Origin of the sequence: Corynebacterium sp. ACRPO (assembly GCF_022347205.1) — a bacterium.
In the GTDB taxonomy this organism is placed as follows: domain Bacteria; phylum Actinomycetota; class Actinomycetes; order Mycobacteriales; family Mycobacteriaceae; genus Corynebacterium.
Genome location: NZ_JAKRNE010000001.1, coordinates 114965 through 171394, shown reverse-complemented (window position 1 = coordinate 171394; position 56430 = coordinate 114965). Strand labels below are relative to the sequence as shown.

At 59.9% G+C, this 56430-nt stretch carries 56 protein-coding genes (2 of these 56 only partly in view); 18 read left to right on the top strand and 38 right to left on the bottom strand.

All coding sequences use genetic code 11. The features are described from left to right. Positions 1–458 carry the 3' portion of a DeoR/GlpR family DNA-binding transcription regulator gene (locus tag MHY22_RS00815; protein ID WP_239277540.1) on the top strand. Its footprint begins 325 nt before the window's first position, so the window shows 458 of its 783 coding nt (coding positions 326–783); its start codon lies off the left edge, out of view; its stop codon occupies positions 456–458. Between the two features lie 21 nt (positions 459–479). Here the strand turns inward: MHY22_RS00815 and ptsP are convergent, their stop codons facing one another. Continuing rightward, positions 480–2168 (bottom strand): phosphoenolpyruvate--protein phosphotransferase, encoded by a 1689-nt coding sequence (gene ptsP, locus MHY22_RS00810; RefSeq protein WP_239277539.1) that lies wholly within the window; start codon positions 2166–2168, stop codon positions 480–482. A 198-nt stretch (positions 2169–2366) separates the two neighbouring features. Here ptsP and MHY22_RS00805 point away from each other — a divergent pair, with 198 nt between their 5' ends. Genes MHY22_RS00805 through MHY22_RS00795 form a run of 3 tightly spaced genes read left to right on the top strand, consistent with a single transcriptional unit; the run spans position 2367 to position 5793 of the window. After that, on the top strand, positions 2367–3332 hold the full coding sequence (locus MHY22_RS00805; RefSeq protein WP_239277537.1) for a 1-phosphofructokinase family hexose kinase: 966 nt from the start codon (positions 2367–2369) through the stop codon (positions 3330–3332). A gap of 13 nt (positions 3333–3345) precedes the next feature. Further along, the gene (locus MHY22_RS00800) at positions 3346–5469 is read left to right on the top strand and encodes a fructose-specific PTS transporter subunit EIIC (RefSeq protein ID WP_239277536.1); all 2124 of its coding nucleotides are present in this window, start codon (positions 3346–3348) and stop codon (positions 5467–5469) included. Between the two features lie 54 nt (positions 5470–5523). Beyond that, positions 5524–5793 carry an HPr family phosphocarrier protein gene (locus MHY22_RS00795; RefSeq protein WP_005325102.1) on the top strand — a complete coding sequence of 90 codons (270 nt, stop codon included), beginning with the start codon at positions 5524–5526 and terminating at the stop codon, positions 5791–5793. A gap of 68 nt (positions 5794–5861) precedes the next feature. On the opposite strand, the gene MHY22_RS00790 is transcribed toward MHY22_RS00795, so the two are convergent. The 3 genes from MHY22_RS00790 to hflX all read right to left on the bottom strand — a co-directional run bounded on the left by MHY22_RS00790 (position 5862) and on the right by hflX (position 9788). Beyond that, complete coding sequence (locus MHY22_RS00790; protein ID WP_239277534.1) at positions 5862–6851, bottom strand: HNH endonuclease signature motif containing protein; 990 nt, start codon at positions 6849–6851, stop codon at positions 5862–5864. A 131-nt stretch (positions 6852–6982) separates the two neighbouring features. Then, positions 6983–8263, bottom strand: coding sequence for a uracil-xanthine permease family protein (locus MHY22_RS00785; RefSeq protein ID WP_040425259.1), 1281 nt, complete (start codon positions 8261–8263; stop codon positions 6983–6985). A gap of 31 nt (positions 8264–8294) precedes the next feature. After that, the gene (gene hflX / locus MHY22_RS00780) at positions 8295–9788 is read right to left on the bottom strand and encodes a GTPase HflX (RefSeq protein ID WP_239277533.1); all 1494 of its coding nucleotides are present in this window, start codon (positions 9786–9788) and stop codon (positions 8295–8297) included. 75 nt (positions 9789–9863) lie between these two features. On the opposite strand from hflX, the gene MHY22_RS00775 reads away from it, so the two are divergent. Together MHY22_RS00775 and MHY22_RS00770 are read left to right on the top strand one after the other, a co-directional pair. After that, complete coding sequence (locus tag MHY22_RS00775) at positions 9864–10661, top strand: hypothetical protein (RefSeq protein WP_239277532.1); 798 nt, start codon at positions 9864–9866, stop codon at positions 10659–10661. A 36-nt stretch (positions 10662–10697) separates the two neighbouring features. Beyond that, positions 10698–11309: a hypothetical protein gene (locus tag MHY22_RS00770; RefSeq protein WP_198493200.1), complete on the top strand. Its 612-nt coding sequence runs from the start codon at positions 10698–10700 to the stop codon at positions 11307–11309. Positions 11310–11355: 46 nt separating this feature from the next. On the opposite strand, the gene dapF is transcribed toward MHY22_RS00770, so the two are convergent. The 3 genes from dapF to MHY22_RS00755 are packed head-to-tail and all read right to left on the bottom strand — an operon-like array spanning position 11356 to position 13717. After that, positions 11356–12216, bottom strand: a complete 861-nt coding sequence (gene dapF / locus MHY22_RS00765; protein ID WP_239277531.1) for a diaminopimelate epimerase — start codon at positions 12214–12216, stop codon at positions 11356–11358. A gap of 5 nt (positions 12217–12221) precedes the next feature. After that, positions 12222–13118: a tRNA (adenosine(37)-N6)-dimethylallyltransferase MiaA gene (gene miaA / locus MHY22_RS00760; protein ID WP_239277529.1), complete on the bottom strand. Its 897-nt coding sequence runs from the start codon at positions 13116–13118 to the stop codon at positions 12222–12224. Next, the gene (locus MHY22_RS00755) at positions 13118–13717 is read right to left on the bottom strand and encodes a hypothetical protein (protein WP_198493203.1); all 600 of its coding nucleotides are present in this window, start codon (positions 13715–13717) and stop codon (positions 13118–13120) included. The genes miaA and MHY22_RS00755 overlap by 1 nt, the downstream gene beginning before the upstream one ends. A 136-nt stretch (positions 13718–13853) precedes the next feature. On the opposite strand from MHY22_RS00755, the gene MHY22_RS00750 reads away from it, so the two are divergent. Next, complete coding sequence (locus tag MHY22_RS00750; protein WP_198493204.1) at positions 13854–15158, top strand: DUF349 domain-containing protein; 1305 nt, start codon at positions 13854–13856, stop codon at positions 15156–15158. Beyond that, positions 15158–16288: a GNAT family N-acetyltransferase gene (locus MHY22_RS00745; RefSeq protein ID WP_239277528.1), complete on the top strand. Its 1131-nt coding sequence runs from the start codon at positions 15158–15160 to the stop codon at positions 16286–16288. The genes MHY22_RS00750 and MHY22_RS00745 overlap by 1 nt, the downstream gene beginning before the upstream one ends. Positions 16289–16299: 11 nt before the next feature. On the opposite strand, the gene MHY22_RS00740 is transcribed toward MHY22_RS00745, so the two are convergent. The 5 genes from MHY22_RS00740 to MHY22_RS00720 form a co-directional block, all read right to left on the bottom strand. Continuing rightward, positions 16300–16929, bottom strand: coding sequence for a hypothetical protein (locus MHY22_RS00740; RefSeq protein ID WP_239277527.1), 630 nt, complete (start codon positions 16927–16929; stop codon positions 16300–16302). A 22-nt stretch (positions 16930–16951) separates the two neighbouring features. Then, positions 16952–18514, bottom strand: a complete 1563-nt coding sequence (miaB, locus tag MHY22_RS00735) for a tRNA (N6-isopentenyl adenosine(37)-C2)-methylthiotransferase MiaB (RefSeq protein WP_255717915.1) — start codon at positions 18512–18514, stop codon at positions 16952–16954. A 45-nt stretch (positions 18515–18559) separates the two neighbouring features. Then, the gene (gene recX, locus MHY22_RS00730; protein ID WP_239277526.1) at positions 18560–19162 is read right to left on the bottom strand and encodes a recombination regulator RecX; all 603 of its coding nucleotides are present in this window, start codon (positions 19160–19162) and stop codon (positions 18560–18562) included. A gap of 49 nt (positions 19163–19211) precedes the next feature. After that, positions 19212–20348, bottom strand: coding sequence for a recombinase RecA (gene recA / locus MHY22_RS00725; protein WP_005328639.1), 1137 nt, complete (start codon positions 20346–20348; stop codon positions 19212–19214). Positions 20349–20530: 182 nt separating this feature from the next. After that, a complete protein-coding gene (locus MHY22_RS00720) occupies positions 20531–20746 on the bottom strand; it encodes a DUF3046 domain-containing protein (RefSeq protein WP_239277525.1) in 216 nt (71 codons plus the stop codon). Positions 20747–20909: 163 nt separating this feature from the next. On the opposite strand from MHY22_RS00720, the gene MHY22_RS00715 reads away from it, so the two are divergent. The 3 genes from MHY22_RS00715 to MHY22_RS00705 are packed head-to-tail and all read left to right on the top strand — an operon-like array spanning position 20910 to position 22797. Then, positions 20910–21473 carry a biotin transporter BioY gene (locus MHY22_RS00715; RefSeq protein WP_239277524.1) on the top strand — a complete coding sequence of 188 codons (564 nt, stop codon included), beginning with the start codon at positions 20910–20912 and terminating at the stop codon, positions 21471–21473. Further along, a complete protein-coding gene (locus tag MHY22_RS00710; RefSeq protein WP_239277522.1) occupies positions 21473–22165 on the top strand; it encodes an ABC transporter ATP-binding protein in 693 nt (230 codons plus the stop codon). The genes MHY22_RS00715 and MHY22_RS00710 overlap by 1 nt, the downstream gene beginning before the upstream one ends. 11 nt (positions 22166–22176) lie before the next feature. After that, on the top strand, positions 22177–22797 hold the full coding sequence (locus tag MHY22_RS00705) for an energy-coupling factor transporter transmembrane protein EcfT (protein ID WP_239277519.1): 621 nt from the start codon (positions 22177–22179) through the stop codon (positions 22795–22797). Positions 22798–22875: 78 nt separating this feature from the next. Here the strand turns inward: MHY22_RS00705 and MHY22_RS00700 are convergent, their stop codons facing one another. From MHY22_RS00700 to pgsA, 4 genes are all read right to left on the bottom strand, one after another. Further along, positions 22876–23736, bottom strand: a complete 861-nt coding sequence (locus MHY22_RS00700; RefSeq protein ID WP_005325125.1) for a PspA/IM30 family protein — start codon at positions 23734–23736, stop codon at positions 22876–22878. Between the two features lie 181 nt (positions 23737–23917). Then, on the bottom strand, positions 23918–24280 hold the full coding sequence (locus tag MHY22_RS00695; protein ID WP_239277751.1) for a helix-turn-helix domain-containing protein: 363 nt from the start codon (positions 24278–24280) through the stop codon (positions 23918–23920). A 26-nt stretch (positions 24281–24306) separates the two neighbouring features. After that, the gene (locus MHY22_RS00690) at positions 24307–24804 is read right to left on the bottom strand and encodes a CinA family protein (RefSeq protein WP_239277517.1); all 498 of its coding nucleotides are present in this window, start codon (positions 24802–24804) and stop codon (positions 24307–24309) included. 7 nt (positions 24805–24811) lie between these two features. Continuing rightward, a complete protein-coding gene (gene pgsA, locus MHY22_RS00685; protein WP_239277515.1) occupies positions 24812–25396 on the bottom strand; it encodes a CDP-diacylglycerol--glycerol-3-phosphate 3-phosphatidyltransferase in 585 nt (194 codons plus the stop codon). 59 nt (positions 25397–25455) lie between these two features. Between pgsA and MHY22_RS00680 the strand changes: the two genes are divergently transcribed. Further along, positions 25456–25743 (top strand): YciI family protein, encoded by a 288-nt coding sequence (locus MHY22_RS00680; RefSeq protein ID WP_239277513.1) that lies wholly within the window; start codon positions 25456–25458, stop codon positions 25741–25743. Here the strand turns inward: MHY22_RS00680 and MHY22_RS00675 are convergent. The 7 genes from MHY22_RS00675 to dapB form a co-directional block, all read right to left on the bottom strand. Next, positions 25740–26861 carry a TerC family protein gene (locus tag MHY22_RS00675; protein WP_239277511.1) on the bottom strand — a complete coding sequence of 374 codons (1122 nt, stop codon included), beginning with the start codon at positions 26859–26861 and terminating at the stop codon, positions 25740–25742. The genes MHY22_RS00680 and MHY22_RS00675 overlap by 4 nt on opposite strands. A gap of 169 nt (positions 26862–27030) precedes the next feature. Further along, positions 27031–30348 carry a DNA translocase FtsK 4TM domain-containing protein gene (locus MHY22_RS00670; RefSeq protein ID WP_370658821.1) on the bottom strand — a complete coding sequence of 1106 codons (3318 nt, stop codon included), beginning with the start codon at positions 30346–30348 and terminating at the stop codon, positions 27031–27033. A gap of 217 nt (positions 30349–30565) precedes the next feature. Then, positions 30566–31201 (bottom strand): TIGR03085 family metal-binding protein, encoded by a 636-nt coding sequence (locus MHY22_RS00665; RefSeq protein ID WP_200435526.1) that lies wholly within the window; start codon positions 31199–31201, stop codon positions 30566–30568. 58 nt (positions 31202–31259) lie between these two features. After that, a complete protein-coding gene (locus MHY22_RS00660; RefSeq protein WP_239277508.1) occupies positions 31260–33410 on the bottom strand; it encodes a ribonuclease J in 2151 nt (716 codons plus the stop codon). 2 nt (positions 33411–33412) lie between these two features. Continuing rightward, the gene (gene dapA, locus MHY22_RS00655; RefSeq protein ID WP_239228342.1) at positions 33413–34321 is read right to left on the bottom strand and encodes a 4-hydroxy-tetrahydrodipicolinate synthase; all 909 of its coding nucleotides are present in this window, start codon (positions 34319–34321) and stop codon (positions 33413–33415) included. 56 nt (positions 34322–34377) lie between these two features. Then, a complete protein-coding gene (thyX, locus tag MHY22_RS00650) occupies positions 34378–35124 on the bottom strand; it encodes an FAD-dependent thymidylate synthase (RefSeq protein WP_150851383.1) in 747 nt (248 codons plus the stop codon). 3 nt (positions 35125–35127) lie between these two features. After that, a complete protein-coding gene (gene dapB / locus MHY22_RS00645) occupies positions 35128–35874 on the bottom strand; it encodes a 4-hydroxy-tetrahydrodipicolinate reductase (protein WP_239277506.1) in 747 nt (248 codons plus the stop codon). Positions 35875–36022: 148 nt separating this feature from the next. On the opposite strand from dapB, the gene MHY22_RS00640 reads away from it, so the two are divergent. Both MHY22_RS00640 and MHY22_RS00635 read left to right on the top strand, forming a co-directional pair. Continuing rightward, a complete protein-coding gene (locus tag MHY22_RS00640) occupies positions 36023–36406 on the top strand; it encodes a VOC family protein (protein WP_239277750.1) in 384 nt (127 codons plus the stop codon). 113 nt (positions 36407–36519) lie between these two features. Then, a complete protein-coding gene (locus tag MHY22_RS00635; RefSeq protein WP_239277504.1) occupies positions 36520–37218 on the top strand; it encodes an AMIN domain-containing protein in 699 nt (232 codons plus the stop codon). Positions 37219–37314: 96 nt separating this feature from the next. On the opposite strand, the gene MHY22_RS00630 is transcribed toward MHY22_RS00635, so the two are convergent. The 4 genes from MHY22_RS00630 to MHY22_RS00615 form a co-directional block, all read right to left on the bottom strand. Next, complete coding sequence (locus MHY22_RS00630) at positions 37315–39561, bottom strand: polyribonucleotide nucleotidyltransferase (protein WP_239277502.1); 2247 nt, start codon at positions 39559–39561, stop codon at positions 37315–37317. 144 nt (positions 39562–39705) lie between these two features. Continuing rightward, a complete protein-coding gene (rpsO, locus tag MHY22_RS00625; protein ID WP_005278802.1) occupies positions 39706–39975 on the bottom strand; it encodes a 30S ribosomal protein S15 in 270 nt (89 codons plus the stop codon). A 168-nt stretch (positions 39976–40143) separates the two neighbouring features. Further along, positions 40144–41076, bottom strand: coding sequence for a nucleoside hydrolase (locus MHY22_RS00620; RefSeq protein ID WP_239277500.1), 933 nt, complete (start codon positions 41074–41076; stop codon positions 40144–40146). After that, the gene (locus MHY22_RS00615) at positions 41077–42099 is read right to left on the bottom strand and encodes a bifunctional riboflavin kinase/FAD synthetase (protein WP_239277498.1); all 1023 of its coding nucleotides are present in this window, start codon (positions 42097–42099) and stop codon (positions 41077–41079) included. A 23-nt stretch (positions 42100–42122) separates the two neighbouring features. Here MHY22_RS00615 and truB point away from each other — a divergent pair, with 23 nt between their 5' ends. Continuing rightward, a complete protein-coding gene (truB, locus tag MHY22_RS00610; RefSeq protein ID WP_239277495.1) occupies positions 42123–43016 on the top strand; it encodes a tRNA pseudouridine(55) synthase TruB in 894 nt (297 codons plus the stop codon). Here the strand turns inward: truB and MHY22_RS00605 are convergent. The 9 genes from MHY22_RS00605 to rimP all read right to left on the bottom strand — a co-directional run bounded on the left by MHY22_RS00605 (position 43013) and on the right by rimP (position 52539). Beyond that, positions 43013–43687: a 4'-phosphopantetheinyl transferase gene (locus tag MHY22_RS00605; RefSeq protein WP_239277493.1), complete on the bottom strand. Its 675-nt coding sequence runs from the start codon at positions 43685–43687 to the stop codon at positions 43013–43015. The genes truB and MHY22_RS00605 overlap by 4 nt on opposite strands. After that, on the bottom strand, positions 43684–44496 hold the full coding sequence (locus tag MHY22_RS00600) for a metallophosphoesterase (protein WP_239277492.1): 813 nt from the start codon (positions 44494–44496) through the stop codon (positions 43684–43686). The genes MHY22_RS00605 and MHY22_RS00600 overlap by 4 nt, the downstream gene beginning before the upstream one ends. Positions 44497–44582: 86 nt before the next feature. Then, entirely contained in the window at positions 44583–45899 is a 1317-nt protein-coding gene (locus MHY22_RS00595) for an MATE family efflux transporter (RefSeq protein ID WP_239277491.1), read from the bottom strand. Between the two features lie 20 nt (positions 45900–45919). After that, positions 45920–46882, bottom strand: a complete 963-nt coding sequence (locus tag MHY22_RS00590; RefSeq protein WP_239277489.1) for a bifunctional oligoribonuclease/PAP phosphatase NrnA — start codon at positions 46880–46882, stop codon at positions 45920–45922. Beyond that, positions 46883–47326 (bottom strand): 30S ribosome-binding factor RbfA, encoded by a 444-nt coding sequence (gene rbfA, locus MHY22_RS00585; protein WP_239194447.1) that lies wholly within the window; start codon positions 47324–47326, stop codon positions 46883–46885. 263 nt (positions 47327–47589) lie between these two features. Continuing rightward, the gene (gene infB / locus MHY22_RS00580) at positions 47590–50421 is read right to left on the bottom strand and encodes a translation initiation factor IF-2 (protein ID WP_239277487.1); all 2832 of its coding nucleotides are present in this window, start codon (positions 50419–50421) and stop codon (positions 47590–47592) included. 106 nt (positions 50422–50527) lie between these two features. Beyond that, a complete protein-coding gene (locus tag MHY22_RS00575) occupies positions 50528–50875 on the bottom strand; it encodes a YlxR family protein (protein WP_239277485.1) in 348 nt (115 codons plus the stop codon). Between the two features lie 84 nt (positions 50876–50959). Then, positions 50960–51976: a transcription termination factor NusA gene (nusA, locus tag MHY22_RS00570; RefSeq protein WP_239277484.1), complete on the bottom strand. Its 1017-nt coding sequence runs from the start codon at positions 51974–51976 to the stop codon at positions 50960–50962. A gap of 23 nt (positions 51977–51999) precedes the next feature. Then, positions 52000–52539 carry a ribosome maturation factor RimP gene (rimP, locus tag MHY22_RS00565; protein ID WP_239277483.1) on the bottom strand — a complete coding sequence of 180 codons (540 nt, stop codon included), beginning with the start codon at positions 52537–52539 and terminating at the stop codon, positions 52000–52002. 38 nt (positions 52540–52577) lie between these two features. On the opposite strand from rimP, the gene MHY22_RS00560 reads away from it, so the two are divergent. After that, on the top strand, positions 52578–53429 hold the full coding sequence (locus MHY22_RS00560) for a DUF4439 domain-containing protein (protein ID WP_239277481.1): 852 nt from the start codon (positions 52578–52580) through the stop codon (positions 53427–53429). Between the two features lie 168 nt (positions 53430–53597). Next, complete coding sequence (locus MHY22_RS00555; protein WP_239277479.1) at positions 53598–53927, top strand: transglycosylase family protein; 330 nt, start codon at positions 53598–53600, stop codon at positions 53925–53927. 120 nt (positions 53928–54047) lie between these two features. Here the strand turns inward: MHY22_RS00555 and MHY22_RS00550 are convergent, their stop codons facing one another. Further along, complete coding sequence (locus MHY22_RS00550; protein WP_034668463.1) at positions 54048–54410, bottom strand: membrane protein; 363 nt, start codon at positions 54408–54410, stop codon at positions 54048–54050. Positions 54411–54449: 39 nt separating this feature from the next. After that, the gene (locus tag MHY22_RS00545; RefSeq protein WP_239277478.1) at positions 54450–56219 is read right to left on the bottom strand and encodes a proline--tRNA ligase; all 1770 of its coding nucleotides are present in this window, start codon (positions 56217–56219) and stop codon (positions 54450–54452) included. A 31-nt stretch (positions 56220–56250) separates the two neighbouring features. Here MHY22_RS00545 and yaaA point away from each other — a divergent pair, with 31 nt between their 5' ends. After that, positions 56251–56430 carry the start of a peroxide stress protein YaaA gene (yaaA, locus tag MHY22_RS00540; protein WP_034668531.1) on the top strand. Its footprint extends 543 nt past the window's final position, so only the first 180 of its 723 coding nucleotides appear in the window; it begins with the start codon at positions 56251–56253; the stop codon falls past the right edge of the window.

Below are 56430 nucleotides of genomic sequence, written 5' to 3'. Positions count from 1 at the left end.
TCGCGGAGCTCATTGGACAGCAATACCCGCAGGCGCAGTTCAATATTGTCTCCAATAGCTTGCCTATTGCCCTGTCGCTAGCGGGCAATGGCGTGCCTGACGTCCAGCTACTTGGCGGTACGGTCCGCGCGATTACCCAGGCCGTCGTTGGCGATACCGCACTGCGCACCCTAGCTTTGATGCGTGCCGACGTCGCCTTTATCGGCACCAATGCCCTCACCCTAGACCATGGCTTGTCGACGGCCGACTCCCAAGAGGCAGCCATCAAATCCGCCTTCGTCACCAATGCCCACAAGGTAGTGGTCATGTGTGACTCCAGCAAGCTGGGCAATGACTACCTTGTAAGTTTCGCCTCTGCCGCCGATATCGACGTCGTCATTACTGACGCTGCTGCCCCCGATTCCTTCGTGGAAGCGTTGCGCGAGCGCGAAATTGAGGTCGTGCTCGCCAGCGAATAATCCCCCGATCCTTCGCCTACTTTAGGCGAAGGACTCCATGCGTTCGACCACTGCGGTACGGGCAGCGTCAGGGCTTTCCGCATCCAATGCCACCTCGGCAAGCTGCTGGCACTGTTCCAAGGTAACTTCTGCCAGCTGTGCACCGACGCCCGCTACCGCCGTCGACGCTGCGGATAGCGAATTTACGCCCAAGCCGGTAAGCACGCAGGCCAACATCGGGTCGGCTGCCGCCTCACCGCAGACGCCAACCGCAACGTTATTAGCTTGGCCCACGATGCAAGTGTGCTGAATGAGTCGCAGGACAGCCGGCTGCCACGGGTCGGTCAGGTAGGCCAGCTGTGGAGACAAGCGGTCCGCAGCCATCGTGTACTGAGTCAGGTCATTGGTGCCGATGGACACGAAATCAAGGTGCGGCATGATTTTATCCGCCATAAGCGCTGCGGCCGGAACCTCAATCATGGCGCCAGCAGTCAGGCCGCGCTCGCGGCACAGGCTAGCAAACCACTGGGCCTCGGTAGAGGTGGCAACCATAGGAGCCATCACCCAAGTCGATGCTTTGTCATCGCGAGCCGCAGCCGCCTGCGCAATCGCATCCAGCTGGCGGGTCAGCAAAGCCTCATTATCGCGTGCAATACGCAGGCCACGAACACCCAATGCTGGGTTTTCCTCGGAGCTTAGCGTGGCATAAGAGATAGGCTTATCGGATCCGGCATCCAGCGTACGCACGACAACCTTTGACTCAGGAAAGGCATTAAAAACCTTGCCGTAAATCTTTGCCTGCTCGTCCACGCTCGGTTCTTCACTAGCAGAGAGGAAGGACAGCTCCGTGCGGTAGAGACCAATGCCCTCTGCCTGGGAATCCGAAGCAATGCGGGCGGCGTTGCCATCAGCGACGTTGGCAAGCAGCTGCACGCGGTGGCCATCCTTGGTTTCAGCCGGGCCGCGCCACTGGGCAACGCGTGCTGCACGCTCGCGATATTCGGCCACGGCCTTTGTAGAAGCCTCTTCGTCGGCCCCAAGAGTGACGGCACCCACTGCACCATCGACGAATACCGGCGTGCCGCTTTCAATATCGCTAAGCGCGGCGCCCACAGCAACGATGCATGGAATATCCAGCTGGCGGGCGATAATAGCCGTGTGGCTGGTAGGTCCCCCCAGCTCGGTGACAAGGGCCTTGATGTGCTTGGTATCCAGCGTCGCGGTATCGGCCGGGGCCAAGTCATCCGCGAAGAGCACGGCCTCGCCGTCTACGAGCGGCAGCCCCGGCTCGTCCTCGCCGCGCAGCTCTGCGATTACGCGGTCGCGCACGTCCTTTAAGTCAGTGGTGCGCTCGGCCATCACGCCGCCGGCGGCCTCGAACATGGTGACAAACTTATCGGTGGCGCCGACAGTAGCGAACTCCGCATCCTGGCCGGTGCGGATGTTTTTGCGCACGGCTTTGTGCCAGCCACGGTCCTTGACCATGCCGGCCGTTGCGGTCAGAACTTCCGCAGCCTGGCCTTCCGCGGCAGCAGCTCGCTGCTCCAAGCGGCCAGCGACAGTATCTACGGCCGCAAGGAAGCGGTCGTATTCAGATTCGCTCGCTTGCTCTGGGTCGATGCTTCCCTCGGTAGGCAGGGCGGGGCGAGGGCGGACCCACACGGCTTCGGCGTAGGCGACTCCGGCAACGACACCGGTTCCTTTGATCGTGGACTCAGACGCGTTTTCCATGAGCGTACTTCCTTCGAAGATAGCGGTTTATTAACTTCCAGAACACCACAAATCGGATAGAAAAGCAATGTATACCACAGAAATTCTGTTGACTTTCGGACACAATCGGACAAGAATCAACATTAAGGGCGGGCCATGCCCGCGAGGTTCTCTCCAACGGCGTTCGGCCCCCAATATACAACCTGCGAAAGGGACGACTTGATTCTCACGCTGACCCCCAATCCCAGTATCGACGCCACCCTTGTGCTCAGTGATCCATTGACCTCCGGTGATGTCCACCGCGCCAGCGAGGTCACACAGGTTGCTGGCGGCAAGGGGGTAAACGTCACCCATACCGTACACTTGGCCGGCGAGCAATCCTTGGCTCTTTTCCCGGCCCACGACTCCGATTCTTTCCTGAATCTCGTCCACTCGGCTGGGCTGCCTTCCTCTACTATCCCCATGGACGGCGCAGTTCGCGTCAATACCACCATCACTGAGCCTGATGGCACCACCACCAAGGTCAACGGTCCAGGCCCTGCGCTTTCCGACGCCGACTCCCGCGCCATTACCTCCGAACTCACCGCCCGCGCCCTTGCCTCCGACTGGGTGGTTCTAGCCGGCTCCCTGCCGCGTGGCGTCAACACCGATTGGTATTGCGACCTCATCTCCGCAGTCCGAGCAGCCGCACCACAGGCTCGCATTGCCGTCGATACGTCTGACGCCCCAATGCAGGCCATTGGCGAAAACCTCAATTCTGCTGCGCCGGATCTCATTAAGCCGAACGGCCTAGAGCTCGGCCAGCTCACCGGAACCGACGGCCGCGAATTGGAAGACCAGGCCGCACGCGGCGAGTACGCGGGGGTTGTGCGGGCGGCCCGGGACGTCGTCAAGCAGGGCATCGCAGAAGTACTCGTCACTCTTGGCAGTGCCGGCGCGGTGCTGGTTACCGCGGATGGCGCTTGGGCTGCAACTCCCCCGCCCGCCACGGTGAAATCCACCGTAGGCGCCGGTGACGCCGCACTCGCCGGATACCTCCTCGGCCGCACCGCCGGTAAGTCGCCGGCCGATAGCCTCGCGCAGTCGGTGGCCTACGGAACTGCGGCTGCATCCAAACAAGGCACCCAATTCCCTCGCCCAGAAGAACTCGATATCGCACATACCCCCGTACAATCGCTAGCCTAAGGAGTGCCTAATCATGGCTTCCGACCTCATCACTACCGACCTAGTCGCGCTCGACGCCGACTTCGGCGACAGCGTTGACTCCGTTATTACCAACCTGGCCACGCTAGTCCATGACACCGGCCGAGCCACCGACATCGCCGGCTTGGCCCAGCCCGCCATCGACCGCGAGGCCAAGGCCGGTACCGGCGTCCCTGGCGGAGTCGCCATTCCGCACTGCCGCTCCGAGGCAGTGACCGAACCCACCCTCGCATTCGCCCGCCTGAGCCGTGGCGTGGATTTCTCCGGCCCTGACGGTGGCGCCCAGCTGGTCTTCCTCATCGCTGCTCCGGCCGGCGGCGGCAAAGCCCACTTGAAGATTTTGTCCAAGTTGGCCCGCGCTCTAGTGCGCAAGGACTTCCTCGAGTCCCTGCGCAACGCGCCCACCAAGGAAGAAATCGTTCGGCTTGTGCTGGAGGTAGTCAATGCCGAAAAGCCGAAGAAGAAGCCAGCCGAGGAACCGGCCACCCAAGGCGCTGCTGCCGGCACTGCCGCAACCGGTACCGATGCCGGTGCCGCCGGCCCCTCCGCCGCCGCGCCCTCGGCCACACTCCCTACCAACGCAGAACCTTCGGCCGATGTCACCCGCATCGTGGCCATCACCGCCTGCCCCACCGGCATCGCCCACACCTACATGGCGGCCGACGCCCTCACCCAAACCGCGGCCGAGCGTGATGACGTATCTCTGACTGTTGAGACGCAGGGCTCGTCTAATAATGAGTCTGTCTCCCAATCCACGATCGACGCGGCCGATGCGGTCATCTTCGCCACGGACGTCGGCGTGCGCGACCGCGAACGCTTCGCCGGCAAGCCGGTTATCGAGGCTGGCGTCAAACGCGCCATCAATGAACCTGGCACGATGCTCGACGAGGCGATCGCAGCCGCGCACAACCCCCACGCGCACAAGGTCTCCGGCACTGCTACCCGCGCCGATGCGGAAGAAGAAGGCAAGTCTCTTGGTTGGGGCAAGCGCATCCAGCAAGCCATTATGACCGGCGTGTCTTATATGGTCCCGTTCGTTGCGGCCGGTGGTCTGCTGCTCGCCCTCGGCTTCCTTTTCGGTGGCGCCGATATGGCAAATGGTTGGCAGACACTATCGACGGAGTTTTCGCTCGGCAACCTCCCCGGCCATGACGTGACCGTTGACGGCGAACTCATGCATTTCGAGCGCTCCGGGTTCTTGCTCTATCTCGGCGCTGTTCTCTTCGCCGTAGGCCAAGCGGCAATGAGCTTCATCGTCGCTGCGCTGTCGGGCTACATCGCCTTTGCGCTGGCTGGCCGTCCGGGCATTGCTCCGGGCTTTGCGGGCGGAGCGATCGCAGTTACCTTGGGCGCTGGATTCATCGGCGGCCTAGTTACTGGCCTGCTGGCAGGCTTCATCGCGATGTGGATTGGCAACTGGAAGGTACCGCGTTGGCTAGGCTCGCTCATGCCGGTTGTCATTATTCCGCTGCTGACATCGTTGGTTGTCGGTCTCGCCATGTACCTGGCACTCGGCGTACCGCTGGCAAACCTCATGGAAGGCCTGCAAAATTGGCTATCGTCCATGTCCGGTTCTTCGGCTGTATTGCTGGGTATCATTCTCGGCCTGATGATGTGCTTCGACTTGGGCGGCCCAGTCAATAAGGCGGCCTACCTCTTCGCCACGGCCGGACTGTCTACCGGCGACGAATCCTCCATGCAGATCATGGCCGCCGTCATGGCGTCCGGCATGATCGCACCAATTGCGTTGTCGCTGGCTACGTTTATCCGCAAGTCGCTGTTTACACCGGCCGAGCAGGAGAACGGCAAGTCCGCTTGGCTGCTGGGTCTGTCCTTCGTCTCGGAGGGTGCCATCCCGTTTGCGGCGGCCGATCCGTTCCGCGTCATCCCTTCGATGATGGCCGGCGGCGCGGTGACGGGCGCGATTTCGATGGCCCTGTCGGTCGGTTCCCGTGCCCCGCACGGCGGCGTGTTCGTCTTCTTCGCCATCGACCCGTTCTGGGGCTACCTCGTGGCCATCGCGGCCGGCGTGGTTGTCTCCACTGCGGCGGTGCTGGCGATGAAGCAATTCTGGCCTAACAAGGCCGTCGAAGAAGCCGCCCAGAACGTGGCAGTATAAACCAAACACTCGTACACTGGATTGTAAAAATCCCCGTAAGAAAGGATATTTTCCATGGCTTCCAAGACTGTAAAGGTTGGCTCCTCTGTAGGCCTGCACGCACGTCCTGCATCTATTATCGCGGACGCTGCCGGCGAGTTCGATGAGGATATCTTCCTCAACCTGGTCGGCGATGATGATGAGGATGAGACCGATGCGGCCTCTTCCCTGATGATCATGGCTCTTGGCGCAGAACAGGGCGATGAGGTTACCGTTACCTCCGAAAACGAAGAAGCAGTGGAAAAGATTGCTGCTCTCATCGAGAAGGACCTGGACGCTTCCTAAGCCCTAAAACGGTTCGGCTCTAGGCTCCCCACCCTTGCGGTGGGGAGCTTTTCGCTTTCCGACGCCACCTATCCCCACGGTGGCACCCACCTCACCTGCCCGCGCACCCGGGCTAGCCGGCCACGGCGCGGCGGGGCGTTGGGGTCATCGTCATTGACGCCGTTGTGATAGGGGCAGCATGTTGCAAGGTTCGCAGCGTTGGTCTCGCCGCCATGCTTCCAGGCTTTGAGGTGGTGAATCTGGCACTTGTCGGCGGGATAGTTACAGCTCTCCCACGGGCATACCGGGTTGACCGCAGCCGCCATGAGCCGCTGCTTGTCGTTGGCCACGCGCGAGGTCCGGTAGAGGTTGACCGGCCCCTCGTGGGGATGGACGAGCGTGACATAGCCGTGGTCGCTCAGTGTCCGCGCGACAAGCTCCGCTCCGGTGATTCGAGCGCCGTTGGTGAGTTGGAGGGTGATTTCCTCGCCGCCTCCGTCTACTACGCGGTCGAGCTCGTCGAGGGTGAGAACCACCTGAGTCGTCACCGTCGCCCGCGTCGCAATCGCCTTGCCAAAGAAGAGGTCTTTGGCAGATTCCAGGGGCTTATTGGCATCCAATGCAGCGTGCATATCCGCCACATCGGCTGAATCCCCGGTAATAGTCAGTGACCACGGGCCGCCGGAGCGGCGGGTAATGCGCACTCCCTTTTCGGGCGCGCGGCGAGGTCGCAGTTCGCGTACCAAAGCGCGGGCACGCTTTTCCAAGGCGGTGGCGCTGCCGCGAAAGGCACACAGCTCGGTGCGTAGGGTCCAGGCGTCGCGCTGCGTCGGCAAGCGCAAGGCGTATTTTTCAATCAGCAATAGCACGTCAAGGGAATGCCTAGTCTGCCGCGCCGCTCGCTGTTTGGCAGCAAAGCCGCACCGGCCGAAGTAGGTATCGCATAGACGCAGCAGGTCGCGCGCAGCAATGTCAGAGGCGCCCCGTGCGATGAGCTCGCGATCGCTAAGCCCTTGAACGGCGGCGACAATGTCCATCCCGGCGTTCACTGCGTTTATGTATGCGTCCAATGCGGTCATGCCGCTAAGTTAAATAGACCCCGCACGCCTAAGCGAGCCGCATACCGGCGCGCTGTGGATAACCCGCGTTGGTCCGTCAACAACACTGCCCGCCGCGGGCGCGCGACGGGCAGTTATCCACAGGTGGAAAACTAGTACTTGGCGCCGTGCCCCTCGCCGACGGAATCGTAAAGCTTCTTCATAATCGGATAGGCCACGATGATGCCTACGGAGCCCCACGCAATGCCCTCGAGGGAAACCCCACCCACGGTGAGGGTCAGGTTGCCGATGCCCGCGATAAGCGCCACCGCGGCCGCAGTCAGGTTGACCGGGTTATTGAAATTAACCTTATTATCCATCCAGATCCGCACACCCAGCATGCCGATGAGTCCATACAGCACGATGCAGGCGCCGCCCAGAACGCCGGTCGGGATGGTGAAAATCAGCGCACCAAACTTCGGCACGAAGGCCAAAAGGATGGCGGTAAAGGCCGCCACCCAGTAGGCGGCGGTGGAATATACACGGGTTGCGGCCATCACGCCGATATTCTCGGCGTAGGTCGTGGTACCGGAGCCGCCGAAGCCGCCAGCAAGGGTGGACGCAAGGCCATCGGCGATCAGCGCGTCACCGGCCAGGTCATCGAGATCGCGCTTGGTCATCTCGGAGACGGCCTTGACGTGGCCGACGTTTTCCGCGATGAGTACCACCAGCACGGGAAGCGCCACGGCAATGGCGGAGACGTTGAAAGAAGGCGCGTGGAATTCCGGCAGGCCTACCCACGGGGCGGCATCGATGGCCGCGACGGCGTCATCGCCGAGGTTGCCGGTCAGCGCAGCGAAGACCCAGCCGACGACCACGCCGAGCAAGATGGATAGGCGCGAGACCATACCGCGGCCGGCGACGGTGGCCAGCAGGATGACGAGCAGCGTCACCGCGGCCACGAGCGGTTGGGAGGCGAAGTTCTCGGCCGCATTCGGCGCTAGGTTCAGGCCGATGAGGGCCACGATTGCACCGGTGACGGCCGGCGGCATGACGGCATCAAGCACGCGGCGGCCGGCGATTTTGACTGCCACACCCACCGCAGCCAAGACGAGGCCGGTGACCAAAATGGAGCCCGCCTGCGCGGCGATTCCGTACTGCTGCGACGCCGAAAGCGGCGCGATGAACGCGAACGAGGAGCCGAGGTAGGACGGCAACCGGTTGCGCGTGATAAGCAGGAACAAAATGGTTCCGAGGCCGGAAAAGAGCAGCGTCGTATTGACGGGGAATCCGGTCAGGGTAGGAACCAACAGCGTAGCGCCGAACATGGCCACCACGTGCTGCATTCCGATGCCGATGGTTCGGCCCCAGCTGAGTCGTTCTTCCGGCGCTACGACCGCGCCCGGTGCAATCCTTTTACCGTCTCCGTGGACGGTCCAACCTTTTAAGCTCACGAGCCTTAATTATGGATCACCCAGGCTGGTTTTAGGAAACTTCCTCCACGATAAATTCGGCGAGTTCGCGGGCGGTGGGTGCGGGAAGGCGGACGTCGACAAGCGTGCCATCGGCCGTGTACTCCTCGTGGCGCACCGTACCCTCGGCGTGGACGCGGGCCACCACATCGCCGCGGGTAAAGGGAACCTGCAGCTTGACGTGGCTATCGCGGGCGTTGAGGAAGAGCTCTACGCGCGCGGTAAGCTCGTCGATTCCCTCGCCCGTTCGCGCGGATACGTAGACGACGTCCTCGTGGTCGAGTACGTGACGCAGCTCGGCGAGCACCAGCGGGTCGGCCTGGTCGATCTTATTGATCACGATGATCTCGGGCGGGGCCTGCTCGCCGGTTTCGGACACAATGTCATAGATGACCTGGTTGACCGCCTCAATCTGCTTGAGCGGGAATGGGTCAGAGCCATCGACCACGTGCAACATAATATCGGCGGCCAGCACCTCCTCCAGGGTGGATTTGAAGGCTTCGACCAGCTGCGTGGGCAAGTGGCGGACAAACCCGACGGTGTCGGTGAAGACGACTTGGCGGCCGTCGGCAAGCGTGGCACGGCGAGTGGTAGGGTCCAACGTAGCAAAGAGTGCGTCCTCCACCAGCACGCCGGCGCCGGTCATGGCGTTAATGAGCGAGGACTTTCCGGCGTTGGTGTAGCCGGCAATGGCTATTTGCGCGATAGTCGAGCGCTGACGCTTGGAACGCTTGACCTCACGGGCGGTCTTCATAGCGCGCAGCTCCTTGCGCAGCCGGGCCATCTCCGTGCGGATGCGGCGGCGGTCCGTCTCAATCTTGGTCTCACCGGGACCGCGCAGGCCCACGCCGCCGTTGGAGCCGGCGCGGCCGCCCGCCTGGCGCGAAAGGTTGCCGCCCCAACCACGGGTATGGGTGTAGAGGTATTCCAGCTGTGCCAAGGAGACCTGCGCCTTGCCCTCTTTGGACTTGGCGTGCTGGGCAAAGATGTCAAGGATGAGCATCGTGCGGTCAATGACCTTGGTGTTAAGCGCGCGCTCGAGAGCGGTGAGCTGGCCAGGATTGAGCTCGCCATCGCATACCACGGTATCGGCGCCGGTGGCCTCGACGATGTCGCGCAATTCCTTGACCTTGCCGGAGCCGATGAAGGTGCCGGAATCCGGCTTATCGCGCTTTTGGTAGATCATCTCCACTACTTCGGCGCCGGCGGTCTCGGTCAGCGCCGCGAGCTCGTCCATGGTGGCTTCGACTTCGGCCACGGTGCCTTCGGTCCACACGCCAACCAGGATGACGCGCTCGAGGCGCAGCTTTCGATACTCCACCTCATAGCCATCGGTGGTGTCTTCGGCGCGGATGGTGGTCTCACGGGTAACGCGGCGGAAGGCGTTGCGCTCTGCCAGGTCAAGGTCACCGGTGGTGGGCGTCGCCTCTGGTGCGGCCGGGGCGTCGTTATCGCGGAACGCACGGGCGAGGAGATCGTCGTTATTGTGCTGGGAAAATTCGGTCATACTACCTTTCATTTTGGCATGTTGCGGCCGAAAGCGGGAATTGCGGATTCTTAGCTGGCTGCGCAAGGCGATACAATGGCGGGCATGAACGTTAAGGACACTGGGGCTAAGCAGAATACCGAGATGCAGGCCATTGGCCTCAATTTCGAACGATGGCAGGATGCCGTCGAGGCCGCTATCGCTAGCGATCGCTTAGCCGTTACCGGCGAGGTACGCGGTGGTCAGCTGATTCAGTTCACCGATCCATCGGGCGCGCAGCTCAATATCCTCGCGGTGGAACCTTTTGCTACTTTCATTGGCTTCAATGCCGTTACGCAGGGGTTCGCCCACGTGGAGATGGTCAACGATGTCCTCGCCCTGCTGGAGATTATCGATCCTTTCGGCACCACCATCGCCCAGGCCACCGCAAACTTGGCGCAGGGGCCTTTGCTTGCCGACGAACCCTTGCAGCAATGGCAGCAAATCTCCCTCACCGCCATGGGCCTTGATGTCCGCACCTACGAGTCTGCCGCTGCCTATGAGGCGGCCGAGGGCGAGTTCCCGGCGCTCTTTGAGTCCGCGGGAGCGAAGGTTATCTCCTCCGGCTCTGGCGCGGAGGTTCCTACCCCGGCCGCTACCTTTGCGGCCCGCGTCATGGAATCCGAGTGGCGTACCAATGAGCTCACCGGCGAGAAATTCGCCCACCTCGTCATGGATGGCCTTTTCCCCTTTGATCTCTGCCTACCTGCGGGGGGCGACGAGCTACCGACCAAGGACTCTATCGTGGCCGGCACCGCCTTGCTGACGGCTTCTATTGAAATGCCCAGCGGTGGCTGCGGCGACGGCGCTGGCTGCGGTTGTGGCTCTGGTGGCTGCGGCTGCGGCGGCCACTAAGAACTGACGCAAAGGTCTGGTGGAATAGCTGTGTGGATGCCTTTCCCGGAAAATGCGAGGAACCGGCGTGTGTTGGTTCTCGCGCTGATCCTGGTGGGATCAGTGGCGGTTGTGGCAACCCTAAAACTCCCCGGGGTTTTCATCGCGGCACTACTCATCGCGGCAGCACTGCTCATGCTCCACGCCCGGCCGGATGCCTCGGAGCAGGCGGCGCTGCGCAGCTCTATTCGGCTCTCTGCCGAAGATATTCAGGACGTCTTGGCCGAATACGAAGACTTCCGGTCCTCCGAGGCGGCCGAAAAGATCGCGGACCGCACGCTTTACCGGCCGGCGCTTTTAGATCTGGATTGCTCCGACCCCACCATCGAAGCCTTCCACTATGAGATTTCGGGCTCCCGACGGTTCCTGCGCCGGCTGAACCTACGCGTCAACTCGGAAGAGGTCAGCACCAACGAGCTGGAGTCCTTGCTCAAGGTGACCGATGGACGGGCTCGCGAGCTCAAGGAAACATGGCTATCGGCCCGCCGCGCCGCTTTTGCGCTCGGGCCGAAGTATGAAAAGAACGAAGTAAAAAATCGCGCCCTGCGCCGCCAAGCCCTCGAAGAGCAAGCATTCGAGGAAGAGGAAGGCGAAGGACGCAGCGCCTAAGCACTCACCGTGTACCGCGCACCGCGCGCGTCGGGCCCGACGCGGTCTAAAGGGAGGTCTCGCCGGTGGCGACGATCGCGGACGGGCCGGTCAGGCGCGAACCGCCCTCGTAGATGTCCACTGTCACTTCCCCGCCGGGGACGTGTACGTGCACGGTACCGTGAGGGGTGGTGGTGTGGTCAACGGCGGCGTCGGCAAGCGCAGCGGTCGCGGCCGCCACGGTGCCCGTGCCGCAGGAGCGGGTCTCTCCTACCCCGCGCTCAAAGACGCGCATGTGCACGTGGCCATCACGCAGCGGGGTCACGACCTCAACATTCACGCCGGCGGGGAAGAAAGACTCATCGATGATGGGCTGCTCGAATGTCTTGGCTGCAAGGCCCTCGGCGTCCAGCCCCGGCACCACGGCCGCGAGGTGGGGGTTGCCCATGTCAACGCCTAGACCGGCGTAGCTCTCCCCGGCCATAGACGCGGTGGATACACCCGTTACTTCGGCCGGTCCCATCTCCACGGTCACCTCTGCCGCATGCGCATCGCACGAGTGCACCGTCACGCGCTTGGCGCCGGCGCGGGTACCGATGGTGAACTCGCCTTCTTCCACCAGGCCGCGCGAGCGCAGCCAGTGGGCGAAAACGCGGGTGCCGTTTCCGCACATTTCGGCCACGGAACCGTCAGCGTTGCGATAATCCATGAACCAGTCAGTGGGCGCGATGCCCTCGGGCAGCGACTCGATTTCCCCGGCCGCGAGCAAGGCCTCGGCGCGCACGACGCGCAGCAATCCGTCGCCGCCGATACCGGCGCGGCGATCGCACAGCGCCGCTACGCGCTCGGGGGCAAGCGGCGTGGTGGCCGCGTGGTCTTCGACGATGACGAAGTCGTTCTCAGTTCCATGACCCTTGGCAAATTTCATGCTCCCTACCCTAGCGCGCGCAGCGCCTGGGCGGTCGTATCGCCCGCGGCATCCAACCACATGATGCGCTTATCGCGGTTGAACCAAGATCGTTGGCGGCGCACGTAGCGCCGTGTCCCGGTAATAGTGCGCTCGACGGCCTCATCCCACGTAAGTTCGCCGCGCTGGGCTTGGAATACCTGCGCATAGCCAATGGCGCGCCCGGCCGTGGAATCGGCCACCAAGCCTTGGGATTGGAGGCCCTCGACTTCCTCGATGAGCCCGCGCTCAAACATCTGGCGCGTGCGTAGCTCGATGCGCGGATTAAGCCAATCTGCGGTAGTGCGCAGGCCGAGCAAACGGGTGCCCCACCGCGGCGGGGCGTCCTTCGGCGGTTGACTAGCCTTATAAGGTTTACCGGTCAGTTCGATGACCTCCAAGGCGCGCACGGTGCGCCGTGGGTCCTTATCTTCAATGATGGCGGCCGCGGCCGGATCCACCTGCGCCAGCTCCTCATGCAGGGCATCGGTACCGATTTCTACGCGCCGGGCCTCATACTTGGCGCGGACGGCGGGGTCAGTGGGTGGGAACTTCCAGTCGTCGACCAGCGCTTGGGCATAAAGCATGGAGCCGCCGACTAGGATTGGCGTCTTGCCGCGGGCCATGATGCCTTCCACGTCCGCGATGGCATCGCGCTGGTAGCGCGCCACAGAAGCGGTCTCGGTCACGTCCCACACATCGAGCTGGTGGTGCGGGATTCCCTCGCGCTCGGCCGGGGTGAGCTTGGCGGTGCCAATGTCCATACCGCGGTAGAGCTGCATGGAATCGACGTTGACCACCTCACCGTCCAGCTCCTGCGCCAGCGCCAACCCCAGCGCAGATTTGCCGGAGGCGGTGGGTCCAAACACTGCAATCGGGCGCATTAGACCTCCCACCCTGCAACGTAGCGGCCAACCCCCAGGGTGGCGTCGGTGGCCAGCAATTGCGCCTTCTTTGGTTGTAGTCCTGCTAACTCCTCCCACAGCGCGGGCTCTACCACACCGCGCTGGGACAGCCATTCGCCTGCCTTGCTTGCCGACGCCCCCATGAGCACCTCCTCGCACCACTCGTGCGCTTCCTGGGCACCGGGAACGAGCGCCAAGGGGGCGCGCTCGGTCAGGCCCGCGCTGCCATCTGCCACGACGATGGTGAGCGCCGCCGGATCCGGCTGGCCAATGTGCTCCCGGCTAGCGCGGGCGTGAAGCTGCGGCACGCTGTGCAGCACGTACCGAGCCATGATCTCCGGAAGGAAGTTGCCGCCGCCCAGGTCAGTGGCCGCACCCCAGGCCCGTAAGCTTCCGGAATGGGCGGTATACCAGCGCTTATCCTGGCTGCCGACGATATCTACTTCCACTATTCCAGCGGCTGCAGCCTCCACTGCGAGCGTACGGGCAGCGGCAAGCAGGGCGCGGGAAGCAGCGTCATTGGCGGAAAGCTCCACGGCCAGCGCCGGTGACGCAGGCATTACCATGAGATTGAACATTATTCCTCCATACTATCTACCCAAGTGGAGGTAATTAAATAGAATCTGGGCACGCGCGGGATATTCGCGGTAATGTATCCAGTGATTTTATTCGGCAGCCGTGACGCGCGGCGATCTATGCATAGGAGGGCTTGTCATGTCTCCCATCCCTACCCCAGGTTCCATGCCCAAGAAGGGCCCTCGTCCCACCGCAAAGCCTGTTCCCGTGCAGGCACCAAGCAAGAATGACCCGGCCAAATGGGGCCGCGTCGACGCGGATGGTTCCGTCTTCGTTTCCGCTCCGGAGGGCGAACGCAAGATTGGCGAATGGCAGGCCGGTACCCCAGAGGAGGGCCTACAGCACTACGGTGCGCGCTACGACGATCTCTCCACCGAAATTGAATTGCTCGAGGCTCGCCTGCGCGCCAACCCCAGCGAGGCCGCTGGCATCAAGAAGACCGCAGCGCAATTGCGCGACACCCTGCCTACCGCTGCGGTCATCGGTGATATCGCAGCACTTGACCGCCGCCTTGTTGCCGTCATTGAGCACTCGGTAGAAGCCGGTGAGCAGGCGCAGGCCGATAAGGAACGCCGCCGCGAGGAAGCTATTGCTGCCAAGGAGAAGCTGGCGGCGGAAGCAGAAGACATCGCAGAAAATTCCACCGAATGGAAGGCCGCCGGTGACCGCATCCGCGCCATCTTAGAAGAGTGGAAGCAGATTAAGGGCATTGATCGCAAGACCGATGATGCCCTGTGGAAGCGCTACTCCCGCGCCCGCGACTCCTTCAACCGCCGTCGCGGCTCCCACTTTGCCGAGCTGGACCGCGCCCGTGCGGTTGCCCGCAAGAAGAAGGAAGAACTGGTCGAGCGCGCCGAGGCTATCCAGGATTCCACCGAGTGGGGACCCACCGCCCGCGCCTACCGCGATTTGATGACTGAGTGGAAGGCTGCCGGCCGCGCCCCGCGCGACGTGGACGATAAGCTCTGGGCCCGCTTCCGCGCCGCCCAGGACAAGTTCTTCAATGCCCGCAATGCCGTCAATGACGAGCGCGACCGCGAGTTTGCAGAAAATGCCAAGGCCAAGGACGCCTTGATCGCGGAATACGACGAGCAGATCGACCCGTCCAAGGGCATCGAGGGTGCGAAGGCCAAGCTGCGCGAGCTGCAGGAAAAGTGGGAAGAAATTGGCTTCGTTCCCCGCAAGCAGGTGCGCGAGTACGAGTCCAAGATTGAGGCGCTGGAGCAGCGCGTCACCGAGGCAGAAAAGTCCGAGTGGCGCCGCACCGACCCAGAGGCGCAAGCACGCGTGGCGCAGTTCCAGGCTAAGGTCGATGAATTTAACTCCCAGGCCGAGGCAGCTGAGGCCAAGGGCAATGCGAAAAAGGCCGCTGATCTGCGTGCGCAGGCTGAACAGTGGCAGGCTTTTGCCGACGCCGCCGCTAACGCCGTCAATGACAAGTAGTGCACCTCGTCCACATTGCGCGGCCACCGCGGCCGGCGCACTCGCCTACCGCTCACGCCCAGCCCAGCGAACCTGCGGACTGTATTCGCAGCTTCGTCTTTTGGGCCAACTTGGCGGCCCAAGAAGCCAGCGGCGATGCCGCGGCATCGACGTCGCCGGGCCGTGTGGTCCAGCGTCTGCAGGGTTCTAGCGAATCGCAGACCCATCTTTTTGCCGTAGTGGACGGCGACTCCACCCTTGGTGAGGTTTCCGAGCTGGGACTGCCGCTCATCCCCTCGGTGGAACCGAGCCCGGAGCTAGATTACCTCGGGTTCATCCACATTAGCCTGCCGCTTTTGGAAGAGCGTGAAGCAGCAGAGATTGAATGCGTGCTATGCGATTTGCCCCTTCCTGGCGAACAGCTCGATGAGGACGGGCGCCGAGTAGCCGAGTGGATGGGTGCAAAGGCGCTGGAGCTGGCCCGGAAACTCGGCCGCACCATAGCGCACGTGGGCCTATTGCACCCACCGGGCTCGGACCCAGACTACGACGCTATGGGCAGCATCTACCGCGAGCTGGGATTTACGCAACGGCATGCGGAGCACCAGCTGGTGATGGACATCCCCGAAGGCCCTGTCGCAGCACTACTCCCGGCGGGAATCACCGCCCAAGTCTGGCCGGATTACGACATCCCTGAGGGTTACCTCGACGAAGTCATGCGGCTGCTTAGCCTAGCGTCCACAGACGCGGAAACTGGTGATCTGACGGTGGAGCCCATCGTGTGGACGCGTGCCCGATTGCGCGAAGCACACAGCCGGCTGCGCTCTCGTCGCGGGCACACGCTTCTTGTCGCGCTCATCGGTGAGGAGGGAAAAATCCTCGCGCTGGCAGAAATGGCTCGGCACGAGGACGCGAATCCGGAAGTATGCGAGTGGACTCTGACTGTGACCGATCGCCCTCACCGCCGCCGGGGACTTGCGCAGCTAGCGAAGCTCACAGCGCTGCATGAGGTGGCAAGCTATTGGCCGCGGGTACGGCGCTGCTATTGTTCCGTTGCCGCCAAGGACGCGGCCATGAATGCCATCTACCGCAGCCTGGGCGCCCGGGAACTCTCCCGCTCTTCCGCGTGGGAGTTGCTGCTGCAGGACTAGCGGCAGTAGGCCTACTGCTCGCCCCGCTGGGCGCGGTGGCGTTCGGCGGCTTGCTTGCGGCGATTGTCCTCCAGTGGCTCCTGCTGCGGTGCCGCGTCAATCTTGGATTGGAATTCGCCCACCTCATCGAGCTGTCCCGCGGTGGCGCGCACGCGGGCTTCGGCAGCCTTCTGCTCTGGACTGCGGCGCAGCGCCACCATGCTATAGGCCAAAAATGCTAGGAAAGTAGCCAGCATTCCTACCCACATTCCCAGCGACGCCCCATCAGCGGTAGAACCACGGAACCAGAAGCCCCATAGGTTGGCAAAGAAGGACACCGTCACCAGCATCCAGGCAATCAGCCCAGGCGTGGCGCGGCGGGTGAACAGTGTCACCGGAGTAAGAATTCCCAACCCAATGAGCGCGAGCCACGCGGAAACGGTTTCCATGATGGAAATCCTCACGCCACTCGACGTGGTGCCGAACGTCAATGCCTCCCAACCATGGGCTGGACCGGCGTAGGGAAAAATCAGGTAGAGGACATAGGCCACCACTGCAATACTCAGCGTCACCTTGTGACCGCCGAGGTCCATTGTTTGAGCTGCTCTCCGCTCAGCGTTAGCTGCATTGTGGGCTGCGGTGGTCGAATGTTCCTCAGTCATGGCTCCCTAGCCTACTCCCCTGCTAGCAACCGCAGGAATCGCCGGATTCGGCCGCCGCGGGCTTGCCAATCGACGGCAATCCCAGACCGACGCCGATGGGTGCGGTGGTAGGCGTTTCGCCGGCAGCAGACATGTCGCCGGCCTTGGTGCGGGTGTGGGAGGTCACGGCGGCGTCGGCAAGCAAGAAGAAGGAGCCCGCACCAGTGACCTGGGTATGCACCACATCACCCGGGCGAATCTCGGTCGAGATATCCGTGCCGTCAGAATCAACCGGGGTGAAGTGCACCAGGCGGCCATCGCGCGCGCGGCCTGTCATGCGGTGGGTTTCATCGTTCTTGCGGCCGCCTTCGGCCTGCACCAAAAGCTCCACATCCGTACCAATGAGCTTCTTGTTTTCCTCTGCCTGAATGCTGTCTTGCAGGGCAACGAGACGCTCGAAACGATCCTGGACGACCTCCTTGGGAATCTGGTCCTCCATTTCCGCAGCCGGGGTTCCCGGACGCGGCGAATACTGGAAGGTAAAGGCCGAAGCAAAACGAGCGCGGCGCACAAGCTCCATGGTGTCTTGGAAGTCTTCCTCGGTCTCGCCTGGGAAGCCCACGATGATATCGGTCGTGATCGCGGCGTGCGGAATCTTATCCCGTACCTCGTCCAAAATCCGCAGGAACTTCTTGGTGCGGTAGGAACGGCGCATGTCCTTAAGGACCTTGTCGGAGCCAGACTGCAACGGCATATGCAACTGCGGACACACGGCCGGGGTCTCGGCCATGGCGTCGATGACGTCGGAAGTAAACTCCGCCGGGTGCGGGGAGGTAAAGCGCAGGCGCTCGAGGCCTTCGATCTTGCCCACCTCGCGCAGCAGCTTCGAAAAGGCGAAACGGTCGCGCGGCATGTTGGGATCGGCGAAATTGACGCCATAGGCATTGACGTTTTGTCCCAACAGGGTGACCTCGGATACGCCCTGGTCCACCAAGGCTTTAACCTCGGCCAAGATATCGCCGGGCCGGCGATCTTCTTCCTTGCCGCGCAACGAAGGAACAATACAGAAGGTGCAGGTGTTATTGCAGCCTACGGAAACAGAAACCCAGCCGGCATAGGCAGACTCACGCTTGGCTGGCAAGACCGACGGAAAAGCCTCGAGGGAATCAACGATTTCCACCTGGGCTTCATCGTTGTGGCGGGCGCGCTCCAGCAGCGTCGGCAGGGCCGCCATATTGTGAGTGCCAAAGACAGCATCAACCCACGGGGCATTATCTAGGACGGTGTCCTTGTCTTTCTGCGCCAAGCAACCGCCCACGGCAATTTGCATGCCGGGATGGTTTTCCTTTGTCTTCTTCAAGGCACCCAACGTGCCGTAGAGCCGCTTATCGGCATTTTCGCGCACGGCGCAGGTATTAAAGACGATGAGATCTGGCTCCACGCCTTCGCCGGCGGCCGCGTAGCCGGCCTCCTCCAAGAGGCCAGAGATGCGCTCTGAATCGTGCACATTCATCTGGCAGCCGAAAGTTCGGACTTCATAAGTACGGTTATCTGCGATTGTCTGCTCCACGTCGGCATAGTTTAGCCATGAAGCTAGGCATCTCATAACTGCCGGACTTGGCCATTCCGGTGCTGCCCTGCCTTGGCCGTATCAGTCCTCTACGCGCAGCTCCGCACACCGCGCGTCAAGCGCTGCGATTGCGATCTGCAACGACATTCCTTCATTGAAGCCGCGGCGTGCCAGCACCCCCACGATGCGGCGTAGAGCCTTGTCGCGCTCCTTGCGATCCTCCGGTACGAACTTAATGGAGCGGGCCTTCTTTTCCGCAAGGGCCTGTGCCATAGCTTGTTCATCGGCAGGGTCGATTTGTTCGAGAGCCTCAGCACGGTCAGCCTCACTCACGCCCTTTTCCCGCAATTCCCTGTTGAGAACCGAGCTGGACTTGCCGCGCCGCTTATGCCGTTGGCGCACCCACTCGTGTGCAAAAGCGGCGTCATTCACCAGGCCAGCGTGGGCTAAATCATCTAGTACGTTCTCAACGACATCTGGCTCAAACTCGGCTTTTACTAGACGATCATAAAGCTCTTTCCGGGACCTAGAGCGCTGATCCAAAAGACCCAGTGCCCGAGAGCGGACTTTGGCCTTGGCCTCTTCTGCCTCTCGATCAAAAAGCCCGCCCCCTGCCGCTCCATTCTCATAGGCCTCGAGGGCCTGACGGAGTTTGGCGAGCTTTTCGGGAGCGGGCTGATTCATGATGCAGATTCAAATGGTACGCGGAGTGTGTGGGGACGGGTTAGACGTTTTAGTCGTCATCAAAATCGACGTTTGGAACGAGATCAACGGACTCGTCGGTCAATGGATCATCGGCTCCAGGAACGTCCATCGCGGCACCCTCTTCACCTTCGGCCGCGGCCTCGCCGATACCGAGCTTCTGGAAAATCTTCTGCTCGATTTCATTGGCCAGATCCGGGTTATCCTTCAGGAAATTACGCGCTTTCTCCTTACCCTGGCCCAGCTGGTCGCCTTCGTAGGTAAACCAAGAGCCGGACTTGCGGATGAAGCCGTTTTCGACGCCAAGGTCAATAATGGAGGACTCGCGAGAGATGCCTTCGCCATACATGATGTCGAACTCGGCAATCTTAAATGGGGGCGAGACCTTGTTCTTTACAACCTTGAGCTTGGTGCGGTTACCGATGGCATCCTGGCCATCTTTTAAGGTCTGGATGCGGCGGATATCGCAGCGCACGGAAGAGTAGAACTTGAGCGCCTTACCACCGGTGGTGGTCTCTGGCGAGCCGAACATCACGCCAATCTTTTCGCGCAGCTGGTTAATGAAGATAGCGGTGGTCCCGGAGTTGTACAGGGCACCGGTCATCTTGCGCAGCGCCTGCGACATCAGGCGGGCCTGAAGGCCGACGTGACTATCCCCCATCTCACCTTCAATTTCCGCCTTCGGGGTAAGGGCAGCTACGGAGTCAACAACGATGATGTCGATTGCGCCGGAGCGCACCAGCATATCGGCAATCTCCAAGGCCTGTTCACCGGTATCTGGCTGGGAAACCAAGAGGTTATCGGTATCCACGCCAAGCAGGCGAGCATACTGCGGGTCGAGCGCGTGCTCGGCGTCAATAAACGCGGCAATGCCGCCATCCTTTTGCGCGGATGCAATAGCGTGCAGCGCAACAGTGGTCTTACCAGAAGACTCCGGGCCATAAATCTCTACGATGCGCCCGCGCGGGAAACCGCCAATACCAAGAGCGACATCGATTGCGGTATTACCGGAGGAAATGGCCTTAATCGGTGGGCGGTTGTCATCACCCAGGCGCATCACAGCGCCTTTGCCGTAATCCTTCTCAATCATGGCCATTGCGGCATCGAGGGCCTTTTGGCGGTCATCTCCCTTAGAGGCGGCAGAAGAAGACTTCTTTTTGGTTGCCATTAACTTTCATCCTTATCTTTAACGACGATGTACTAACGCATTATTAGACTGCCGTGGAACTCAAACGGTTCCCTCCGTCAACGCCATCCCACTGTAGACGACTGCATCGACACTTCCGCCATATTACATACATCTGTTCGAATTTTGAAAGTGAACACGCCAGTCCGTCAAATTCGACGGCGCTATAAAGTCGGGTAATCGACTCCCAACCTGCGCTCCTTCGGTACATCAAAGTCATCACACAGGCTCAGCCAGACGCGACGCGGATCGACGCCGCGTTCGATAAGCTCATCAGGCGTTGCCCCGAGGTCTGGCAAGACATGGGAGTGGCTAATCCACTTTCCCTTAGACTCGCCAAATTCGTCCTTAATGAGCTGGTAATACTCGGTCAATCGCATGCGCGCCATCCTACTCAGCGCTTAAACACAGGCGCCAGCGGGCTAAGAAGCCTCGATTGGGAGCCCGCCGCCATAGCTCTGGCTCGCAATTATCAGCCCCGGGTGAACACCGTTCAAAACCCTCAATTGTCTGCAGTTTTCATGCAGTGCTAACCTCTTGAGCATGAAAAAGAACTCTCTGGCAACCACCATTGCCTATGTTGCCGTGTTTACCGCTCTCGTCATTGTCCTTGCCTTCGTATCCATCCCCGTCGGTTCAGCCGGCGTGCCCATTGTGCTGCAAAACGCAGCGCTGATCCTCGCCGGCCTAATTTTGGGCAGCAAGCGCGGCGGTTACGTGGGACTACTCTTCTTGTTCCTGGGTCTCGCCCTCCCAGTTCTGGCAGGTGGCGGTACCACACTGCGCGCGCTGGCAGGCCCGACCGCAGGCTACATCATCGGCTATGTTCTCTCGCCAGCAGTTGCAGGCGCAATTGCCTACCGCTCCCCTAAGAACAAGGGCGGCATGGCGGTCATACTTGCCATTGCTGCCGTTGCCGGCCTTGCGGTCCAATACATCTGCGGCGCCTTTGGTCTCATGATCCGCTCTGGCTTGGACATTGGTCCAGCCTTCGCCGCCCAATTGCCCTTCATCCCTGTCGATGCCGGAAAGCTTGTCATTGCCGTCATCATCGCTCTCGGTGTTCACGCGGCCTTCCCCGATCTGATGGGACGAAAGGCCGCCTAGTGCCCACGATCGAATTTTCCTCGGTCTCGGTGGCTTTTGATGACACCGTGGTGCTTGAGGACATCAACCTCACCCTCACCGAACAGCGCATAGGCATTATCGGCCAGAATGGTGGCGGGAAATCCACCTTGACCCGGCTCATTAATGGGTTGGGCGAGCCTAGTGAAGGTACGGTGACGGTGGACCAGATGGACGTCGCCAAGCAAGGCAAAAAGGTACGCGAAAAGGTGGGGTTCGTCTTTTCGGACGCCGAAAACCAGATTGTCATGCCCAATGTGCGCGATGACGTCGCCTTTTCGCTCCGCCGCTTTAAGCTGCCCAAACACGAGCGCATCGCTCGCGTGGATGCTGCCCTCGAGCGCTTCGGACTCGCCGAATTTGCTGAGCGCTCACCGCATACACTCTCCGGCGGACAAAAGCAGCTCCTCGCGCTGGCAGCGGTCATGGTCATCGACCCGATTCTCATCATCGCTGATGAGCCCACTACCCTTCTGGATCTGCGCAACCGCGATCGGATCAAAAGAGAATTCGCGCGACTGGAACAGCAGCTGATTGTGGTCACGCACGATCTGGAATTTCTGCGCGATTTCGATCGGGTCATTTGCATCGATAACCACCGCATCGCCGCGGATGGCCGGCCGGCGGAGGTCATAGATTTTTACCAAGACCTCATGGCCCAGCGGCCACTGTAGGGAGAATTGTCATGCAACGACGCACGAATCTCCCACTTTCCGTCTATGTTGATGGCACCAGCTTTGTTCATCGCATCAAACCTAGTCGGAAGATTGCATTCCTCTTAGTCTTTATCCTGGTCACCAGCATCTTTTTCAAGTCCATTCCGTGGGCAGCAGGCGGCGTCATTTTCGTCGTCTTTCTCTATGCTTGCGCCCGGATTCCACTGGGCATCGCGTGGAGTCAGATCTGGCCGCCCCTCTTTTTCCTAGTCCCCTTGGCAGGCTTTCAATGGTGGGCAAAGGACTTCGACTATGCGGCGGTGATGTTCCTCAATGTCTTCGCCGCTATGATGGCTGCCTTCCTGCTCACGCTGACCTCCACGGTCGATGAGATCATGGAGTCGCTGGAAGAGTCGCTGCAGCCCCTAAAGCGACTCGGAATACCGGTAGAAAACATCAGCTTGGCTATGTCACTGACTATTCGTCTCATCCCGTTGATGTTTGAAACCGTCTATGAAGTCCTAGATGCCCGCAAAGCGCGCGGTGCCGGGATGTCCCCGCTCGCATTTGGCACCCCGGTTATCATTCGCTCCATCCGGCGAGCGCGCGCCATGGGTGAGGCTTTGCAGGCCCGCGGCGTCGGCGACTAGCAGCAAAAGTTATCGCCTCCCTTGCACCACCACATGATGGCCGAGGGAGGCGATAATTATTTAGAAGACAGTCGGGGATTACTCCCCACGCAGCTCACGCAGACGGGCCTGCACAGCATCGTTGTTGGCACTGCCGGGCTGAGCAGCGTTGTCGGCAGCAGAGCCAGAAGCTTTATTGCCCTCAATGGCCTGGGCCTTATTGCCTTCCACGGACTTAGAAGAGTTCATTTCACTGCGAATCTGCTCCAAGCGAGAATGACCGGCCATCTGAATACCAGCTTGTTGTACCTCGGCCATGCGGTTTTCCACGGAGTTCTCAGCAAGCTCAGCCTGGCCGAGTGCCTTGGAGTAACGGCGCTCAATCTTATCGCGCACAGCATCCAGAGACGGCGTATTGCCATTGGCAGTCAGCTCGTTCATGGAGTTCAAAGACTCAGAGACCTTTTCCTGCATCTTTGCCTGCTCCAGCTGGGAAAGCAGCTTGGAACGCTCATTGACCTTTTCGCGCAGCGCGGCGTTATTACGCTGAACCGCATTCTTGGCCTTTTCTGCCTGCTGTAGTGCCTGGTCGTGCAGCTTCTTGGTATCCTCCACGGACTCCTCAGCCGTAACCAGCTGGGCGGCGAAGGCCTCGGCCGCGTTCTCATACTCCACGGCCTTATTTTCATCGCCCTTGGCACGGGCCTGATCAGCCAATTCCAGAGCCTGGCGAGCATTGCCCTGCAGCTTTTCTACCTCTGCCAAACGGCGGTTAAGCTGCATTTCCAACTGACGCTGGTTACCAATCACGGCGGCTGCCTGCTGAGAAAGCTCTTGGTGCTGGCGCTGAGCATCTTCAATAGCCTGCTCGATCTGCACCTTCGGATCGGCGTTTTCCTCGATCTTATTATCGAAGAGAGCCATCAGGTACTTCCAGCCCTTAACAAATGGGTTCGCCATGGTGTGCTTCAACCTTTCTAGGTTAAAAATGTGCGTAATGTTCTGCTGTTTATACTAGCGAAGCGCTGTTTCCACCGCTTGTACTCCCCGCGGTCGCGGGCGCTTGCCGACACCCCTTAACCACCACAGCCGACCTTTCTCGCAAGAGAATAGGCCGGCTGTTGACATAGACCGCTGTGGGCTAAAGCTCTGATGCGGCAGGTGCCGTATGGGCAAGCTCCTCATCCATGGAGGGCAGGGCCATGTAACCGGCCGCTTCAATCAATACGTCCGAGACTGAGCAATCCAGCGCGTGGCACACGGACGCAAGAAGCTCAGAGGAGACCTCCTTGCGGCCGCGTTCAAGTTCCGAAAGGTAACCCGGCGATACGCGGGCTACCCCGGCCAATTCGCGCAGGGTTACCCCTTTGTCCGCGCGGAAGGCGCGCAGCGTCAACCCAAGAGCCTCACGCAAAAGGGGCTCAGGGGTACGAGCAATGGCGGGCGCCGCTGGTGCAACAGCGCCGTTTACCGGGTGTTCGAGGACTGCAGTAGAAGTGTTCATCACTATGGTCAACGCTCCTTGTCTCGTTATTGTTCCCGCAGTGCCGGATTTTCTTCCACAGTTGAGCCCAGGAGCCGCAAGGCGGCTGCGACCGTGGCCTCTCTGATTTCGTTTCGCTCTTTCCCCAACCCGGACAGCTGCTGCGAAAAACTGACTCCGCTAGGAGAAAAAATTCCGATATAAACCGTGCCCGCCGGCTTGCCTTCCTGTAGGTCTGGTCCCGCCACCCCGGTAAGGCCTATCCCCCAGTCCGCAGCGGTTTCTGCCACCGCCGCGCGCGCCATTGCAAGGGCGGTCTCCCCAGAAACCACACCGGCTGCTTCGATATCGGCTACCGGTTGGTGCAAAAAGTGGGATTTCACCTCGGTGGCATATGTTACAAGCCCTCCGCGCAACACAGCCGAAGCTCCAGGGACGGAAGCCACCGTGGCGCTGGCCAACCCAGCAGTAAGTGACTCACAAAAGGACAAAGTTTCGCCGCGCTCGGTGAGTTCAGATACGAGGCGGGCCGCCATGGAGCTCATGAACTACCTAGCTATTCTGCTTCTTGCCGTCGATGAGGTACTGAACGCCGGTAACCACGGTCACCACTGCAGCCAAGAGCATCACCAGGAAAGTAGGAACGTTCATCCACTCCGGCAAGGGCCACAGATACAGCCCGACTGCCAAGGATTGCAATACAGTCTTCAGCTTGCCGCCCTTCGAAGCAGGAACGACCTTGCCGCGGCGCAACAAAACCATACGCCAGATGGTGATACCGAACTCACGGATGAGAATGACCACGGTAATCCACACTGGCAGTACCCCAATGATGTTGAGGCACACCAATGCGGTAGTCATAAGCGCTTTATCCGCGATGGGATCAGCGATTTTGCCAAAATTGGTGATAAGGCCACGGGCACGTGCGATGTCCCCGTCGAGCTTATCTGTCAGCATTAGGGCCGCAAATAGGCCAAAAGCCCACCAGTCATGGCCGGCAATCACCAGCCATGCGAAAACCGGAATGAAAAGAATGCGCAGGCTGGTGAGAATATTTGGCAGGTTCCAATTGGATACCTGTGGATTCACATCCGAGGATTGCGCTGACTGTGTTCCGGGTTGATTCACGTTATACATACTACCTGTTAGCACCAAGCACCTGCGCTTGGATGCCCCTGCATTTTAAAATGCGAAGCATGAAGTATTTTGCTGTTAGCTACGACTACAACCCCAATAATCCTGAGATTGCTAAGGCCCGCTCCGCGCACCGCGAGTTTACCGCGCAACTTTTTGAGGAGGGCACCATCATTGCCACCGGACCTTTGACGGATTCCAAGGGCGGCGCACTCATCATCGTGGGGCTTGCCGACGACGCCGTGGTCGCCGACGCCATCGCTCTCATGGACAAAGACCCCTTCTACCAAGCCGGCTGCATCACTGGCCGCAGCTTCCGCGAATGGAGTCCCGTAAACGCCCGCTTCTAGTGTGGTAGCTCTTCCTTGGGCAGGTCTTTGGCCTTGCCCAAGAATTCGCCCCTCTTGTTCCGGACGATCTTATTGCCTTCCTCGTCCCAGTCGAAGTGATTGTGCGATACCGGCACTCCGCCTTGGTTCTCATCGCGTTTACTTTTAATAATCGAGGCGATAACCGTAATAACCAGGACGCCCACGATCACGATAAGTGAGGTGATGGTGGAAAATTCTGGGATAGACTCCACGTTCTCGCCGCCGTTTACAAACGGCAAGTTATTCTCATGCAGCGCATGGAACATGAGTTTTACACCGATGAAGCCCAAGATGATGCCCAAACCATAAGGCAGGTACACCAAACGATCCAGGAGGCCATCCAGCAGGAAGTACATCTGGCGCAAGCCCATGAGGGAGAAGGCATTGGTGGTAAAGACCAGGAACGCTTCTGAGGTAATGCCGTAGATGGCTGGGATGGAGTCAAAGGCAAACATCACGTCGATAAGACCAATGGACACCAACGCGATGAATAGCGGGGTGAACGCGAATTTACGCTTGCCCGAAGAATCTTCTACGCGGTGCGTGAGCTTATCGCCGTGGTAGCGCGGGGTGACGTGGACTACCTTGCGGATCAGCTTGATGATGCCCATGTCATTGGGATCGGTTTCGGGGGCGTCCCGAATCTCATCGACGATGAGCTTGATCGCTGTGTAGATAAGGAATATCGCGAACAGGTAGAAGATATCGGACCACGCCGCGATGACCGCAGCACCCAAAAGGATAAACACTAGGCGGCATGCCAAAGCGATGACGATACCGATGAGCAAGACCTTTTGCTGGTACTTCCGCGGGATCTTAAAGGCGCCCATGATAAGCGCGAAAACAAAGAGGTTATCTACGGAGAGCGCCTTCTCTGTCACGTAACCCGTGAGGTATTGAATGCCGTGCTCGTGATCCCAAACGGCCCACACGCCGGCACCAAAAAGTAAAGCGATACCGACGTAGAATAGGGTCCAGAACCCGGATTCCTTCAGCGTCGGCTCGTGCGGGGTGCGCACGTGGGAGTAGAAATCAAAAACAAAGAATCCAAGAATGACGACGATGGAAATCGCCCAGATCCACAATGGCACGTGCATTGGTACATCCCTCCGGTCGAAGATACAACAAATTGACCGGAGGTCTCCCCCGCCCGGCGAACTAAATTCCGCTGGGCCGGCACGACCGGGAGCGTAATGCTACCGTGCTGACGATCGATGCCGAAGGATGGGGTACTCCCCTCCAAGACCCGTCCAACCTTACACGATCTTAGAAGGCACCTGCCGAAGGGTTATACGTCGCCTGAACGGTACGGGTATCGCCGTCATCGCCCTGCGGGGAAGAATCGGAGCTTGGAGAAGAGTCGGCATCGGAAGTAGCGGCAGCTTCCTCCTGCTCCTGCTGCTGCATCTCCTCCTGAATCTCCTTCGGGGCTTCGGCAGGATCGGCGCCCTTAATCATCCAGATGATGGTATCGAGCTCTTCCGGCTTCACTAGGACCTCGCGGGCCTTGGAGCCCTCGGACGGTCCGACGACGCCACGAGATTCCATCAGGTCCATGAGGCGGCCGGCCTTGGCAAAACCGATGCGCAGCTTACGCTGCAACATCGAGGTCGAGCCCAACTGGGCGGTGACCACCAGCTCGACGGCCTCGAGGAGGTCGTCCATGTCCTTGCCAATTTCCTCATCGATTTCCTGCTTGGCCTCGGATTGCTTCTCTTCAGTCACGCCCTCGGTATAGTTCGGCGCTGCCTGCGACTTGGCGGCATCGACAACCGCCATGACTTCATCATCCGAGACGAATGCGCCCTGCATACGCACAGGACGCTTGCCCTGCGGAATGAAGAGGCCATCGCCCATGCCAATGAGCTTTTCCGCGCCGCCCTGGTCCAAGATAACGCGAGAGTCCGTCAGTGAGGACGTCGCGAAGGCCAAGCGTGAAGGCACGTTGGTCTTAATCAGACCGGTCACCACGTCAACGGACGGGCGCTGGGTTGCCAGCACCAGGTGAATTCCGGCGGCACGCGCCTTTTGGGTGATGCGGACGATGGAGTCCTCAATCTCCTTTGGCGCAGTCATCATCAGGTCCGCCAGCTCGTCGACGACACAGACGATGTACGGGTACGGGCGTACCTCGCGCTCGGAGCCTGCCGGTGCCTGGTATTCGCCGGAGACCACCTTGCGGTTATAGTCCTCAATCTTGCGCACGCGAGCAGCCTTCATATCCATGTAGCGCTGCTCCATCTCCTCCACCAGCCACTGCAGGGCTGCTGCGGCCTTCTTCGGCTGGGTGATGATGGGCGTGATCAAGTGCGGAATGCCCTCGTACGGGGTAAGTTCCACCATCTTCGGGTCCACCAGGATGAGGCGAACCTGCTCAGGGGTGGCTCGGGTTAGCAGCGAGACCAACATGGAGTTGACGAAAGCGGACTTACCGGAACCGGTAGCACCGGCGACCAGCAAGTGCGGCATCTTTTGAACCGAGAACGAGGTGTATTCGCCTTCGATGTCCTTGCCCAAACCGATGAGCATGGGATCCGGCGAGCTGGTCATGCTTGGCGCATCAAGCACCTCGCGCAGGTGCACCATCTCGCGGTCTGGGTTCGGAACCTCAATGCCGACGGCCGACTTGCCGGGGATAGGCGTGAGCAAGCGTAGATTGTCTGTGGCCACGGCGTAGGCCAGATTGGACTGCAGGTTCGTAATCTTCGATACCTTGACGCCTGGTCCCAGCTCGATTTCATAACGGGTCACTGTTGGCCCACGGCTAAAGCCGGTTACCTGGGCATCGACCTTGAACTCTTCGAAGACATCGGTGATGGCCTCGATGATGCGGTCATTAATCTCCGTGCGCTCCTTGGCCGGAGTGCCCGGGGTCAGCAGGTCTGTGGTGGGAACCGCGTAGTTCTCATTGCCAAACTGCGCGGACGGCGCAGGAGCAGCAGAAGTACCCGTTTCCCCTGCGGCCTCGGCCGCAGGCTCGGTGGAGTCCACCTGTGCACCGGTCGTAGCGTCGCGTCCGGAGCGCTCGCGGAAGAGTTGGCGGGCCTTCTCGTGCGCGGACGAGACTGCATCAGCACCTCCTTCCACCGCAGATCCAGCAGCGCCTGCAGCTACACCGGCCGCTGCAGCGCCAGCGGCACCGGCAGCACCCGCAGCAGCAGTCTTTGCTGCGCCACTTGCTGCTCCCGCAGCACCCGCAGCCGCACCAGCGGCCGAGCCAATTGCGCTACCAGCGGCGGTGCCAGCATCAGCACCCGCTGCCGTAGCCGATCGAGTAGAAGGAGAAGTGGAACGTTGACGAGTAGTGCCCGGCACTCGAGTTGGTTCCGGATCCCCGGAGTCCGGTTGTGCCGGCGACGACGCAGCGGCGTCGTCTACCACCGGGATCTCATCGGTATCCCCAATATCGCGGGAGACAGGCTTTTCAGCGGCGTTAGACACGGACTGGAACCCGCCTCGCGTCGGTGCACTAAAGGCGCGGGTGGCCTGTTCCTCCTCTGCTGTAGCAGGGGAATCCACCGGGTAAGAAGAACCACGCGGGGCGGGGTCTTCAGTGGGGCGTCGGAAAGCGCGCAGGCTTCCACCACGCTCAGAGGAACGACGCTTGGCCACAGGTCGTGCTGGGCGCGCGCTGCGCTCACGGCCTTCCGCGATGTCATCAATATCGCCAGTCACGTGGCCGTAGAGGTCATCGCCCTCTTCGTCGTAATAGTCTTCATCCGTACCACCAAAGCGGGAGAAGGCCGCAGCAATGGCATCAGCCACCAACTCATAGGCCTCGCGGATAGTAATGCCGGTGACTAACAAGGCGCCGTAAATAATGACGAGGAAAAGCAACGGCACTGCGACGAAAGAGGTAAAGGCCGTCTCCAGAAGGCCGCCGATGGCGTAGCCGATTACACCGCCAGCACCACCGGCGCTGTCCGGGGTAAAGCCAAGCTCAGGGGTGCCAGCAAAGATGTGGATCAAGCTGAGCATGGCAAGGACGATGATGCTGATGCCGCCCACAATGCGCGGCTTAAAGTGCCCCGCTGGGCCGGAGATATCCATCATCAAGGAGATGGCCAAGGCCACCAATGCCACCGGCAGCACCCAGGCACCTGCACCAATGACGTAGCGGACGATATTGCCCACCCAGGCGCCTACCTGGCCGGCAACGCCAAACCAGACGGTAGCCGCAAGCACGATGGCGATGCCGATTAAAACGAGCGCCACCGCATCAGGATTTTTCACCTGAATACCGCGTGATTCTTCCTCGCTTACTTCCATGGTAGAAAGTTCTTCTTCCGCGGCTACATCGCGCGCCCGAGTAACCTTGCTCTTCTTCTTTTTCTCCCCGCGTGCAGAAATTTCTTCCGGCTCCCTCGTCGTCTCGTACTCCTCGGTGTCATATACGTCTTCGCTGGGCTTGAGCCCCGCCACGCCATGGCTTACGCCCCGCGCCATATTTCCCATGCTGCGGGCCGTGGCACCAAAGGCAACGCCTAAGCCCTTGCCGACGGCCCGGAACGCACTGCCCGTACGCTCCTGCGAGGTCGCCGCCGCGCGCCGATGCGAAGACGTCATAGCCAGGTTTTCCGGCATGCCAGCACCGGACCGGCTGCGGCCCGACGGCCGTGAACGATTCGACTTTCGGCGCGTTCCGCGCGAAGAGGCATTTTTGACAGACATGCCTCTACCTTAACCGCGCCACCCCATAAATCACATTAGCCACACGCGTTTCCCTAATACCTGGACCCATAATCTCACGGCGAACGCTTCCCACGCACCCCAAAGCTTAGAAACTGCGATTAAATCAAGTTTAGAGAATTGACTTTACGATGGCTTCGGCCTCACCTTCAATCTTGACTTCAGCAGCATCACGCCCGAAGGACCAGAGGATGAGCTCGCCTACCTCGCCTGAAACGCGAACCACGGCATCGCCCTTATCCGCCACGCCATGCGTATCTGCGGCAACGATTCGCGGCAATCCTTCCGGCTGCAGAATCACCGGACGTTCAGATTTGCGCAGGGCCACCTTAGCCAAGAGCTTTAGGTAGCTATGCATCTGCTGCTTGATGTGTGCCGAAAAGTCGCGTGGGCCCATGCCATTAGCCCGGCGAATATCCTCGTGGTGAACAAAGTGCTCCACAAAGTTTTGCTGTGCATCCACGAACCGGACGGGGTTATAGGAAGCAGGTCCCCTCCCCCAGTCATCAACTAACTCATCAAAGTCGCGTTCGGCCACCTTGCGTGATTCCTTTTCCAGACGGCCGGACAGTGCGTTGACGAAGATGCCGGCGGCGGCATCGGGGCGGTTTTCCCTCACCCATAAATGCACGGCTAGGTCGCGGGTTGTCCAGCCCTCGCACAAGGTAGGTGCATCGGGACCAAGCTTATGAAATAGCGCAACCATCTTGGCGCGCTCAGCAGAAGAAAACGACATAAGCCCCAGCATACCGAGCTAACTGGCACGCTGGGGCTGTGTCTTACTTAGCGCGAGGAACCCGTATTACTTACAGGGACTCACGGGAAGCATCAACGTCTTCTTCATCGGTCACCAAAGGGCCGGAGTTGGTCGGCACGATGGTCGGAAGGATAACCGGCTCGCGCTTGTACTTGGAATCCATGAGCTTGGATACCTTACGGCGCAGCTTCTGCACCATGCGGTAGGTATCGTTCTCGCCTTCAGCGGCGAGATCGTTCATGGTGTTTTCCACCATCTCCGCAACCTCCGGCACGATGCCGCGGTCATCATCGGAGAAGCCTGTGGTAGATACCGTTGGGTGCTCCAGCAGACGCGAAGTGCGGTTATCAATCACGCAGGTGATAGAAACCACGCCGCCGGTACCCAGGTTGGTGCGATCAGCCAAGGTATCGGCATCCACATCGCCCATGGATACGCCATCGACGTACAGGTTACCCACCTGCATCTGGCCTACGACCTCGGCGCGACCCTTGCGCAGGTCCACGACGACGCCGTTTTGCGCAAGCACCGTACGGTCACGATCCACACCGGTGGAGATAGCGAGTTCCTTATTGGCGCGCAGGTGGCGCCACTCCCCGTGCACCGGCATAGCGTTGCGCGGGCGCGCAGCGTTGTACAGGAAGAGGAGCTCACCAGCGTAACCGTGACCGGAAGCGTGCACCTTTACGTCCTGGTTGGTAATGACGTTGGCACCGATCTGGGACAACATGTTGATAACGCCGTAGACGGCCTCCTCATTGCCTGGGATGAGCGAGGAGGAGAAGATGATGGTATCGCCATCGCGGACGGTAATCTGGCGGTGCTCACGGCGAGCCATACGCGACAGTGCGGCCATTGGTTCACCCTGCGTACCGGTGGTAATCAACATGGTCTTGTGAGGAGCCATCTTGGCGGCCTCATCGATGGGGATGATGGTACCGCGTGGAACCTTCAAGAAGCCCATCTTCTCCGCGATTTCCATGTTGCGCATCATCGAACGGCCATTGAAGGCCACCTTGCGGCCGTTTGCCACGGCAGCGTCGATAGCGGCTTGGACGCGGTAGACGTTGGAGGCGAAGGAGGCCAAGATAACGCGCTGCTTAGCGCCAGCAACGAGGCGCTTGAAGTTGGCAGGAATATCGCCCTCAGATGCCGATACACCTGGGACCGTCGCGTTGGTGGAGTCACACAGCATGAGGTCAACGCCCTCATCGCCATAGCGGGACAAGGCTGGGAGGTCCGTTGGACGGTTATCCAGCGGGGTCTGGTCCAGCTTGATGTCACCAGTGTGGATGATATTGCCAGCTGGGGTGCCCAGCATGATGCCCAAAGCATCCGGTACGGAGTGGTTGACTGCCCAGAAGCGTACGCGGAACGGACCGTAGGTTACGTCGGACTTTTCATTAACCTCGACGAACTTCGGCTTCTGGCGGTGCTCCTTACACTTTGCAGCAATAAGCGCGATGGTGAAGCGGGAAGCAACGATGGGGATATCCGGACGCAGCTTGAGCAGCCACGGGATAGCACCGATGTGGTCCTCGTGCGCGTGGGTAACGACGAGGGCCTTGACCTTGTGGATCTTCTTCTCAATCGGGCCAAAGTCAGGCAGGATGAGGTCCACGCCTGGCTCACCAGAGGATGGGAAGAGCACACCACAGTCGATGATGATGAGGTCATCACCGTACTCGAAGACGGTCATATTACGGCCGATCTCCGAAATACCGCCCAGAGCGTAAATACGCAGGGCATCCTTCGGCTGCTTCGGTGGCTCCGGCAGGCGCTTGGTCAGATCCGCACCCTGCATAGACTTGGGCACGTTGCGGCGGCCACGGTTATTGCGGCCGCGGCCTTTACCGTTGCCGTTCTTTCCGTTGCCGTTGCCGTTCTTGCCGCCGTGGTTATTGTTTCCACCGTGGTTATTGCCATTGCCGTTGCCGTTTCCACCACGGCCACGGCCGCGGCTGCCACGGGAACGGGAGCGACGATTGTTGCTGCCGCCATCATTGTTGTTGTCGGAAGAATTCTTCTTGCCAGAATTGCCTTTGTCGCCCTTCGCGGTATTATCCTGTGCGGAATTGCCCGCATCAGTTGCTGGGGCTTGGAAAACTGGCGAAGCCGCCTCGTTGGAGGCGGTTTCGTTTTCCGCCGGTGGGCCCGCCTTGCGGGTCACCTTGCGGGAACGGTTACGGGGTTCATTCATTCTTAGAGGACTCCAGATTGTTCCAGATCACGGCGAAGTACCTCGCGTTCCTCCTCGCTCGCAGCGGTGACAGGAAGACGGGTATCGCCAACTTCGATGCCCTGCAGGCGCAGGGCTTCCTTTGCAAACGTCGCTCCGCCCAACCGAGCTTGCGCATGGGTTAGCGGAAGGAGCGTAGTGACATTGATTTCTCGGGCGCGGGCCATATCGCCCGCGTCGAAAGCTTCATAAAGTTCTACCAAGGCACGCGGTGCAACATGGCCGATGACGGAGATGAAACCGGAAGCGCCGAGGGAAAGCCACGGCAGGTTAATCGGATCATCACCGGAATACCAGGCCAAACCGGTTTCTTGGATGAGTTCTGCGGCCGCAGGAAGGTCGCCCTTGGCGTCCTTTACGGCTTGGATGGTCGGCAAATCCGCAAGGCGGCGGAGGGTATCCGGCGCCACTGGGATGCCCGAGCGGCCAGGGATGTCATAGACACAGATCGGCAGATCCGTGGCTTGCGCGACTGCGGCAAAGTGCTCGTAAACGCCCTTTTGAGATGGCTTGGAGTAGTACGGAGTTACCACCAGCAAGCTGTCTGCCCCCGCGTCAGCGGTGGCCTGAGCCAACTTAATGGAGGTTGCGGTGTCATTCGTTCCGGCACCGGCGCAAAGCTTTGCGCGATCTCCTACTTCTTCCTTTACGGCTTTGAGCAGCTCCAGCTTCTCTTCAACTGAAGTGGTCGGTGATTCGCCGGTAGTTCCACCTAGGATGAGCGAATCAACGCCATTGTCAACGAGATGAGCTGCTAGGCGACGACCTGCTGCAACGTCCAGCGCACCGTCACGGTCAAACGGGGTGACCATGGCGACGCCGATGCGTCCAAAGGTGTCGACGCCAGTCTTTGCTGTCATACCTGTGCTCATAGCCGTCAAGATTACCCTTTTGGCTTGCAATTAGCCGCATCGGGGTCACGCGCGTGTTAGGCGTAGGGGCTTGCCGCCATCTGGGTTCCATCAGCCAGAGTGGTGATGTTGAAATCATCAAACAGCACTGGGGCCTTGCTTTGCAGCAGTTTCAGGCACTCCACCGCAACGTGGCGGAGCTCCTCATCGGCCTGCTCGGCGGCACGAGCACCAATAAAGTGACGCCACGCCCGATAGTTGCCGGTGACAACAATGCGCGTTTCTGTGGCGTTGGGAAGAACGGCACGCGCCGCCTGGCGGGCCTGCTTCTTGCGGAGGAGCGCGTTGGGTTCATCCAGCTTCTCCTCTAGTGCGCTAAGCAGTTCATCGTAGACAAAGCGAGTCTCATCTACCGCTTGCATTACCAATCGGCTAAGTTGCTCGTCCTCAGCCACCAATTTAGGCAGGACCACCTCGGTCTCCTCCGGGTGGACGAAGCGCTGGGAGAGCTGCGAGAAGGAAAAGTGCCGGTGGCGCACGAGCTCATGGCTCGCCGAACGCGACAGCCCTGTGATGTACATCGTGGCTGTGGCATGCTCGAGCAACGCAGTATGGCCTACCTCCATGATGTGGTGCAGGTAGGCTTCATTAGTTGCCGTGCGAGGATTTGGCTTATCAAAGGACTCGTAGCAAGCCCGTCCGGCAAACTCGACGAGTGCTTCCCCATCAGAGGCCGAGTCATCCGCGTGCCACTCCACGCCCTGCGGGGCGTGGAACTGCGTTGCGGCAATGAGCTGAATGTCTAGCTCACTTGCTTTAGCCATGGCTTAAAGCCCCAGGTACTTATCGAGGCCTACGACTAGGCCCGGGTGATCCGCAATTTGGCGCACACCCACCAGTACACCCGGCGTGAAGGACGCGCGGTCATAAGAATCCTGGCGGATGGTCAGCGACTGACCTTGAGCACCAAAGATGACCTCCTCGTGTGCCACCATGCCACGGGTGCGAACCGCGTGTACCGGAATGCCATCGACAGTGGCGCCGCGAGCACCATCGAGCTGCTTTTCCGTAGCATCCGGCATGTCACCCAGACCAGCCTCCTTGCGGGCGGCGGCAATTCCCTCAGCGGTATGGATCGCAGTACCGGACGGCGCATCCAACTTGGTTGGGTGGTGGAACTCAATTACCTCTGCCGTTTCGAAGAACTTGGCAGCCTGCTTAGCTAGCACCATGGTGAGAACTGCAGAAATGGCAAAGTTCGGCGCAATGAGGACATTGCCGGCACCGTCCTGCTTGGTCCACTCCTCTACCTGAGCCAAGCGATCCTTATCAAAGCCGGTGGTTCCCACCACGCAGTGGATTCCGTGGGAGATGCAGAATTCAAGGTTTCCCATTACGGAATCTGGCTGGGTAAAGTCCACGATGACCTCTGCGTGGGCGTCGATAAGCTGCCGCAAATCATCATCGCGACCGATTTCTGCCACCAGCTCTAGGTCATCTTCCGCGTTGACACCTTCAACGATTGCCTGACCTACGCGCCCGTGGGCGCCTAGCACGCCAACCTTGATAGCCATGGTGTGTTCTCCTTCTTCAGCCACATCGGTAGTACTTTTCTCCCCATCCTAACGCGCATGGAGGTTGCACAATTCTTCACCTTCCTTGGAATGGACTTGCCCCCTTCGACGATGCCCCCTCATTCTCCCTAGGATGGCAAGCATGTAGATATATATCGCTTCCGTTCCTGTAGACGACGTTGCCCGCGCTCACGATTTTTACGTCAATACCCTTGGCTTCCGAGTTAAGGATGACGTAACTCACGGCGATTTCCGGTGGCTTACCGTTACCAATGCTGAAGGTGAGGGAAATACCGAGCTGCTTCTGGAGCCGAAGGGCCATCCCGCCGCCAAAGACTACGCCGCAGCACTCAAGGCCGACGGCATTCCGGCCACCCAGTTCCTGTCCGCCGATGTGGAAACTGAATATAAGGAGCTCAGTGACAAGGGCGTGAAGTTCACCATGGAGCCCACCGATGTTGGACTGTCTATCATCGCTGTTTTCGATGACACCGTGGGCAACCTTATTCAGCTGGTGGAACTCAAGAAGTAGCCGCACCCTCCCCTCTCACACAAATTAACAATTGCATCACTTCCTACTGTACGTCCCATCTTCCCCAGTAGAATGGGCGTTGTAACACGGTAAGCACCAAGGAAGTGATGAATATGTCTCCCTCAAATTTCTCTCGCACTATCGCCGTGGCCATCAGCGCAGGATGCGCGTTAGCACTTGCCGCTTGTTCCGCTGAAGACACCACGCAGGCAGGCGCGCCGGCTTTTAGTGAGGTTGAGTCAACTACCGACACTGCTGAAGTACAGACCACCTCCGCTACGCCCGCTACTACTTCTGCGCCGCGCAGTACCTCAGCGGCGGATGCGGAAAAGCAGAAGCTCCCCCAAGACTCTGCCCCAATGGCGTTCGCCGGTATGGGCACGGCCTCTCTCGAGGACCAACAGCATATGCCAGAGAATCTCGGAAACCTCATCCCCACGGGTGTGCGAGTGGGGGCGCACGATGGGTTCACCCGCGTCGTCATTGACTTGGAGGGCGAAGGTGAACCGGGGTGGTTTACTTCCTATACTGATAGCCCTGCCCAGCAGGCATCCGGCAAGCCGGTTGAGGTCCAAGGAAATACTTTCCTCAACCTAGGCATTGAGGGGACTCCGTGGCCTTCTACCCCAGAGCTGAAAGCAAAGTACATGCAGCCAGGCACTACCCCTGGTGCCGGGGTGGTCAGTGCAGTCAACTACACCACCACCTTTGAGGCGCAAACACAGCTCATTATCGGTCTAGAGAAGAAGACTGCCTACTCCGTGACGTATCTAAAGAACCCGTCCCGCGTGGTCATTGACTTCCAGAACTAAGGTTTAGCGGCGCCTCTAGATGGTGCACATCTACGAAGAAAGGCTCTGCCTTCCAGCGAGTGGGCTGGAAGGAAGAGCCTTCTTTGGGCTTAGGGATTAGTCCTCAACCGGAACCAGGGAAATCTTGCCGCGATTATCAATATCCGCGATTTCTACCTGAACCTTATCGCCAACGTTGATGACGTCTTCTACCTTCTCGATGCGCTCGTCGCCACCCAGGTTAGAAATGTGGATCAAGCCATCGCGACCCGGGGTCAAGGAAACGAATGCGCCGAACGGCACGGTCTTTACCACGGTGCCCAGGAAGCGCTCTCCTACCTTCGGCAGCTGTGGGTTTGCAATGGAGTTCACCTTATCGATGGCAGCATCCGCAGCCTCACCGGTAGCGGCGGAAACGTAGACGGTTCCGTCATCCTCGATGGAGACATCGGCGCCGGTTTCCTCGGTAATCTGGTTGATGGTCTTGCCCTTTGGCCCGATAAGCTCGCCGATCTTATTAACCGGGATCTTCACGGAGGTGATCTTCGGTGCAAGGCCAGACATCTCATCTGGGGTATCGATGACCTCAGCCATGGTTTCCAGGATGGTAGAGCGGGCATCGCGAGCCTGCTCCAGGGCCTGGGCCAGGACCTTAGACGGGATGCCATCCAACTTGGTGTCCAGCTGCAGGGCGGTGATGTACTCAGAGGTACCGGCGACCTTGAAGTCCATATCGCCAAAGGCATCCTCGGCACCGAGGATATCCGTCAGGGCGACGAACTTTTCCTTGCCATTTACCTCGCCAGAGACCAAGCCCATAGCGATGCCAGCTACCGGAGCCTTCAGCGGGACACCGGCATTGTAGAGGGACAAGGTGGAAGCACACACAGAGCCCATAGAGGTGGAGCCATTGGATCCCAAGGCCTCAGAGACCTGGCGGATGGCGTAGGGGAAGTCCTCACGGGATGGGATGACCGGAAGCAGAGCGCGCTCGGCCAAAGCACCGTGGCCGATCTCGCGGCGCTTCGGGGAGCCCACGCGGCCAGTCTCGCCAGTGGAGAATGGCGGGAAGTTGTAGTGGTGCATGTAACGCTTGGATTCCACCGGGGTCAGGGAATCAATCTGCTGCTCCATCTTGAGCATGTCCAGGGTGGTAACACCCAGAATCTGGGTCTCACCGCGCTCGAACAGGGAGGAACCGTGAGCACGCGGAACCAGGTCCACCTCAACGGAGAGGTCGCGGATATCGGTAACGCCGCGGCCATCGATACGGAAGCCCTCGGAAAGGATCTTCTGGCGCACGATCTGCTTCATCAAAGCGTTATAAGCGCCGCGGATCTGCTTAGACGCGTCGGTCTCTTCCAAGTCTTCGAACTGGTCCAAGAGCTTTTCTTCGACCTGCTCCATGTATTCATTGGTGGCATCGTCGCGTTCCTGCTTGCCCGGAATGGTCAGCAGCTTTTCTAGCTTCTTGGTAGCAGCCTTTTCCACTGCCACGAAGACATCATCGCCGTATGCCGGGAAGAGCGGGAACTCCTGGGTTTCCTTGGCGGCACGCTCCGCCAGACCGTTCTGGGCCTCGCACAAGGTCTTAATGAATGGCTTTGCTGCCTCCAAGCCTTCCGCGACGGCTGCTTCCTGCGGTGCAGGAGCGCCGTCGGCAATGCGCTCAGCAACGTTGGTGCCGGCACCGGCCTCGACCATCATGATGGCTACGTCGTCCTTACGGCCCTTTTTGACAATGCGGCCGGCAACGACCATCTCAAAGAGAGCGCGCTCGTGCTGCTCGTGATTCGGGAAGGCCACCCACTGGCCCTCGGGGTGCTTATCATCAGCGATCAGTGCCATGCGGACACCGCCGACTGCACCGGAAACGGGCAAGCCGGACAGCTGGGTGGCGGCGGAAGCGCCGTTGATAGCAACGACGTCGTAGTACTCTTCCGGATCCTGGGACATCACGGTAACGACGACCTGGACCTCGTTGCGCAGGCCCTTGACAAAGGTTGGACGCAGCGGGCGGTCGATAAGGCGACATGCCAGGATGGCCTCAGAAGAAGGGCGGCCCTCACGGCGGAAGAAGGAGCCCGGAATCTTGCCGGCGGCGTACATACGTTCTTCTACGTCCACAGTCAGCGGGAAGAAGTCGAATCCCTCGCGCGGCTGGTTGGACGCGGTGGTCGTGGCCAGCAACATGGTGTCATCGTCCAAGTAGGTGGTCACGGAGCCGTCTGCCTGCCGGGCCAGCTGGCCGGTTTCAAAGCGCAGGGTGCGGGTGCCAAAGTCACCATTGTCTAGCGTGGCAATGGCCTCGGTAATGCCAAAGTCCTCGTCAATATTGAACTCGACGGAGTTCTGAACGCTCATTAAAAAATGTCTCCTTGAGTGGTTTAGGCGATCGTCGATGCCGCCTGGTCGATTTTTGTCTATGACAACGGTGTCAAATTCTAACAGAAAAACCACAAAAGCCCCGCCAAAGGGCGGGGCGAGGTGGCCGAAGCTGGGCCGAAATTAACGGCGCAGACCCAGACGAGAGATCAGATCACGGTAGCGATCGACATTGTTCTCAGCCAGGTACTTCAGCAGGCCACGACGGCGACCAACCATCAGCAGCAGACCACGACGGGAGTGGTGATCGTGCTTGTGGAACTTCAGGTGCTCGGTCAAAGTATTGATGCGGGAGGTCAGCAGGGCAACCTGTGCCTCAGGGGAACCGGTATCGGTTTCGTGCAGGCCGTACTCCTTGAGGATTTCGGCCTTCTTCTCAGTGGTCAATGCCATGAGTATTTCTCCTTTATTTCAGTCCACATTATCGTGACGCATAAGCCTGCGTTGGCGCAGTACTTGTGCGTGCCGCAACTGCTGTGAACCGCAGTCGCTAAGCCAAACAAACACCTTACAGCGCTCAGGCAGACAAAATCAAAACCACATGGCTTCTAGGCTGTGCTTTTAAAGCTCGCTGAAGAGCGTCTCAAGGCGTTCGACAAACTCTCGCACAAAACGCTCACTATCCACACCCACAGCTACCCGGGCGGTGGGTGGCGCATCCAATCGCTTTTCATCCGCGATTGTCCGCCCACGGGTAGGGCCGGTGGTGTCAGTCTTGAGGTTTATAGAAAGGACGTCGACAAGCGAGGCATCTGCCGCCACCGCAACGGCCAATGGATCGTGCAGGCCGCACCCGCCCAAGTGCGGCGATGTGGTGGCGTAAGCACGAATGTAATAGTCCACCATATCCGCAAAAATGCGGCCGGCGCGGGTTCCGGTAGCGCGCCAACGCGCAGACTCCGCCGTGGTCAAAAGCGTGCGCAAGGTGACGTCCAAGCCCACCAAGGTGGTATCACTTGTGTGGCGGAACAGGTAATCGGTAGCTTCCGGATCCTGGGAGATATTGGCCTCAGACCACGGCGTGACGTTGCCCGGAACGGTGAGAGCCCCGCCCATCATCACCAGGTGTGCGGCCGTGGCAAAGGGAGGGTCCTGCTGCATGGCGGCAGCAATCGTGGTGGACGGGCCGGTCGGAATGATTACTACATCATCGCTGTGCTCGTGCACGGCCTCGATGAGGAAATCGGCCGCAGGTTGGGACTGCGCCTGGGTGGTTGCCGGCGGAAGCAGGACCTCCCCCACGCCGTTGTGGCCGTGGATAAAAGAAGAAATCTCGCTTGGCCGAAAACCATCCGGGCTAGGTCCGGCAAAGACCGGAATATCGTCTTGGCCCAGTAGTTCTAGAAGGGCCAGTGTATTGCGCACGGCTAAGGGCACGGTCACGTTGCCGTACGTGCAGGTCACGCCGATTAAGTCCAGGTCCGGATGGGCGATGGCATACGCCAGCGCTAGGGCATCATCAATGCCGGTATCAAGATCGAGAATCGCCTTCATTTATTTCTCCCGCAAGAAGTAGTCCTTCGCGGTCCAGCCCTGCGCCTTAGCATCGGCGGCTAGCACCTGGCGGGCCTTGGTTACGTCATTGGCCATCGCTTCTAGCAGCTCGTCTACGGAATTGAACTTCACCATATCGCGGAGGTGGCCTACAAAGTGCACCGTAGCCTCGTAGCCATACAGGTCAGCGTCACGGTCGAGCACGAAGGACTCGATAGAGCGCTCCTCGTCGCCAAAGGTGGGGTTGGTGCCTACGGAAATCGCGGCCGCATAGGCCACGCCAGGGCGCATATCCCCGTCGATAGAGGAGTCAGAGTGGACGATGAACCAGCCCGCGTACACACCATCGGCCGGGATGGCGACCGTATCCGGGAAATACTGATTGGCCGTGGGGAATCCGAGCTCCTTGCCACCACGTCCTGCACCGCGCACTACAGGCCCGGTCACGGTGAAATGGCGACCAAGCGCCCAATTGGCGGATTCGATGTCCCCCTGCGCAAGGCACTCACGAATGTGGGTGGAACAAATGCGCACGCCCTCATCATCCAGCAATGGGACGATTTCGACGCTAAAGCCGAACTCCGCACCAAAATCCTGCATAGCCTGGGCGGTTCCGGTCGCGCCGGCGCCAAAGGTGAAGTTCTCGCCCACCACGATGTGCTGCGCTGCGAGCTTTCCTACCAATAAATCCTCTACGTAGGGTCGCGGCTCCACCCCAGCAAGGTCTCGGGTGAAGTCAATAACAAGCACGGCTGCAATGCCCATCTCTTCGGCCAATTCCAGTCGGCGTTCAAAGCTCAGCACCGCCAAGGGCGCACGTTCCGGGAGAAATACCGACACTGGGTGCGGGTCAAAGGTCACCATGACAGGACGCTCACCATGAGCGCGCGCATGCTCCACGCAGGCGGAGATGAGCTGCTGATGGCCGCGGTGCAGGCCGTCAAAGACACCGATGGTTACTGACGTTGGGCCCACTTCCGCGGGGATGTCATCGATTCCGTACCAAATATCCACGCAGACCATCGTAGAGCATAGACTTAGAGGCTATGACTGATGCGCTCGCAAACTCCGGACTCGTCATCGTAGACAAACCCGCCGGCATGACCTCCCACGATGTTGTCGGCCGCCTACGCAGGTACTTTCGCACCAAGAAAGTAGGCCACGCCGGCACCCTCGACCCCATGGCCACCGGCGTGCTTGTCCTAGGCATGGAGCGTGGCACCAAGTTCTTGGCCCACATGGTTGCCTCCACTAAGTCCTATGACGCCACCATTCGCCTCGGCGCCGCCACCACAACCGATGACGCCGAAGGAGAACGCTGCTGGGGCGCTAGCGCTGCGGCCATTGACCGCGCCGTAATCGAGGCAGAGATTGCCAAGCTCACCGGCGATATTATGCAAAAGCCCGCGGCCGTTTCCGCTATTAAAATTAACGGCCGCCGCGCCCATGAGCTGGTGCGGGAGGGCCAGGAGGTAGACATTCCCGCCCGCCCAGTAACGGTAGATAAGTTTGACGTTCTGGCAGAGCGCCGCGAGGGCGACTACATCGATCTAGACGTCACGGTGGATTGTTCTTCCGGCACCTATATTCGCTCCCTGGCCCGCGATCTGGGCGAGGCCCTGCAGGTGGGCGGGCACCTGACCGCCTTGCGTCGCACTGAGGTGGGCCCTTTTGCACTTGCCGACGCCCTCTCGCTCGACGCCCTTGCCGAATCCCCTCGCCTGTCCCTCAGCTTGGATGAGGCCTTGGCTCGCTGCTTCTCCGTCCTTTCCGTCACAGAGGAGGAGGCCGCCGCCCTCGCCATGGGCAAATGGCTAGAGCCCCGCGGGCTCAAGGGCGTCCACGCTGCTGTAGCCCCTAATGGCCAAGCCGTGGCGCTCATTAAAGAAAAAGGCAAGCGCCTGGCCACCGTGTTTGTGGCACGGCCCTCTACCCTTTAATGGCTAAAGTCTAAGGCCGGAACCGAGGTGGAGACGATAACGTAGCCGTCTCGAATTACCCAGCGCCCGGTGATAAAAGGCACCGGTGTGGGCCTAGCCAAAATATAGGAAATAAGCGTGCCATCTTCGCGCAGGTCGATTTCTGCTTGGTCAAAGTCCAGCCAGCGAAAGGTCATGGGAAACCACGACTTATACGTGGCCTCCTTGGCACAAAAAAGCAATCGGTCCGGGCAGGTAATCCCCGCCTTACGAAGCCGCAAAAGCTGCGGCATCTCCCCTGCTCGGGCGATCATGGTGAGGACATGATCCGGCAACGGTTCGGCGGGTTCTGCATCCAAGCCTACGGACTTTAAGGCCGAGGTAGGGGCAACGACCGCAGCCCGCATGCCCTCGGTATGCGTCATCGAACCTACAAAACCTTCGGGCCACAGCGGCATGCCGCGCTCGCCGCGCAAAATCGGCGTCGCCGGGCTGGCACCTAATTCCTGTAAGGCTCGGTGCGCACACCACCGAGCATCTCCGAACTCGGCCTTGCGCACATCAACTGCCTGGGAAACGAGAGACTTTTCTTCGGCCGCGAGTTCTTCAAAATTGGCCAAATCCGCGTAACCCGAATCCGTGCGCACATAGCAATAGCGCGCACTTTCCGGAAATAACTCTGGATACATCATCGTGCCTCCTCCCCTTCAAAAGAACGCAGTACCGGATAGGGCCACGTCTGGGTGCTGTCGCGCCCCTGCCATTCGCGTGGATACCCCAATGACGTCTCGATGTGGTCAACGCCGTCCACATTCATGCGAGACGGCATATGCAGGTGCCCATAGATGACGGACTCTGCGTTGTAGCGCCGCGGCCACGACCGCGTATGCCGGGTTCCGCACCACAAGGCAATTTCAGGAAAGCGCAATAGCATTGTCGGTTCTTGGACCAGCGGCCAATGGTTAACCAACACGGTAGGACTATGTACTCGGGAAAGGCGCTTGATGGAATAGGCCAACCTATCCCAACACCACGCCCGCACGTCTACGAAGGGGGCGATGGCGAACTCATCGGTCATAATGAGTTGTTTCGCGCGCGCCGCGTCAATGGCTTCGTCCACGCTAAGGCCATGCGGACGGAAACTGTAATCATACAGAGTAAAGAGCGGAACAATGGTAGTTCCGTGAAATACCGGATACGGGTCTTCGGGAGTAATAACTCCAATCTCCCTGCACCTTTCCACTAAGTGCGCATACTTTTCTCGGCCTTGATACCGGTCCTGGGAACGGGAGAATAACTCATGGTTGCCCGGCACCCAGATGACCGTGGCATAGCGATCATTAAGCTGGCGCAAAATACGAATAATGAGTTCAGTACGCTCTGCAACGTCCCCGGCCACGATGAGCCAATCCGCGGGATCGGGCGGAGTAAGCTGATCAATGCGCTCCCTATTGGCACTGACCGCTCCATGCAGGTCAGAAACCGCCCACACTGTTGGCATAGGTTTCTCACCTGCCTTCCTAGAATCTGCGCGCTGCACGGAGCCGCACACCGCGCGAGAGTATCAACACGCCCACTTTAGCGCAGCTAGCGCTCCTGTACTACGGCCCATTTCATCGATCGGAACCGGTAGACCACACCCACCATGCGGAAAGCAATGAAGGCCGCGAGACCACACCACACGCCGGTTAAGCCTGTGCCCATGAAGTGTGCCAAGATTACGCCCGGCAAAAATCCCACCAGGACCGAAGATATGGTCAGCGTGCGCAGGAAGGCAGCATCGCCGGCACCCAGCAAGACACCATCGAAGGCGAAGACCACGCCACCGCCGATAACCATGGCTACCAGGATCCACCACGGCTTAGAGATGGCATCGAGCACTTCCGGAGCGGAGGTAAAAATGCGCGGAATAATCCCTGCACCAGCAGCGAATACGGCAGCCAAGAGGCCAGAGAAAATCGTAGAGTACAACGCCACCTTGCTGCCCACACTGCGTGCGTGCCGCGCAGAGCCAGCACCAAGGGCCGCACCAGTCAACGATTGCGCGGCAATGGCCAACGAATCCAAGATGAGGGACATGAAGTTCCACAGCTGCATCATGATCTGGTGACCGGCCAAAGAGGCGGTACTAACGCGGGAAACCACAGCCGTGGCAGTAAGAAAGGCCACCTGGAAGCTAGCCGAACGCAAAATAAGATCGCGGCCTAAGATGAGTTGTTCGCGTACCACATGCCACTGAAATTGCCAGGAGCCAGTGTGTTCCTTATGCAATTCGCGGACAAATAGCGCAGCAATAATGCTCATGCCCAAAACCGTGGCAATTGCTGAGCCTGCCAGCCCCCAGAAATGGACGAAGATGGGCACCGCAATAGCGCCGGGAATCATGCCAGACAAAGTGAAGTACAGTGGCTTCTTCGTATCTTGGACACCGCGCATCCAGCCGTTTCCGGCCATCTCCACCAAAGTAACGGGAATAGCCAGAGCTGCGATGCGCAGCCACAAGGCCGTACCGGCGGCCGTGGTGGGATCCCCGGTTAAGGCGCGGGCAAATACGCCGCCGAAAATCCACATGATCACGGCGAGCAGCGCGCCTACACCTAGGGCCACATAGGTGGCTTGCACGCCTTCAGCAACCGCAGCTTCGCGCTTTCCGGAGCCAAAGAGACGGGCAGAGCGAGCGGTCGTGCCGTAGGACAAGAAAGTCAACTGCGTCGTCACCACGGAGTGAATTGTGGTGGCTGCAGCCAGCGAGGCGAGCTCTTGGGCGCCAAGGCGTCCGACTACCGCGGTATCCAGCAAGAGGTAGAGCGGCATGGCCGCAAGTACGCCAAGCGCGGGAAACGCGAGGCCAAAGACCTCGCGTGCGGTTACCGTGCCGGCGGTGGAGCGATCCTGAGCGTTCATTCCATCCGTCTGCCTTTTTCTCATTGGATAGCGGCCACCAATTCCTTAATAATTTTTTCCGGAGCCCCGTGAGCGGTATAGCCCGCGGCCGGTACATGTCCGCCGCCCCCGAAGGTAAGCGCTACCGAAGAACAATCAATGCGAGAAGAACGCAAGGAAACCGCCCACACCTCCGGAGCTTGTTCCTTAAACACCACGCCGACGGTGGTTCCTTCAAGCGCGCGAACGAACTCCACCAAAGATTCAACGGCCGAATCAGAGTGTCCCTGGATATCTTCCAGCCGCGCGACGAGAATGCCTAGGGTGTGCTCCCCTGCATCTTCGAGGCGCAAACCGGCCAATACCCTACCGATCATCTGAAGATCGTCCGGCGTGGTGGAATCTAAAAGGTCAGCTGCGATCTGCTTGGTATCCAGATCGTAGTGCATGAGGCGGGTGGCAATATCGTGCATAGCCGGCCTGCCCCAGCGGAAGCTGCCAGTATCGGTCATCAAACCGGCATATAAGCAGTGCGCAATATGCCGGTCAATCTGAATCTCCAGTGAATCCAGGATTCTCAGCAACAGCACGGTGGTGGATTCACATTCAGTGTCCACCACATTGATGGCACCAAACCCTGGATTAGAAGAATGGTGGTCAATGCACAGAACTCGGCCCTGCTGGGCTAGCTGCTCAATCCGGTCCGCAAAAAAGCCCGTCCGGTCCAAAGAACCACAATCAACGGTGACATAGAGGTCATAGCCTTCCGGCAGCTCACGACTAGTGGTGACGTCGTCGGCGGCAGGAATGGTGTAAAGATTACGGGAAATCTCCCGCTCCTGGCCCACAACGGCACACACGTCTTTGCCCCGTTGGCGCAGCGCGAGCAGCAACGCCGCAGCAGAGCCGATGGCATCGGCATCCGGCCGCAGGTGCGTCACAATGCAGATGCTATGAGCATCATGCAAAGCGGCAACTGCCGGCTGGTATTGCTTCTTAGTCACTTAAGCCTCGTCTTCATCGGAGGTCTTATACGGGTTCGCATCCCCTGCCGGCTGAGCGTTTTCCTTCAGCTTTGCTAGTTCTTCATCGCGGGCGCGAGCACGGGCCAGAAGCTCTTCCATATGAGCAGAGGCCTCCGGAACGGTATCGACCTCGAAGGTTAGCGTCGGGGTAAACCGCACCGAGAGCTGATCGCCCACAATCTTGCGCAGCTGACCTTTAGCGCGCTTGAGGGCTTCTTCTGCTTGGGCGAAGTCCGGCTCGGAGTCGATGTCTTTTCCGCGCACGGTATAAAAAACGGTGGCATCGTGCAGGTCGCCCGTGACTCGAGTATCCGTAATGGTCACCAGCTCGAGGCGGCGATCCTTAATCTGGCGTTCGATGGCGCTTGCCACGATTTCCTGAATGCGCTTGGCCATGCGCGCTGCGCGTGCGTGATCGACCATGTGAACCTCCCAGCTCAAAAAGAATCTATCTCTAAAATTACCGCCAACCGGTACAAGAAACCACCAGTTTAGTGCCGAATCGCGGACAATGAAAACCCGTCGCGGCAACGCCAGTAGGCAGCGGCACCCAAGGCGCCCTCAACTTACAGACGCAGGAATAGCGCAAGGCCCGCTTCCAATCTCCTCGGGCCTTCCCTACTGAGTGCTAGCAGCACATTCAGTGGGGACGGCGGGAGCGGAAGCGGGCCTTGAGACGGCGGCGATTAGTCGCGCGGAACCTCGACCTCTTCGTAGGCCTGGATGATGTCGCCTACCTGGATATCCGGGTAAGAGAGCACCATACCGCACTCGTAGCCGGCCTTGATCTCGGTTGCGTCGTCTTTTTCGTGACGCAGGGACTCAATCTTGGCGTCGGCAGTGATGACGTTGTTATCGCGCAGCAGGCGAACCTTGCCGTTGCGGACAACCTTGCCCTCGGTAACCATGCAGCCGGCGATGGTACCCACCGCGGAGGACTTGAACAGGGCGCGGATTTCGGCCGCACCGGTGTCGCGTTCCTCGTAAATCGGCTTGAGCATGCCCTTGAGCGCAGCCTCGACCTCTTCGATGGCCTTGTAGATGATCGTGTAGTAACGAATATCCACGCCCTCTTGGGTGGCCATCTCCGTCGCCTTGCCTTCCGCACGGGTGTTGAAGGCAATGATGACGGCGTCGGAAGCCGCTGCGAGAGAGACGTTGGTCTCGGTCACAGCGCCCACACCACGGTCGATGATGTTGAGCTCGACTTCGTCCTCGGTCTTGATATCCAGCAGGGCATCTTCCAGTGCCTCGACGGAACCGGCATTGTCGCCCTTGAGGATGAGGTTGAGGGTCGAAGTCTCCTGCAATACCTTGTCCAGATCCTCCAGGGAGACGCGCTTGCGCTGCTTTGCCTGCAGGGCAGAACGCTTGCGAGCATCACGCTGGTTAGCAATCTGGCGGGCAACGCGATCATCTTCCACCACGAGCAGATTATCGCCTGCACCCGGCACACCGGACAGCCCCTGGACCTGCACCGGACGGGATGGGCCCGCCTCTTCGACGTCTTCGCCGAACTCATCGAGCATGCGGCGGACACGGCCGTGCGCATCGCCAACGACGATGGAGTCACCCACGTGCAAGGTACCGCGCTGAACGATGACCGTTGCCACCGGACCGCGTCCGCGGTCCAGGTGAGCCTCAATGGCCACGCCCTGTGCGTCCATGTCTGGATTAGCGGTCAGCTCCAAGGCCGCATCCGCGGTGAGGATGACCGACTCAAGCAGCTGGTCAATGTTCTTGCCCTGCTTCGCGGAGATATCCACGAACATGGTGTCGCCGCCGTACTCTTCCGGAACCAGGCCGTACTCGGTGAGCTGGCCACGGATCTTATCCGGCTGAGCTTCCGGCTTATCCACCTTGTTCACGGCCACGACGACCGGAATATCGGCAGCCTTGGCGTGGTTGATGGCCTCCACGGTCTGTGGCATAACGCCGTCATCGGCGGCAACCACGAGGATGGCCAAGTCGGTTGACTTAGCACCGCGGGCACGCATGGCGGTAAAGGCCTCGTGACCCGGGGTATCCAGGAAGGTGATGGTGCGCTCGCCGTCCACGTCCACCGTGGTCTGGTAGGCACCAATGCCCTGGGTGATGCCGCCTTCCTCGCGGGCGCCCTCGTTGGTCTTACGAATGGCGTCCAACAGGCGGGTCTTACCGTGGTCAACGTGACCCATAACGGAGACGACTGGAGGACGATTCTCCAGTGCTTCCTCGCCGCCTTCGTCCTCGCCGAACTTCAAGTCGAAGGACTCGAGCAGCTCGCGGTCCTCGTCCTCAGGGGAGACAACCTCGACGTTGTAGTTGATCTCGGAGCCGAGCAGCTGCAGCGTATCTTCCGATACGGAAGCGGTTGCCGTCACCATTTCACCGAGATTGAACAGTGCCTGCACCAACGATGCTGGATCCGCACCGATCTTCTCGGCGAAGTCAGACAGGGATGCACCACGACGCAGGCGGACGGTTTGGCCCTTGCCGTCTGGCAAGCGCACGCCGCCTACTACATGCTTCTGCTGCTCCTCGTACTCATGGCGCTTCTGACGCTTGGACTTCTTGCCCTTACGTGGAGCGCCACCTGGACGGCCGAATGCACCCGCGGTGCCGCCGCGACGTCCGCCGCGTCCACCGCCGCGGAAACCGCCTGGACGGCCGCCACCTGGGCCACCGTGACCCGGTCCGCCGTGACCGCCGCGACCGCGGCCGCCACGTCCACCACCGCTCGGTGCCTTAGACGGCATCGACGCAGGGTTCGGGTGGGACGGCATCATGGCCGGGGATGGACGGCGACCGCCGCCACCCTGGTTATTGCCACCCTGGCGGTTATTTCCGCCCTCGTTCTGGCCACCGCGCTTACCGCGGTTATCGCCTGGCTTATTGCCGCCACGCTGCCCCTTGGAGCCACCTGGGCGAGGGCCCGGACGGTTGTCGCCGCCACCCGTGGAGAACGGGTTATTAGCTACGCGACGGGAACCGCCTGGCTTCGGCATTGGACGAGGCATGGAATTGCCTGGGGTCGGACGCTCGCCCGACTTCTGGCCGCCAGCCTGGCCTGGCTTCGGTGCGCCCTGGCCGGGCTTCGGTGCGGCAGACTTTGCACCCGGCTTCGGGGCCTGTGCGCCCGGCTTCGGGGCAGCTGGCTTTGCACCGGGCTTAGCAGCACCCTGTCCCGGCTTCGGTGCGCCCTGGCCAGGCTTCGGGGCAGCAGCCTTCGCGCCTGGCTTTGGCGCCTCTGCGCCCGGCTTGGGGGCAGCAGATTTCGCACCCGGCTTAGGGGCACTCGCCTTTGCGGTGCTCTTAGCGGCACCCTTGGCAGGCTTATTGTCTTGCTTCTTCTCGGCGGCGTCATCGCCGCCGGACTGTGCTTCATAATGAGCTCGCATCTTCTTAACCACCGGCGGTTCGATGGTGGAAGAAGCAGTCTTTACAAACTCACCCTGTTCCTTCAGGGTGGCGAGCAGTTCCTTGCTGGTTACTCCGAGCTGCTTTGCGAGCTCGTGAACACGTAGCTTTCCGGGCACTTGTCTCCTCTTGGTATCGACTAGGAGTCAAGGCCGCGGAAACTGGCCTGACCCCTAGTTAGGTGTGTAGGACTTTCATCGCTGATGCTTCATCGTTGTGCGCTCATCAGTGTTCGGTCTTCCTTTGTAACTCTGGTTCGTACGAATCTAACGCGGCATCTTCCACGCTAGGTACTTGTCCGCCATGCGCTTCCAAGTACTGCCGTACCTGACCTGTGTCCACGGGTGCGGACGTGCGAAGCGCGCGCTTGAAGGCGCGTTTGCGCTCCGCTAGCTCGAGTGCAGAAAGTGTGGGGCTAATCCACGCCCCGCGGCCGGGAAGCCGGCGGTGTGGATCTGCTACCAGACGGCGGCCGTGCGGATCATCGCGGTCGATGACCACCCGTAACAAGTTCGTATCTGGCAGGCGGCGGCGAGTGGCGATACAAGTCCGGAGTCTTTGCCTCTCAGACATTCAACTCCTTACTTTTCGCGTCGCCAATATGCCCCAATCTGCAACTGGGCCGTTTACTAGCCTACGCTACAAAAGCGCAGATCCTTAATTAGCGTCAGCGTCCGAGTGAATATCAATCTTCCAGCCGGTCAAACGGGCAGCTAGACGGGCATTCTGCCCCTCTTTACCAATAGCCAGGGACAGCTGGTAATCCGGCACCACCACGCGCGCGATTTGCGCCTCGTTGTCTACAACGGTGACCTTGACCACCTTCGAGGGGGCCAGTGCGTTGCCTACATAGACCGTCGGATCCTCGCTGAAGTCAATGATGTCAATCTTTTCACCGCCGAGCTGGCGCATGATGTTATTGACGCGCTGACCGCGCGGGCCGATGCAGGCTCCCTTAGCGTTCAGGCCCTTGGCATGGCCCACAACGGCCACCTTGGAACGGTGGCCTGCCTCACGGGCGATGGCAATCATTTCTACGGTGCCATCGGCAACTTCTGGAACTTCGAGCTCAAAAAGGCCACGCACCAGTTCCGGGTGGGTGCGGGAGAGATTGATCTGTACTTGGGCGCCGTTGCGATTAACGCCTACGACATAGGCCTTGATGCGGTCACCGTGCTCGAGCTTTTCTCCCGGAATCTGCTCAGCAGGCAGCAAGATGCCGTCTTGGGACTCCAGCTCAGAGCCCAGCTGGACCACGACGATTCCGCGGGCATTAGCGCGCGCATCGCGCTGAACGATGCCGCTGACAACGCGGCCGGTAAGCTCCGAGTAGGAATCGTAGGTGCGCTCTGCCTCGGCCTCGCGCAACTTGCGCAGGATGGCCTCGCGCACGGCCTGCGCGCCCACACGTCCAAAGTTGTCCGGGGTGTCATCGTATTCGGTGGTTACTTCCCCAGTTTCTGGGTCGCGCTCCGAGACAATGACGCTGACCGCACCGGTGGTGGCGTCGATATCGACGCGGGACTTGGCGCCTTCTACCTTGCCGCCAGCATTGGACTCGCGGTAATCCAGGTAGGAATACAACAAGGCACCCGCAATCGCTTCCAGCAAGTCCTTTACGGGGACATTGCGCTCGGATTCGATGGTACGAAGTGCCTGTAGATCAATATTCACTTGTCATTCCTCTCGGTTGCCGGTTAGTTCTCGGCTTCTTCAAACGTCTTTCGCACTGCCTCTAGCTCCTGTTCGGACGGCTGTGCAAACTCAATTTCTACCACTGCCCGGGCAATGTTTTCCAATCGTTCGGCGCGCGCCTGCACGTCCTTTTTGCTTGCCGTGATGAGGATTACGGCCTCGGCGGCGTCGTTAAGCGCGCCAATGCGCGCCGATTGAGTCTTGCCATCGCCAAGGTCAAAGGAGACCTTGCGCCCCCGATTGCGGCGCCAGTGGCGCGGGGCGGTTAGCGGCAAGTCCACGCCGGGGGTGGAGACCTCCAAGGTATAGCCGGCGCCGAAGTTCAGCTCTCCCTGCGCTTCCTTGTCATCAAAGAAGGCAGAAATCTCGTTGGATACTTCCTCCAGCACATCGGAGCTAGGGCGCTTATCACCATCAATACGGATAATGACCTGGGATTTCTTTCCCGCCTTGGTGGTTTTAATGTCTTCTACGTCCAATCCCCGCTCAGCCAATTTGGGTTGCAAGAGATCGGTCAATTGTTGTGCATCTGGGAAAGCCATGCCCACTAGCCTACGTGCTACGGGGTACAGTCTTTTGCGTGAACCGCCGACGTATAGCTTTGACCCTCGTAGCCACAACCGCCACCCTGCCCGGCTTGGCTGGGTGCCAAGCGGTTGATTCCGTCGTCGACTATTTTGGCCCGCGGCCAGAGAACAGGCTGCTGGCGCTTGCCGACGCCGCCGCCACCGACGCCTTGTCCCTCAGCGGCGTCGATGACCATGCCGCAGGGCTGCGCAGCTCCCAGGCGGATGCCCTTTATGCCGAAATTACGCGGCTATGCGGCACGGATGATGCTGGCAATCCCCCACGCTCCTGCGAGGTAGAGCGCCCTACCGAGGCCAATCACGCCGCAGACTCTGGCGAAATTATGGAAAATGCCGCTTCCGCTACCACCGAGGCCACCGATGAGGTCACCGTTGAATCGCGCACCCTAGTTACCGAGCAGGCCATCGCGCTCAATGCTTGGTTGCCTGGCGATGCCCCCGATATTCCCGAGCTTTCCCAACCAGAGCAAAAAAGCGCTGCTGATCTCCTGAGCTGGGAGTATGAGCAGGTATACGGTCTAGATTTCGCCCGCGCCTACGTTGGCCCCGAGCACGAGGACAAGGTGGATCATCGCCTCGCTGTTCATCATCGCCGCATCGACGCCCTCCAGGGCGCACTTGCCCGCTACGGCAACACTCCGCAGCCGGAGCCGGCTTATACCTCCGGAGAGCAAGAACTGCCCCACGATTCTGATTCCGCCCTGGCCTTTATCGATGGCCTTGCCGCACACGACGGCCGCAAGTGGTCCGCTGCCGCCACGGGTGCAGCGCAAGAAGAATCCCCGGATCAGGAATGGGTTACTTGGCTCATTGGCATCGCGGCGGAGTCCCACGGAATGCGATAAGACAGGCTGACCGCCTGTAAATCCCCTGAACACCAGTCAGCGAAATTGCAGCGACCTTTACGGCATAATGCATTGCTTTCGCTCCGCAAGCGTGCGTAGGTTGGGTCACCATGAGCTTGCAGGAGATTCCGCAAGCTAAAAGACACAAAGAGAAGGAGTTTCCTCTCAATGCGTTTTAAGAAGACCATGTTGACCGCATCCGCCGCAGCACTCGGCCTTGCTGGCTTGGCCGCGCCTGCTGCTACCGCCGCACCGGCTAGCGCCTGGGATCAGGTAGCCGCCTGCGAGTCCGGCGGTGATTGGCACATCAATACCGGAAACGGTTACCAGGGCGGCCTGCAGTTCAACCCGCAGACTTGGGCCGCCAATGGCGGCACCCAGTACGCCCCGACGGCTGACCAGGCGACCCGCGAGCAGCAGATTGCCGTGGCCGAAAGCGTCCTAGCCACCCAGGGTGCTGGCGCTTGGCCCAACTGCGGCGGCCCCGTCGCCGGCTAGTTTTTGCCTCGGCAGTTAATACGAAGCCGGCCTCCTCCCCATCCCGCGAAACCCCGCGGAGTAAGGGAGGAGGCCGGTTTTGTGCTTGACCTAGCTGGCTAGCATGCAGCCAAGGCGGCTTTAGGCCTCATGCTTGGCGATATTCCAGGCATACATCATCAACAGCACCTGCAGCGGCTGGCGGATGATGTGGTAGAGCTTCTTTGGCCACCCTGCCTTGCGTTCAATCCAGGCGTGGTACATATTGGCCGGCCACACCGCTGCAAAGAGCGCGAGTGCGGAAGCACCGCCGAAGCCGCGGGTGGCGCGGCGGCGAAGCAAAGCACCGGTGGCAATCTCCCACAGGCCCGAAGCAAAGTTATAGAAGCGCGCAGGGCCTGGCAGTTGCGGCGGGACAATGGATTCGAAAGTCTTCGGCTTCACAAAGTGCAATACGCCCATTGCTGAAAGCACCGTGGAAAGCCCATTCTTTTGAAAGTTCATGCCTTCCACGGTACCCCGCCGCGCAGAGTTGAGTCCTATTTAGCCACGCACGAGCTCGAGGATCTTGTCCACGATGTCTTCGGCTGGAACCTCAAGGGTCTCTCCACCGCGGATGCGCAGTTCAATCTTGCCTTCCTTGAAGGCACGGCCCAGAATTGCCACGAAGGGCATGCCAAGGAGCTCTGCATCCTTGAACTTCACGCCTGGGGAGACCTTTGGGCGGTCATCGAAGAGCACCTCGAGCCCCTTGGAGGATAGCTCCTCTACCAGCTTATCGCCGGCCTCCATGGCGGCGGCGTCCTTATTAGCCACGGCTACGTGTACCTGGTACGGCGCAACAGCTACTGGCCAATTGAGGCCCTTGTCATCATGGCGCTGCTCGGCCAAGACGGCCAGCATGCGGGTGATACCAATGCCATAGGATCCCATGGTGGGAACGGCGCGCTTGCCGTTCTCATCCAAGATTTGCACGTCAAAGGCCTCGGTGTATTTGCGGCCCAGCTGGAAGATATGGCCAAGCTCAATGCCGCGCTCCAAGGTCAAGGTGCCCTGGTTATTGGGAGCCAGGTCGCCTTCTTTAACCTCTGCGGCCTCAATGAACTCATCCACGGTGAAATCGCGACCGGCCACGCAGCCAACCACGTGGCGCTCGCTCGCATCGGCGCCGGTAATCCACGCCGTGCCCTTGACCACGCGCGGATCGGCCAGGACCTTGATGCCATTGGCATTTAGAGCGCGCGGGCCCACATAGCCCTTGACCAAGAAGTCATTGTCTGCAAAGTCCTTGTCCCCGGCCAACTCAAACTCCACTGGCTCGAGTGCGGCCTCAAGGCGCTTTTCATCTAACTCGCGATCGCCAGGGATGAGAACGGCAGCCAATTCAGACTCGCGCTCTTCGCTCTCCACGGCCGGGTGGTAGAGCTTGACCATCATGCACTTGAGGGTGTCTGCAGCGGTGGCCTCGCGGCCGTCGACAGTAATGCCTGCGCCCTGGGCCCATTCGACCAGCTTCTCAATGGTCTCTGCTCCCGGGGTGTCATGCTCCTGTGCCTCTGGCTGGCCCTCAATATCCTTCTCCGCCGGTGCTGGGGTCACCACGGCCTCGACGTTGGCTGCGTAGTCGCCCTCGGTGGAGCGCACAAAGGTATCCTCGCCTACCTCAGATACGGCGAGGAATTCCTCGGAGGCGGAGCCGCCCATGGCACCAGAGGTGGCCTTACAGATGGCGTAATCGATCTCTAGGCGGTTGAAGATATTCTGATACGCCTTGCGGTGGCGGCCGTAGGACTCGTCCAAGCCCTCATCGGTCATGTCGAAGGAATAGGAATCCTTCATCGTGAATTCGCGGCCACGCAGCACACCAGCACGAGGGCGCTCCTCATCGCGGTACTTGGTCTGAATCTGATACAGCGTAACCGGGAAATCCTTATAGGAGGAGTACATATCCTTGACCGCACTGGCAAACATTTCCTCGTGGGTAGGGCCAAGCAGCATATCTGCGTTCTTGCGGTCCTTGAGGCGGAAGAGGTTATCGCCGTATTCCACCCAGCGGTTGGTCTTCTCATAAGGCTCGCGCGGCAGCAAAGCAGGAAACAGCATTTCCTGGCCGCCGATGGCGTCCATTTCCTGACGGACTACATCTTCAATCTTGCGCAGGGTGCGCAGACCCAACGGCAGCCAGGTATACACGCCCGGCGCGACGCGGCGTACATAACCGGCGCGTACGAGCAGCTTGTGGCTGGGGACCTCGGCATCGGCGGGGTCCTCACGAAGGGTACGGAGAAATAGTTCAGAAAGGCGGGTAATCATGCACAAAAATATACCCCGCTACCCTGTATATATGCTCATTATCCTCCCTCCTTCAGAAACTAAGGCCCATGGCGGTACGGGACAGCCCCTTGACTTCAGCCAACTGTCCTTTCCGCAATTGCATGCCACCCGGCAAGAAATTGCCGCTGAGCTGCAGTCTCTTCCGGTAGACGAGGCCATGGAGGTACTCAAGCTTTCGGAAAAGCTGCGT

What these genes read in the sequence shown, in the direction of transcription:
- ptsP (WP_239277539.1), bottom strand. Translation starts at nt 2,168, where the DNA reads ATGGAAAACGCGTCTGAGTCCACGATCAAAGGAACCGGTGTCGTTGCC.
- MHY22_RS00800 (WP_239277536.1), top strand. Translation starts at nt 3,346, where the DNA reads ATGGCTTCCGACCTCATCACTACCGACCTAGTCGCGCTCGACGCCGAC.
- MHY22_RS00795 (WP_005325102.1), top strand. Translation starts at nt 5,524, where the DNA reads ATGGCTTCCAAGACTGTAAAGGTTGGCTCCTCTGTAGGCCTGCACGCA.
- MHY22_RS00790 (WP_239277534.1), bottom strand. Translation starts at nt 6,851, where the DNA reads ATGACCGCATTGGACGCATACATAAACGCAGTGAACGCCGGGATGGAC.
- hflX (WP_239277533.1), bottom strand. Translation starts at nt 9,788, where the DNA reads ATGACCGAATTTTCCCAGCACAATAACGACGATCTCCTCGCCCGTGCG.
- MHY22_RS00775 (WP_239277532.1), top strand. Translation starts at nt 9,864, where the DNA reads ATGGCGGGCATGAACGTTAAGGACACTGGGGCTAAGCAGAATACCGAG.
- MHY22_RS00770 (WP_198493200.1), top strand. Translation starts at nt 10,698, where the DNA reads ATGCCTTTCCCGGAAAATGCGAGGAACCGGCGTGTGTTGGTTCTCGCG.
- dapF (WP_239277531.1), bottom strand. Translation starts at nt 12,216, where the DNA reads ATGAAATTTGCCAAGGGTCATGGAACTGAGAACGACTTCGTCATCGTC.
- miaA (WP_239277529.1), bottom strand. Translation starts at nt 13,118, where the DNA reads ATGCGCCCGATTGCAGTGTTTGGACCCACCGCCTCCGGCAAATCTGCG.
- MHY22_RS00755 (WP_198493203.1), bottom strand. Translation starts at nt 13,717, where the DNA reads ATGTTCAATCTCATGGTAATGCCTGCGTCACCGGCGCTGGCCGTGGAG.
- MHY22_RS00750 (WP_198493204.1), top strand. Translation starts at nt 13,854, where the DNA reads ATGTCTCCCATCCCTACCCCAGGTTCCATGCCCAAGAAGGGCCCTCGT.
- MHY22_RS00740 (WP_239277527.1), bottom strand. Translation starts at nt 16,929, where the DNA reads ATGACTGAGGAACATTCGACCACCGCAGCCCACAATGCAGCTAACGCT.
- miaB (WP_255717915.1), bottom strand. Translation starts at nt 18,514, where the DNA reads ATGAGATGCCTAGCTTCATGGCTAAACTATGCCGACGTGGAGCAGACA.
- recX (WP_239277526.1), bottom strand. Translation starts at nt 19,162, where the DNA reads ATGAATCAGCCCGCTCCCGAAAAGCTCGCCAAACTCCGTCAGGCCCTC.
- recA (WP_005328639.1), bottom strand. Translation starts at nt 20,348, where the DNA reads ATGGCAACCAAAAAGAAGTCTTCTTCTGCCGCCTCTAAGGGAGATGAC.
- MHY22_RS00720 (WP_239277525.1), bottom strand. Translation starts at nt 20,746, where the DNA reads ATGCGATTGACCGAGTATTACCAGCTCATTAAGGACGAATTTGGCGAG.
- MHY22_RS00715 (WP_239277524.1), top strand. Translation starts at nt 20,910, where the DNA reads ATGAAAAAGAACTCTCTGGCAACCACCATTGCCTATGTTGCCGTGTTT.
- MHY22_RS00705 (WP_239277519.1), top strand. Translation starts at nt 22,177, where the DNA reads ATGCAACGACGCACGAATCTCCCACTTTCCGTCTATGTTGATGGCACC.
- MHY22_RS00700 (WP_005325125.1), bottom strand. Translation starts at nt 23,736, where the DNA reads ATGGCGAACCCATTTGTTAAGGGCTGGAAGTACCTGATGGCTCTCTTC.
- MHY22_RS00695 (WP_239277751.1), bottom strand. Translation starts at nt 24,280, where the DNA reads ATGAACACTTCTACTGCAGTCCTCGAACACCCGGTAAACGGCGCTGTT.
- MHY22_RS00690 (WP_239277517.1), bottom strand. Translation starts at nt 24,804, where the DNA reads ATGAGCTCCATGGCGGCCCGCCTCGTATCTGAACTCACCGAGCGCGGC.
- pgsA (WP_239277515.1), bottom strand. Translation starts at nt 25,396, where the DNA reads ATGTATAACGTGAATCAACCCGGAACACAGTCAGCGCAATCCTCGGAT.
- MHY22_RS00680 (WP_239277513.1), top strand. Translation starts at nt 25,456, where the DNA reads ATGAAGTATTTTGCTGTTAGCTACGACTACAACCCCAATAATCCTGAG.
- MHY22_RS00675 (WP_239277511.1), bottom strand. Translation starts at nt 26,861, where the DNA reads ATGCACGTGCCATTGTGGATCTGGGCGATTTCCATCGTCGTCATTCTT.
- MHY22_RS00670 (WP_370658821.1), bottom strand. Translation starts at nt 30,348, where the DNA reads ATGCCGGAAAACCTGGCTATGACGTCTTCGCATCGGCGCGCGGCGGCG.
- MHY22_RS00665 (WP_200435526.1), bottom strand. Translation starts at nt 31,201, where the DNA reads ATGCTGGGGCTTATGTCGTTTTCTTCTGCTGAGCGCGCCAAGATGGTT.
- MHY22_RS00660 (WP_239277508.1), bottom strand. Translation starts at nt 33,410, where the DNA reads ATGAATGAACCCCGTAACCGTTCCCGCAAGGTGACCCGCAAGGCGGGC.
- dapA (WP_239228342.1), bottom strand. Translation starts at nt 34,321, where the DNA reads ATGAGCACAGGTATGACAGCAAAGACTGGCGTCGACACCTTTGGACGC.
- thyX (WP_150851383.1), bottom strand. Translation starts at nt 35,124, where the DNA reads ATGGCTAAAGCAAGTGAGCTAGACATTCAGCTCATTGCCGCAACGCAG.
- dapB (WP_239277506.1), bottom strand. Translation starts at nt 35,874, where the DNA reads ATGGCTATCAAGGTTGGCGTGCTAGGCGCCCACGGGCGCGTAGGTCAG.
- MHY22_RS00635 (WP_239277504.1), top strand. Translation starts at nt 36,520, where the DNA reads ATGTCTCCCTCAAATTTCTCTCGCACTATCGCCGTGGCCATCAGCGCA.
- MHY22_RS00630 (WP_239277502.1), bottom strand. Translation starts at nt 39,561, where the DNA reads ATGAGCGTTCAGAACTCCGTCGAGTTCAATATTGACGAGGACTTTGGC.
- rpsO (WP_005278802.1), bottom strand. Translation starts at nt 39,975, where the DNA reads ATGGCATTGACCACTGAGAAGAAGGCCGAAATCCTCAAGGAGTACGGC.
- MHY22_RS00620 (WP_239277500.1), bottom strand. Translation starts at nt 41,076, where the DNA reads ATGAAGGCGATTCTCGATCTTGATACCGGCATTGATGATGCCCTAGCG.
- MHY22_RS00615 (WP_239277498.1), bottom strand. Translation starts at nt 42,099, where the DNA reads ATGGTCTGCGTGGATATTTGGTACGGAATCGATGACATCCCCGCGGAA.
- truB (WP_239277495.1), top strand. Translation starts at nt 42,123, where the DNA reads ATGACTGATGCGCTCGCAAACTCCGGACTCGTCATCGTAGACAAACCC.
- MHY22_RS00605 (WP_239277493.1), bottom strand. Translation starts at nt 43,687, where the DNA reads ATGATGTATCCAGAGTTATTTCCGGAAAGTGCGCGCTATTGCTATGTG.
- MHY22_RS00600 (WP_239277492.1), bottom strand. Translation starts at nt 44,496, where the DNA reads ATGCCAACAGTGTGGGCGGTTTCTGACCTGCATGGAGCGGTCAGTGCC.
- MHY22_RS00595 (WP_239277491.1), bottom strand. Translation starts at nt 45,899, where the DNA reads ATGAACGCTCAGGATCGCTCCACCGCCGGCACGGTAACCGCACGCGAG.
- rbfA (WP_239194447.1), bottom strand. Translation starts at nt 47,326, where the DNA reads ATGGTCGATCACGCACGCGCAGCGCGCATGGCCAAGCGCATTCAGGAA.
- MHY22_RS00575 (WP_239277485.1), bottom strand. Translation starts at nt 50,875, where the DNA reads ATGTCTGAGAGGCAAAGACTCCGGACTTGTATCGCCACTCGCCGCCGC.
- rimP (WP_239277483.1), bottom strand. Translation starts at nt 52,539, where the DNA reads ATGGCTTTCCCAGATGCACAACAATTGACCGATCTCTTGCAACCCAAA.
- MHY22_RS00555 (WP_239277479.1), top strand. Translation starts at nt 53,598, where the DNA reads ATGCGTTTTAAGAAGACCATGTTGACCGCATCCGCCGCAGCACTCGGC.
- MHY22_RS00550 (WP_034668463.1), bottom strand. Translation starts at nt 54,410, where the DNA reads ATGAACTTTCAAAAGAATGGGCTTTCCACGGTGCTTTCAGCAATGGGC.
- MHY22_RS00545 (WP_239277478.1), bottom strand. Translation starts at nt 56,219, where the DNA reads ATGATTACCCGCCTTTCTGAACTATTTCTCCGTACCCTTCGTGAGGAC.